Origin of the sequence: Amycolatopsis pittospori, from assembly GCF_013870525.1 — a bacterium.
In the GTDB taxonomy this organism is placed as follows: domain Bacteria; phylum Actinomycetota; class Actinomycetes; order Mycobacteriales; family Pseudonocardiaceae; genus Amycolatopsis; species Amycolatopsis pittospori.
Genome location: NZ_JACBXD010000055.1, coordinates 1 through 52,880 on the forward strand (window position 1 = coordinate 1; position 52,880 = coordinate 52,880).

General features: G+C 68.3%; 51 protein-coding genes. 24 read left to right on the forward strand and 27 right to left on the reverse strand.

The genetic code is table 11. The features are described from left to right. Nucleotides 1-284, forward strand: a 284-nt coding sequence (locus H5J31_RS39950; RefSeq protein ID WP_181775399.1) for a helix-turn-helix domain-containing protein, incomplete at its 5' end; no start/stop codon positions are given. Between the two features lie 10 nt (nucleotides 285-294). Here H5J31_RS39950 and H5J31_RS26705 read toward each other — a convergent pair. Continuing rightward, on the reverse strand, nucleotides 295-1,227 hold the full coding sequence (locus tag H5J31_RS26705; protein ID WP_328701618.1) for a streptomycin biosynthesis protein: 933 nt from the start codon (nucleotides 1,225-1,227) through the stop codon (nucleotides 295-297). A gap of 259 nt (nucleotides 1,228-1,486) precedes the next feature. Between H5J31_RS26705 and H5J31_RS26710 the strand changes: the two genes are divergently transcribed. Continuing rightward, on the forward strand, nucleotides 1,487-2,230 hold the full coding sequence (locus tag H5J31_RS26710) for a glycosyltransferase (protein WP_181775401.1): 744 nt from the start codon (nucleotides 1,487-1,489) through the stop codon (nucleotides 2,228-2,230). 3 nt (nucleotides 2,231-2,233) lie between these two features. On the opposite strand, the gene H5J31_RS26715 is transcribed toward H5J31_RS26710, so the two are convergent. Further along, the gene (locus tag H5J31_RS26715; protein ID WP_181775402.1) at nucleotides 2,234-2,848 is read right to left on the reverse strand and encodes a TetR/AcrR family transcriptional regulator; all 615 of its coding nucleotides are present in this window, start codon (nucleotides 2,846-2,848) and stop codon (nucleotides 2,234-2,236) included. Between the two features lie 90 nt (nucleotides 2,849-2,938). Here H5J31_RS26715 and H5J31_RS26720 point away from each other — a divergent pair, with 90 nt between their 5' ends. Then, nucleotides 2,939-4,351 (forward strand): cytochrome P450, encoded by a 1,413-nt coding sequence (locus H5J31_RS26720; RefSeq protein WP_181775403.1) that lies wholly within the window; start codon nucleotides 2,939-2,941, stop codon nucleotides 4,349-4,351. A gap of 99 nt (nucleotides 4,352-4,450) precedes the next feature. Next, a complete protein-coding gene (locus tag H5J31_RS26725; protein WP_181775404.1) occupies nucleotides 4,451-4,816 on the forward strand; it encodes a hypothetical protein in 366 nt (121 codons plus the stop codon). A gap of 7 nt (nucleotides 4,817-4,823) precedes the next feature. Here the strand turns inward: H5J31_RS26725 and H5J31_RS26730 are convergent, their stop codons facing one another. Further along, nucleotides 4,824-5,543 carry a helix-turn-helix transcriptional regulator gene (locus H5J31_RS26730; RefSeq protein ID WP_328701619.1) on the reverse strand — a complete coding sequence of 240 codons (720 nt, stop codon included), beginning with the start codon at nucleotides 5,541-5,543 and terminating at the stop codon, nucleotides 4,824-4,826. Between the two features lie 132 nt (nucleotides 5,544-5,675). Here H5J31_RS26730 and folE point away from each other — a divergent pair, with 132 nt between their 5' ends. Together folE and H5J31_RS26740 are read left to right on the forward strand one after the other, a co-directional pair. Further along, a complete protein-coding gene (folE, locus tag H5J31_RS26735) occupies nucleotides 5,676-6,272 on the forward strand; it encodes a GTP cyclohydrolase I FolE (protein WP_181775405.1) in 597 nt (198 codons plus the stop codon). A gap of 51 nt (nucleotides 6,273-6,323) precedes the next feature. Next, a complete protein-coding gene (locus tag H5J31_RS26740; RefSeq protein ID WP_181775406.1) occupies nucleotides 6,324-8,771 on the forward strand; it encodes a P-loop NTPase fold protein in 2,448 nt (815 codons plus the stop codon). Here the strand turns inward: H5J31_RS26740 and H5J31_RS26745 are convergent. Then, nucleotides 8,720-9,460, reverse strand: coding sequence for a flavin reductase family protein (locus H5J31_RS26745; protein ID WP_407925063.1), 741 nt, complete (start codon nucleotides 9,458-9,460; stop codon nucleotides 8,720-8,722). The two genes, H5J31_RS26740 and H5J31_RS26745, sit on opposite strands and share 52 nt — an antisense overlap. A gap of 255 nt (nucleotides 9,461-9,715) precedes the next feature. On the opposite strand from H5J31_RS26745, the gene H5J31_RS26750 reads away from it, so the two are divergent. Next, complete coding sequence (locus H5J31_RS26750; protein ID WP_181775407.1) at nucleotides 9,716-11,785, forward strand: AMP-binding protein; 2,070 nt, start codon at nucleotides 9,716-9,718, stop codon at nucleotides 11,783-11,785. A gap of 147 nt (nucleotides 11,786-11,932) precedes the next feature. Continuing rightward, nucleotides 11,933-13,201, forward strand: coding sequence for an HNH endonuclease signature motif containing protein (locus H5J31_RS26755; RefSeq protein ID WP_181775408.1), 1,269 nt, complete (start codon nucleotides 11,933-11,935; stop codon nucleotides 13,199-13,201). 162 nt (nucleotides 13,202-13,363) lie between these two features. Here H5J31_RS26755 and H5J31_RS26760 read toward each other — a convergent pair whose 3' ends face one another. Continuing rightward, nucleotides 13,364-14,005: a hypothetical protein gene (locus tag H5J31_RS26760; RefSeq protein WP_181775409.1), complete on the reverse strand. Its 642-nt coding sequence runs from the start codon at nucleotides 14,003-14,005 to the stop codon at nucleotides 13,364-13,366. Between the two features lie 77 nt (nucleotides 14,006-14,082). On the opposite strand from H5J31_RS26760, the gene H5J31_RS26765 reads away from it, so the two are divergent. Together H5J31_RS26765 and H5J31_RS26770 are read left to right on the forward strand one after the other, a co-directional pair. Further along, nucleotides 14,083-15,060 carry a GlxA family transcriptional regulator gene (locus H5J31_RS26765; protein ID WP_181775410.1) on the forward strand — a complete coding sequence of 326 codons (978 nt, stop codon included), beginning with the start codon at nucleotides 14,083-14,085 and terminating at the stop codon, nucleotides 15,058-15,060. 64 nt (nucleotides 15,061-15,124) lie between these two features. Then, the gene (locus H5J31_RS26770) at nucleotides 15,125-16,114 is read left to right on the forward strand and encodes an alpha/beta fold hydrolase (protein ID WP_181775411.1); all 990 of its coding nucleotides are present in this window, start codon (nucleotides 15,125-15,127) and stop codon (nucleotides 16,112-16,114) included. Between the two features lie 176 nt (nucleotides 16,115-16,290). Here H5J31_RS26770 and H5J31_RS26775 read toward each other — a convergent pair whose 3' ends face one another. Both H5J31_RS26775 and H5J31_RS26780 read right to left on the reverse strand, forming a co-directional pair. Then, nucleotides 16,291-17,250, reverse strand: a complete 960-nt coding sequence (locus tag H5J31_RS26775; RefSeq protein WP_181775412.1) for a DUF6528 family protein — start codon at nucleotides 17,248-17,250, stop codon at nucleotides 16,291-16,293. A 78-nt stretch (nucleotides 17,251-17,328) separates the two neighbouring features. After that, nucleotides 17,329-18,234 (reverse strand): nitroreductase family protein, encoded by a 906-nt coding sequence (locus tag H5J31_RS26780; protein ID WP_181775413.1) that lies wholly within the window; start codon nucleotides 18,232-18,234, stop codon nucleotides 17,329-17,331. A 177-nt stretch (nucleotides 18,235-18,411) separates the two neighbouring features. Between H5J31_RS26780 and H5J31_RS26785 the strand changes: the two genes are divergently transcribed. Further along, on the forward strand, nucleotides 18,412-18,708 hold the full coding sequence (locus tag H5J31_RS26785; RefSeq protein WP_236005403.1) for a dsRBD fold-containing protein: 297 nt from the start codon (nucleotides 18,412-18,414) through the stop codon (nucleotides 18,706-18,708). 6 nt (nucleotides 18,709-18,714) lie between these two features. On the opposite strand, the gene H5J31_RS26790 is transcribed toward H5J31_RS26785, so the two are convergent. Then, a complete protein-coding gene (locus tag H5J31_RS26790; RefSeq protein WP_181775415.1) occupies nucleotides 18,715-20,457 on the reverse strand; it encodes a sensor histidine kinase in 1,743 nt (580 codons plus the stop codon). A 182-nt stretch (nucleotides 20,458-20,639) separates the two neighbouring features. Between H5J31_RS26790 and H5J31_RS26795 the strand changes: the two genes are divergently transcribed. After that, nucleotides 20,640-21,563 (forward strand): Acg family FMN-binding oxidoreductase, encoded by a 924-nt coding sequence (locus H5J31_RS26795; RefSeq protein ID WP_456237052.1) that lies wholly within the window; start codon nucleotides 20,640-20,642, stop codon nucleotides 21,561-21,563. Nucleotides 21,564-21,567: 4 nt separating this feature from the next. Here H5J31_RS26795 and H5J31_RS26800 read toward each other — a convergent pair whose 3' ends face one another. Beyond that, entirely contained in the window at nucleotides 21,568-22,200 is a 633-nt protein-coding gene (locus H5J31_RS26800) for a response regulator (protein ID WP_181775417.1), read from the reverse strand. 188 nt (nucleotides 22,201-22,388) lie between these two features. Here H5J31_RS26800 and H5J31_RS26805 point away from each other — a divergent pair, with 188 nt between their 5' ends. Beyond that, nucleotides 22,389-22,691: an ANTAR domain-containing protein gene (locus H5J31_RS26805; protein ID WP_181775418.1), complete on the forward strand. Its 303-nt coding sequence runs from the start codon at nucleotides 22,389-22,391 to the stop codon at nucleotides 22,689-22,691. Beyond that, nucleotides 22,691-23,170, forward strand: coding sequence for a response regulator (locus H5J31_RS26810; RefSeq protein WP_407925064.1), 480 nt, complete (start codon nucleotides 22,691-22,693; stop codon nucleotides 23,168-23,170). The genes H5J31_RS26805 and H5J31_RS26810 overlap by 1 nt, the downstream gene beginning before the upstream one ends. A gap of 6 nt (nucleotides 23,171-23,176) precedes the next feature. On the opposite strand, the gene H5J31_RS26815 is transcribed toward H5J31_RS26810, so the two are convergent. The 4 genes from H5J31_RS26815 to H5J31_RS26830 form a co-directional block, all read right to left on the reverse strand. Further along, complete coding sequence (locus H5J31_RS26815) at nucleotides 23,177-27,685, reverse strand: HAMP domain-containing protein (protein WP_407925065.1); 4,509 nt, start codon at nucleotides 27,683-27,685, stop codon at nucleotides 23,177-23,179. Between the two features lie 45 nt (nucleotides 27,686-27,730). Next, the gene (locus H5J31_RS26820) at nucleotides 27,731-28,762 is read right to left on the reverse strand and encodes a PAS domain-containing sensor histidine kinase (protein ID WP_181775419.1); all 1,032 of its coding nucleotides are present in this window, start codon (nucleotides 28,760-28,762) and stop codon (nucleotides 27,731-27,733) included. Between the two features lie 77 nt (nucleotides 28,763-28,839). Next, nucleotides 28,840-29,517 carry a response regulator gene (locus tag H5J31_RS26825; RefSeq protein WP_181775420.1) on the reverse strand — a complete coding sequence of 226 codons (678 nt, stop codon included), beginning with the start codon at nucleotides 29,515-29,517 and terminating at the stop codon, nucleotides 28,840-28,842. A gap of 57 nt (nucleotides 29,518-29,574) precedes the next feature. Next, nucleotides 29,575-30,402, reverse strand: coding sequence for a universal stress protein (locus tag H5J31_RS26830; RefSeq protein ID WP_181775421.1), 828 nt, complete (start codon nucleotides 30,400-30,402; stop codon nucleotides 29,575-29,577). 304 nt (nucleotides 30,403-30,706) lie between these two features. Between H5J31_RS26830 and H5J31_RS26835 the strand changes: the two genes are divergently transcribed. After that, nucleotides 30,707-30,910, forward strand: coding sequence for a hypothetical protein (locus tag H5J31_RS26835; protein ID WP_181775422.1), 204 nt, complete (start codon nucleotides 30,707-30,709; stop codon nucleotides 30,908-30,910). Between the two features lie 15 nt (nucleotides 30,911-30,925). Here the strand turns inward: H5J31_RS26835 and pspAB are convergent, their stop codons facing one another. The 7 genes from pspAB to H5J31_RS26870 form a co-directional block, all read right to left on the reverse strand. Further along, nucleotides 30,926-31,483 carry a PspA-associated protein PspAB gene (pspAB, locus tag H5J31_RS26840; protein WP_181775423.1) on the reverse strand — a complete coding sequence of 186 codons (558 nt, stop codon included), beginning with the start codon at nucleotides 31,481-31,483 and terminating at the stop codon, nucleotides 30,926-30,928. Nucleotides 31,484-31,631: 148 nt separating this feature from the next. Next, a complete protein-coding gene (locus tag H5J31_RS26845) occupies nucleotides 31,632-32,267 on the reverse strand; it encodes a GAF and ANTAR domain-containing protein (protein ID WP_181775424.1) in 636 nt (211 codons plus the stop codon). A 266-nt stretch (nucleotides 32,268-32,533) separates the two neighbouring features. Continuing rightward, nucleotides 32,534-33,394, reverse strand: a complete 861-nt coding sequence (locus H5J31_RS26850) for a spermidine synthase (protein WP_181775425.1) — start codon at nucleotides 33,392-33,394, stop codon at nucleotides 32,534-32,536. Beyond that, complete coding sequence (gene speD, locus H5J31_RS26855; protein WP_181775426.1) at nucleotides 33,395-33,766, reverse strand: adenosylmethionine decarboxylase; 372 nt, start codon at nucleotides 33,764-33,766, stop codon at nucleotides 33,395-33,397. It lies immediately after the preceding gene. After that, nucleotides 33,756-34,904, reverse strand: coding sequence for a type III PLP-dependent enzyme (locus tag H5J31_RS26860; RefSeq protein WP_181775427.1), 1,149 nt, complete (start codon nucleotides 34,902-34,904; stop codon nucleotides 33,756-33,758). The genes speD and H5J31_RS26860 overlap by 11 nt, the downstream gene beginning before the upstream one ends. 45 nt (nucleotides 34,905-34,949) lie before the next feature. After that, nucleotides 34,950-35,138, reverse strand: coding sequence for a hypothetical protein (locus tag H5J31_RS26865; RefSeq protein ID WP_181775428.1), 189 nt, complete (start codon nucleotides 35,136-35,138; stop codon nucleotides 34,950-34,952). A 151-nt stretch (nucleotides 35,139-35,289) separates the two neighbouring features. After that, entirely contained in the window at nucleotides 35,290-36,474 is a 1,185-nt protein-coding gene (locus H5J31_RS26870; protein WP_181775429.1) for an MFS transporter, read from the reverse strand. 93 nt (nucleotides 36,475-36,567) lie between these two features. Between H5J31_RS26870 and H5J31_RS26875 the strand changes: the two genes are divergently transcribed. The 6 genes from H5J31_RS26875 to H5J31_RS26900 all read left to right on the forward strand — a co-directional run bounded on the left by H5J31_RS26875 (nucleotide 36,568) and on the right by H5J31_RS26900 (nucleotide 42,319). Continuing rightward, the gene (locus tag H5J31_RS26875) at nucleotides 36,568-37,071 is read left to right on the forward strand and encodes an Lrp/AsnC family transcriptional regulator (protein WP_181775430.1); all 504 of its coding nucleotides are present in this window, start codon (nucleotides 36,568-36,570) and stop codon (nucleotides 37,069-37,071) included. Between the two features lie 180 nt (nucleotides 37,072-37,251). Then, nucleotides 37,252-39,636 (forward strand): ATP-binding cassette domain-containing protein, encoded by a 2,385-nt coding sequence (locus H5J31_RS26880; protein WP_181775431.1) that lies wholly within the window; start codon nucleotides 37,252-37,254, stop codon nucleotides 39,634-39,636. A 320-nt stretch (nucleotides 39,637-39,956) separates the two neighbouring features. Next, entirely contained in the window at nucleotides 39,957-40,406 is a 450-nt protein-coding gene (locus H5J31_RS26885) for a hypothetical protein (RefSeq protein ID WP_181775432.1), read from the forward strand. Then, on the forward strand, nucleotides 40,403-40,726 hold the full coding sequence (locus tag H5J31_RS26890) for a hypothetical protein (protein ID WP_328701620.1): 324 nt from the start codon (nucleotides 40,403-40,405) through the stop codon (nucleotides 40,724-40,726). The genes H5J31_RS26885 and H5J31_RS26890 overlap by 4 nt, the downstream gene beginning before the upstream one ends. After that, nucleotides 40,726-41,940: a putative T7SS-secreted protein gene (locus tag H5J31_RS26895; protein ID WP_181775433.1), complete on the forward strand. Its 1,215-nt coding sequence runs from the start codon at nucleotides 40,726-40,728 to the stop codon at nucleotides 41,938-41,940. The genes H5J31_RS26890 and H5J31_RS26895 overlap by 1 nt, the downstream gene beginning before the upstream one ends. 4 nt (nucleotides 41,941-41,944) lie before the next feature. After that, a complete protein-coding gene (locus H5J31_RS26900) occupies nucleotides 41,945-42,319 on the forward strand; it encodes a hypothetical protein (protein ID WP_181775434.1) in 375 nt (124 codons plus the stop codon). A 353-nt stretch (nucleotides 42,320-42,672) separates the two neighbouring features. On the opposite strand, the gene ligD is transcribed toward H5J31_RS26900, so the two are convergent. Genes ligD through H5J31_RS26915 form a run of 3 tightly spaced genes read right to left on the reverse strand, consistent with a single transcriptional unit; the run spans nucleotide 42,673 to nucleotide 44,552 of the window. Next, nucleotides 42,673-43,608 (reverse strand): non-homologous end-joining DNA ligase, encoded by a 936-nt coding sequence (ligD, locus tag H5J31_RS26905; RefSeq protein WP_181775435.1) that lies wholly within the window; start codon nucleotides 43,606-43,608, stop codon nucleotides 42,673-42,675. Nucleotides 43,609-43,651: 43 nt separating this feature from the next. Further along, nucleotides 43,652-43,969 carry a sporulation protein gene (locus tag H5J31_RS26910; protein WP_181775436.1) on the reverse strand — a complete coding sequence of 106 codons (318 nt, stop codon included), beginning with the start codon at nucleotides 43,967-43,969 and terminating at the stop codon, nucleotides 43,652-43,654. Nucleotides 43,970-43,994: 25 nt separating this feature from the next. Further along, the gene (locus H5J31_RS26915) at nucleotides 43,995-44,552 is read right to left on the reverse strand and encodes a TetR/AcrR family transcriptional regulator (RefSeq protein ID WP_181775437.1); all 558 of its coding nucleotides are present in this window, start codon (nucleotides 44,550-44,552) and stop codon (nucleotides 43,995-43,997) included. Nucleotides 44,553-44,638: 86 nt separating this feature from the next. Between H5J31_RS26915 and H5J31_RS26920 the strand changes: the two genes are divergently transcribed. After that, entirely contained in the window at nucleotides 44,639-45,784 is a 1,146-nt protein-coding gene (locus H5J31_RS26920) for an agmatine deiminase family protein (RefSeq protein WP_181775438.1), read from the forward strand. Here H5J31_RS26920 and H5J31_RS26925 read toward each other — a convergent pair. Beyond that, nucleotides 45,772-46,431, reverse strand: coding sequence for a GntR family transcriptional regulator (locus H5J31_RS26925; RefSeq protein WP_181775439.1), 660 nt, complete (start codon nucleotides 46,429-46,431; stop codon nucleotides 45,772-45,774). The two genes, H5J31_RS26920 and H5J31_RS26925, sit on opposite strands and share 13 nt — an antisense overlap. 103 nt (nucleotides 46,432-46,534) lie before the next feature. Between H5J31_RS26925 and H5J31_RS26930 the strand changes: the two genes are divergently transcribed. Next, a complete protein-coding gene (locus H5J31_RS26930) occupies nucleotides 46,535-47,335 on the forward strand; it encodes a carbon-nitrogen hydrolase family protein (protein ID WP_181775440.1) in 801 nt (266 codons plus the stop codon). Nucleotides 47,336-47,440: 105 nt separating this feature from the next. Here the strand turns inward: H5J31_RS26930 and H5J31_RS26935 are convergent, their stop codons facing one another. From H5J31_RS26935 to H5J31_RS26945, 3 genes are all read right to left on the reverse strand, one after another. Further along, a complete protein-coding gene (locus H5J31_RS26935; RefSeq protein ID WP_181775441.1) occupies nucleotides 47,441-48,781 on the reverse strand; it encodes an alpha/beta hydrolase family protein in 1,341 nt (446 codons plus the stop codon). Then, nucleotides 48,778-51,099: a penicillin acylase family protein gene (locus H5J31_RS26940; RefSeq protein ID WP_181775442.1), complete on the reverse strand. Its 2,322-nt coding sequence runs from the start codon at nucleotides 51,097-51,099 to the stop codon at nucleotides 48,778-48,780. Before H5J31_RS26940 ends, H5J31_RS26935 begins: the two co-directional genes overlap by 4 nt. Nucleotides 51,100-51,202: 103 nt before the next feature. Beyond that, nucleotides 51,203-51,781 carry an ArsR/SmtB family transcription factor gene (locus H5J31_RS26945; protein WP_181775443.1) on the reverse strand — a complete coding sequence of 193 codons (579 nt, stop codon included), beginning with the start codon at nucleotides 51,779-51,781 and terminating at the stop codon, nucleotides 51,203-51,205. 250 nt (nucleotides 51,782-52,031) lie between these two features. Here H5J31_RS26945 and H5J31_RS26950 point away from each other — a divergent pair. Further along, nucleotides 52,032-52,880: lytic transglycosylase domain-containing protein (locus tag H5J31_RS26950; protein ID WP_181775444.1), on the forward strand; the 849-nt coding region annotated here is incomplete at its 3' end.

Below are 52,880 nucleotides of genomic sequence, written 5' to 3' on the forward strand. Positions count from 1 at the left end.
GGCTTGAGGTCCCCCGGGTAGAGGAACTCGGGAGCCGGTTTGGCCTCGTCCCGGGTCAATGGCCGGGGCCGGATCCCGCCGCCGGGCTGACCGAGGCGGAACGCATGGTGGCGGCTCTCGCCGCGCGAGGCCACACCAACCGTCAGATCGCGGATACCCTGGTGATCACGATCAGCACCGTCGAACAGCACCTGACCAGGATCTACCGCAAGCTCCGCGTCCAGCGGCGTGCGGAGCTGAAACCGTTGCTGTGGGCCGAACCCGCCTTGGCCGACGAACGATGAGCGCCCGCGGTCAGCCGGCGGCGGGGACCTGGTCCTCCACCTTGGCGGCGAACTCCTTCCAGCGTTCGGCGCAGTCGCGGGCCAGCCCGGCGACGATCCGGCTGACATGTGGCGGGACGTGCCCGATGATCGTTTCCCAGTCCTCCGGCCGGATCGTGTGGAGGTTCAGCAGCGTGAGCAGGCTCCGTCCGGTTTCGTTGAACCGCAGCGCCGGATCGGCCTTCAACCGCTCCACCACGGCGGCGTGGTCCTCGATCCCGGTGGCGGGACGTGGCTGCGGCCGTCCGCCGGTGCGCTGTCGCGGGATCGGGTCCTCGCCCCGGTTCAACCGGTTGCGGACGTCGCGCGCGGTCTCCGGCGAGATCCCCGCCAGTTGCGCGATCCGGCGCAGCGAAAGACCCGGGTTCTCGGTGATCAGCGCGCTCGCCGCACGTCTTCCCTCGGTGCCGTCGACCGGATGGAGCCGCCCGTCCTGCCCGATCCTCGCCCGTGCCGGGCTCCCCGGGGTCCGTTTGCGGATCTCCGCGACGGTGCCGGCCGCGATTCCGGTCGCCGACGCGACCATCCGGTCCGACCACAGCGGATGCGAAACGACAACGCGTTCCGCCGCGCGTTTCCGATCCGAAAGCGACAACGGCAGCCCGTGCGCGATATTCGCCTTGACGCCGAGCACGAACGCGTCCGCCTCGGAGCCGTCGAAGAATCGGACGGCGATCGTCCGTTGCCCGCGCAACCGCGCCACCCGCACCCGGTGCGCGCCGTCGATGACCCGGCGGGTCGTCCGGTGCACGAGAATGGGCGGCAGTTCCTCCCTCGCGCCGGCCAGCACTTCGATGTGTTCTTCGCTTTCTCCCCCCGATCTCGGTGATTCTCCCGCCGACAGTGTGTCGATTTCGACACGCACCACCGGTTCCCCCGTCACCCGTCTTCGTTCGAGATCCACCCCGGACTCCCTCGCCCTCGCCCCGTGCCGAAAAGAGAACTCCCCTATTACGGAAAACGACGCTAACAACGGGGTTCCGGACGCCGGTACCCCTGCATCGCCCCTATTGGCCGCCCCGCGTCCCCATGTGACGGAACGAGGCTGAGCAGGCACGATAGGTTTCGCCGGAAAGGGACCTACGGCCCTTGCCGTCACCATTTCCGGCCGATCCGGAAGTAGTGATTCCCCACGAAGAAAGCGATGCGGGTAAGTTACCGTCGTGCCCGTCCTGAGCGTGATCACCCCGGTCCACCCGCCGAGCCTGCCGTATCTGACCGAGGCTTACGAATCCCTGGCCGCGCAAGAACTCCCGGCGGGCTGGACGTGGGAATGGCTGGTACAGGAGGACGGCGAGACCGGCCTGCTCGACGGCGTCCTCCCCGCCGACGCCCGAGTGCTGCCGGGCTCGGGCCGCCGTGGCGGACCCGGCGTCGCACGGATGATGGCGATGTCCCGTGCCTCCGGGGAACTGATCAAGGCACTGGACGCCGACGACCTCCTCGCGCCGGGCGCGCTCGCGCGGGACATCGCGGCGCTCGCGGACCCCGCGATCGGCTGGACCACGTGCCGGGTCCTCGATCTCCTCCCGGACGGGACCACTCTCGGCTTCGCCGGCGACCCCGACGAGGGCCCCATCGAACGCGGCGCGATCCTGCGGCACTGGCAACGGAACGATCACGTGTCCTCCGTGGTGGCCGGAACGTTGTGCATCCGCCGCGAACTGCTGCTGGACCTCGGCGGCTGGATGGCGCTGCCCGCGTCGGAGGACACCGGCCTGGTCCTCGCCGCGAACGCCTCCTCCGACGGCTACTTCCTGGCCACCTGCGGGATGTTCTACCGGAAGTGGCCCGGGCAGGTCACCCGATCGGCGGCGCACAACGACGACGCCGAACGGCTCGCACGGATGAGGCTGATCGGGGAACGCGCCGAGATCATGCTGACGCGGACCGCGCGGGTGCGCTGACGCCTACAGTTCGATGTCGACGTCCGGTGACGCGGCCACGATGTCGAGCAGCGCCTTGGCGCACAGGTCGCGGGTCTGGTCCCTGCTCAGCCTGCGGTACTTGAGCCAGTCGAGGCAGACCGCGACGACGAAGGCCAGCCAGCCGCGGACGGTCACCCGCAGCGTCTCCGGCGGATCTCCGTCCGGGCAGAGGACATCGAGGATCCTGCGGCCCTGTTCGGCGAAGTTGTTGTCCAGGACGTCCCGGACGTCGTCGACCGCGATCGCCGTGCCCGCGTGCAGCGCCCGGTAGCCGTCCTCGTTCGCCTCGACGTAGCGGAGGTACGCGTCGAGACCAGCCATCAACTGCTCCGCGACCGGCAGCGTGGGATCGGTCCTGGTCATGTCGAGCAGCCGCTCGCCCTCGGCCTTGATGACCTCGGTGACGAAGTCCCGTTTCGTCGGGAAGTAGTGGTACAGCAGCCCCCGGGACACCTCCGCGATGTCCGCGACCTGCTCGATCCACACGTCGTCGTACGGCCGTTCCGCGAACAGGCGGGCACCGATCCGCAGCAGCTGTTCCCGCCGCTCGGCGGTGCTCAGCCTGCTGCGGGGCCTTCCGGTAGCACTCGGCGCCATCCGGTCATCGTACTTACTTGACACGAGTTCAGTAACGGGCCACCCTCGCTATTGGATGCCGATTCAACAGCGCTCACCTGGAGGGGCCCGATGGCCACCGCACTCCCCCACCCCCCGCGCCGGATCCCGCTGATCGGCGACGTACTCGGCGTATCACCGAAGACCCCGGTACAGGACTCGATGCGGCACGCCGCCGAACTCGGCCCCCTCTTCGAGCGCAAGGTGTTCGGCCGCGGGATCGTCTTCGTCCACGGCGCGGACATGGTCGCCGACCTCTCCGACGAGAAGCGCTTCGCGAAGCACGTCACGCCGGCGATCTCGAACCTGCGCCCACTCGGCGGCGACGGACTGTTCACCGCGCACAACGAGGAGCCGAACTGGCGCCGCGCGCACGAGATCCTCGCCCCCGCCTTCAGCCGCAACGCCATGCAGCGCTACCACCCGACGATGCTGGCGATCACCCGTGAACTGCTCGACGCGTGGGACCGCGGCGGCCGGGTCGACGTCACGGACGACATGACCAAACTGACCTTGGAGACCATCGGGCGGACCGGATTCGGCTACAGCTTCTCGTCGTTCGAGCGGACCGAGCCGCATCCGTTCGTCGCCGCGATGGTCCGGACGCTGCGGCACGCGCAGCGGACGGCGATCCAGCCACCGGTGATCGGCCCGCTCCTCAGCAGGAAGGCGAACCAGCGCAACGAAGCCGATCTCGCCTTCCTTCGCTCCGTCGTCGACGAGGTCGTCGAGGCCCGCCGCAACGACACGAGCACCGACGACCTGCTCGGGCTCATGCTGAACACCACGCAGCCGAGCACCGGCGAGGCGCTGGACGAGGTCAACATCCGGAACCAGATCATCACCTTCCTCGTCGCCGGGCACGAGACGACGTCGGGCGCGCTGTCGTTCGCGCTGTATTACCTGGCGAGGAATCCGGACGTCCTCGCCCGCGCACAGTCCGAAGTGGACAAGGTCTGGGGTGAGAACCCGGATCCGTCCTACGAAGAGGTCGCCAAGCTCCGCTACGTCCGGCGCGTATTAGACGAGGCGCTGCGGCTCTGGCCGACGGCGCCCGCGTTCGCCCGCCAGGCGCAGGTGGACACCGTCGTCGGTGGCACCTACCCGATGAAGAAGGGACAGTGGGCGCTCGTCCTCATCCCGGCGCTGCACCGCGATCCCGTCTGGGGAGACGACCCCGAGTCGTTCGATCCCGACCGGTTCGCCCCGGACCGCAACCGCGCCCGGCCCGGCCACGTCTACAAGCCGTTCGGCACCGGGGAACGGGCCTGTATCGGGCGGCAGTTCGCCCTGCACGAGGCGACGCTCGTGCTCGGCATGCTGCTGAGCCGCTACGACCTGCGTGGCGACCCCGCCTACCGGCTGAAGGTGCAGGAACTGCTCACGCTGAAGCCGGAGGGCTTCCGGCTCGACGTCTCGCGCCGTGAGCGCACGACGGCATCCGTGACCGGCGTCGCTCCAGAAGGAGTATCGGAAACCGCTTAGCCCACGCGGGGTTTGAGGAGTCCGCCGACCAGGGTGTCGAGAGTGGCGTGAGGTCGTGCCCTGGTAGTGATCCCTTTAGACTTTCCGCAAGGAGGTCTCATGGCGCTCGAACCCACCTTCACGGCGGAAGTGTTCCAAAAGGCCGCTTCGCTGCCGGAAGTGCCGCCACGGCTGGCGCGTGCCGCCGACGCCGTTCGCGACGGCAAGTTCACCTGGGAAGACGTCGCTGCGGGAAGCTGCGAGCATCCGCTCGCGCTCGCGTTGTTCGCGCCCAAAGCCAAGGAGACCCTCTGGCCGACGCTCATCGCCGTCCAGACCGAACTCGCGTCCGGCGGCGAGCCCGAGCCGGCACCGCCGCCACGTCCACGACGAGCGGCCGTCTCGGACGACGATTTCAGCGAGATCACCTACCTCGAAGACCTCGCCGAACCGCCAGGTCACCCGAGCTGGCCGGGCAGGCCCTGACCCGGCCTCACCTGGCCTGCCCCAGCTCCACACAGCACTCCGCCGCGCCGGGAGCGAGGACCGCTTCCACGTTCCCGGCGCGCAGGCCGGTCAGCAAACCGGCCAGGAAGGCGTGGTTGATCCGGCAGACCAGCTCCGGCGCCTCGGCGGCCAGCGGATGGAACGGGCAGTTCCGGAGCCGGACGCAGGTCCCGGTCTCCCGGCTGGGCTCGAAGCCGTAGCGGCCGAGCATCCCTTCGGCGACGGTGAGCGCGCGTTCCACGCCGAGCCTCCCGGGCCGTGACCTCGCCCGTTCCTCCGCTCCCGCGGCGACACCGCGCTCCCCCGCAACCCGCAGCACCGCGTCCCGCGCGGTCTCCCCGGTTCCTTCGGCGAGCACCGCTTCGGCGAGGATGCCGGCCAGGATCTCGTGTCGCCGCACGGGAAGCTGGACCTGGATGGCCTCGGCGACGGGTTCGTAGACCTTCGGTTTGCGCCCCACTCTCCGCACCGGGCCGGCGGCGAAACCGAATCTGAGCAAGCCTGCCGCCACCAGCTTGTCCAGGTGGAACGCCGCGAGCTTGCGGGAGATCCCCACCGCGGCCGCCGCCTCGTCCCGCGTCACCGGACGCCGCGCGCGCCGGGCATAGGCGTACATGCCGCGGCGGAGGTCGTCGTCGAGTGCCGCCACCGCGGCGATGGAAGGGGCGTCGAGGCCGTCCGGCTCGGACACTGTCACGTACGCCACGATATCGCCTATCCCAGCTGGCGGAACGTCCTGAACTGCGGATCTACCATGTACGCTGAACCGGCAGGCGGTAAAACGCCCAAGAATCTTAGTCCAATAGCTGTGGGGATCGCGTTCATCCTAGGAGGCCGTATGTCCACTCCCGCCTTGCGCGTCGTCCCCGAAAGCGGGCCTGGGCCGGACCTCGAAGCCGCCGAAGCCGCGGCCGCGGATCTCCTCACCGCGCTGGGCATCTCGCTGGACTCCGAGAGCCTGCGCGGCACCCCGGGCCGGATGGCACGCGCGTACGCCGAGCTGTTCACCCCGCGCGCCTTCGACCTCACGACCTTCCCCAACGACGAGGGTTACGACGAACTCGTCCTCGCCAGGGGAATCCCGGTCCGGTCCGTCTGCGAACACCACCTGCTGCCGTTCGTCGGCGTGGCGCACGTCGGCTACCTGCCCGGCGAACGAATCCTCGGCCTGTCCAAGCTGGCCAGGATCGTCGAGCACTTCGCCTGCCGTCCGCAGGTTCAGGAGCGGCTCACGAAACAGGTCGCCGACTGGCTCGACGAGCAACTCGAACCGCGCGGAGTCGGCGTGGTGATCGAGGCCGAGCACTCGTGCATGACCCTGCGCGGCGTCCAGGCGGCCGGTTCGAGCACCGTCACCTCCACCCTGCTCGGCACACTGCGCGAAGACGCCCGCTCGCGCCAGGAGTTCTTCGCCCTCACCGGCATCAACGGCTGACGCCGGCCCACTAGACTGTCCCTTCCGTTCGTCCTTGGGGAGGGAACACGGATGGTCGCCCACAGTCCTGCTCGGGTATTCATCTCCTACTCGCACGACTCGTCCGGGCATACCGAGACCGTTCGACGGTTCGCCACCTTCCTCGCCTCCGAAATCGGGCTCGACGTCGTTCTGGACCAGTGGCTGGAGACCACCCGGCGCGACTGGGCGGCGTGGGCGAACGAGCAGATCGACAAGGCCGACTTCCTCCTGGTCGTCGTCTCGCCCGAGTACAGGCGTCTTGCCGACAGCCGGGACCTCTTAGCCCTGCCGCGAGTGAACGAGGTGCTCTTGCGCCGCTCGGACACCCAGCGGATCTTGCCGGTCGTGTTACCTGGACAATCGCGGGAGTACATCCCCGAATTCCTTGTCCCCTATGCCAAGACCTGGTTCCAGGTAAGCGAGTTCACCAGGGACGGGGCGGCGGCCCTGCTGACCACGATCACCGGAGGCGGGCACACTCGCCCCGAGAGCATCGAACCGGAACCTGATCCCTTCTCCGCCCACCTCGCCGATTACCGGCCCGACACCGACGACGGCGTCGACGAGCTCGGCATCGGCCCCGACGTCCGCATGCTCGCCGACCTGGTGGTCTCGCGGATGATCACCCCTCCCCTGTCGATCGGCCTGTTCGGCAGCTGGGGATCGGGGAAGAGCTTCTTCATGCGCCAGATGCAATCACGCGTCCGCGAACTCGCCGATTCCGCGCGGGAAGCCGAATCCGCCGCCGGGGCGCACGGGAAGTCCGTCTCCTCCTACTGTTCGAGCGTCCGCCAGATCAGTTTCAACGCCTGGCACTACAGCGAGGCGAACCTTCTCGCCAGCCTCGCCACCCACATCTTCGACAACCTCGCCGCGAGCGGCGCCGAGAACGACCTCCAGCGCCAGGCCGACGCGCTCGCGGAACGCCGCAAGACGGAGCAGACCCTTCTCGGCAGGCTCAGCACCGTCCGCCTCGAACGCCGAACCCTGACCAAACAACAGAAACAGGCGAAACGCCGCCGTCGCAAGCCGCGCGAGTACGTGCGTGCTGTCTTCGACGGTCTCACCGAAGCCGACAAGGCGTGGATCGCCTCGCGCCTCGGCGTCGACCAACCGACGGCCGAGGATCTCGAACGCCTCGCGCAGGAAACCGGCGGCCTGCACTCGGACGTCGCCGAATTCTGGCGACGGCTGCGCCAGGATCCGGTACCGCTGCTGATCTTGATCGGCGGGCTGGTGACGGTCCTGGTCGTCACGCTGCTCGTCGGCCGGTCCCAGATCTCCGGTGTACTCGGCGGGCTCACCCTGGTGAGTTCCGCGCTGACCGTCGTCCTGCGGATGCGGGCCAGCGCGGGCCGCATCCACGACGCGCTCGACAAACTCGGCGGCCCGTCCGAAGAGGACGCCGAGACCGAGCGGCGCCTGGCCGATCTGGACGCGGAGACCGAACGGCTGGAGAAGGCCGTCGCGGAGCTCGCGCCCGGGCTGGACCTCGTGTCGTTCGCCGAGTCGCGGGTCTCGGACTACGTCGAGCATCTCGGCGTGGTCTCGTTGCTGCGCAAGGATCTCGAAACGTTCGCGACCATGCTCGCCGAAGTGCCGCACGGGCACGGCAAGATCGAACGGACCGTGCTCTACATCGACGACCTCGATCGCTGCCCGCCCAAGGTCGTGGTCCAGGTCCTCGAAGCGATTCATCTCCTGCTGGCGCTTCCGGTGTTCGTCGCCGTCGTGGGCGTCGACTCCCGATGGCTGAAGAAGGCCGTCGAACAACACTACGAGGAGATGCTCGGCGACGAACCGGAGGTGTTCGCCGAGCACTACCTGGAGAAGATCTTCCAGGTCCCGTTCCGGTTGTCCCTCATGGACGAACCAGGTTTCGCGGGGCTCGTCCGCGGGCTCGCCGCCACGGAGGGCCTGGAAGCCATCCCGGCGACCACCCCCGATCGGCAGGCCGAGACCGCCACCGCCGCTCCCCCGGCGGCGTTCGAATCGGCTCTGCCTCACGCGGCAGCACCGGAACCGTCGTCCGAATCGTCCACAATAGACCTTCGACCTCCTCGGCTGGTGATCTCCGCGGCGGAGCTGGAATTCCTCGCCACCCTGGCCCCTCTCGCCCGCTCGCCGCGGTCCGCGAAACGGCTGCTGAACCTGTACCGCTTGCTGCGGGCGCGTTTCGCCGGCGAAGAACTGGCCGAGTTCCTCGCCGACGGAACGCGCGAGGCGCCCTTCCGTGCCGTGCTGGTACTGCTCTCGGTACTCGTCGGCCATCCCGAAGCCATCGCCCGGTTCTTCGCCTCGATCGCGGGGACGGATCCCGAGGACAGCGCCTTCGAGATCATCTCGTCCCTCAACGACCACGAACTGCGGCCCAAGCTGGAACGCGGCCTGTCCGGTGGATCGTGGCCGGAACTGGCCGCGTCCTATCAGCGCTGGTTGCCGCTGGTGAACCGATTCTCGTTCGCCCGCGACGACTGAGTGCGGGAGCGCTCGATGTCGGGCCCCCGGTAGAGCCGTTCGGGGATCCGCGCCAGCGTCGAGGGGTGGACCTGCGGACCGAGGCCGTAGAGCTTCTGGAAGCTCATGATCAGCGGCCGCCACCGGTCCGGGTCGATCCGGTCTTCGGTACCCGGCATCCGCACGGAGTCGTGGACGTGGACGCGCTGCACGCGGACCTCGAACACGAGCACGCCGCCACGCTGGGCTTCGTCGTCCTCGGCGAGCCGGTGGACGGCCTCGACGACGGCCTCCATCGTCACCGGGCATTCCGCCACACGCGGCGGCGAGACCGTCTCCGAATCGACCGGGGTGAGCCCGGCGCGGCCGAACTTGTCGGCCTCGTGCCGGTAGCCGCGCTCGTACTTGCGAGCCGGGACGGGGTCCGATCCGGTGGTCAGGGCGAGCCTGTCGACGGCGGCCGCCAGATCGTCGGAAGGGAGATTCAGAACACATTCACGGGTACGCATGAGATTCTGCGCGGTCTTGGATTTCGCGCCCAGTCCGAGCATGCCCCGCCAGCCGAGCCAGAACGCCGACGACATCGGAGCCAGGTTCGGGGAGCCCGCCTGGTCGACCGTCGAGAGCAGCACCACGGGGGTGCCGAAGTAGAGGATGCCGGGCTCAATACGGGTGTGCGCGGTCTCGGCCGCTGACGTAGTAACTGTCACGTTCGTCAGCTTCGCCGCACAGCGTGACGGAGGCTGGCGTGAATCGGACGTCGCGATCAACCCTGTCGGCGGGCCGCTTCCCGGGCCGGGAGCGCCTACCATTTCGAGGACGGTTCCCTTGGGCGGGCACGAACCCGGCGTCGTTCGGAGTATTGCGTTCGGCCGATTGCTGGTAGGTTCGCCGGACTTGAACGATGGAGGAGGCGCCGGCAGCGGCCCGGTCGACACCCGAACGCGCGTGGTGAGGCGAATCGCATGCGAGACGATGTGGTCCAGGCGAGCTCGATTCTCGGGCACTCCCCCGGCCAGGTTTGGGAAGTGATCGGCGATCCCGAGTCCTACTCGAGGTTCGTCGCGGAGATCAGCTGGTGCGAGGTCAATCGACCGGCCGAACGCGGCCGCGGTCCGAAGTGCCTGATCCGTCTGGAACCGCGGGCGGGCAAACTCGTCGTCGGCGAGATCGAAGCCCGGGTCTGGCGGCCCGGTGAGCACGTCGTCTGGTGCGGTGTCGAGGACGACGGCAACTGGGTGTCCATCGAGCTGCGCCCGGGTCCCGACAACGGGACGGAACTCGTCGCGCAGTTGATGCTTCCCGCGCAGCATTCGCATCTGGTGTCCGCCGCTTCGTTCAAACGTTCCGTGCGCGCGGTGACCCGGCGGATCGACCTGCACCTTTCGGGCCGGGCGGCGCCACCGCAGGAGGAGCCCGCGCACACCAAGGCCACCACGCTGCACACGGCGAGCACGCTGATCAAGGCCGGCGTGCTCGCGGCCGCGCGACCGGACAAGATCGCCCGGCAGCTCACCTCGCTGTCACAGTGGGGCGCCACCGTCGCCGGCGGCTATTCGGCCAACGCCGCCCGTGTGCCCGAAGAAGTCGCGCTGCACGACGAACGCAACGTCCGGACGTTCAAGCAGGCGTCGGACCGCAGCAACCAGCTCGCGAACGCGCTGGCGCAGCGCGGAGTCAAGTCCCGCGACCGGATCGCCCTGCTGTGCCGCAACCACGCGGCGATGGTCGAAACGCTGATCGCCTGCAGCAAACTCGGTGTCGACGCGATCCTGCTCAACACCGGGCTCTCCGCGGGCGCGGTCGCGAACGTCGTCGCCCTGCACAAGCCGGTCGCGGTGTTCGCCGACGACGAGTTCACCCGCATCATCGCCGACATCCCCGGCGACTTCATGCGCTTCAGCACCTGGCCGGAGAGCGAAGACGGCTATCCGACGATCGATCAGCTGATCGCCGGGATCCCGACCACCAAACTCAAACCGGTGGACCGGATCGGCAGACTCGTCGTGCTGACGTCCGGGACCACCGGAACCCCCAAGGGCGCGCGACGTCCGACGCCGAAGGGACTCGCGACCTCGGCCGCGATGCTGGACCGCATCCCGCTCCACTCCGGCGACCGGTTCGTGGTGGCCGCGCCCCTCTTCCACAGCTGGGGCCTCGCCGGGATGCAGATCGGCATGGCCGTGCGCGCGTCGCTGTCGCTGATCCGCCGGTTCGACGCGGAAGAGATCCTCAGGACGATCGCCGAACACCGGTGCGGCGTACTGTTCGCCGTCCCGATCATGTTGCAGCGCATCCTCGACCTCCCCGAGCGGGTCCGCACCCGGTACGACCTGTCGTCACTGCGGATCGTGGCCAGCAGCGGATCGGCGATGCCCGGCACGATCGTCACCGAATTCATGGACACCTTCGGCGACGTCCTCTACAACTTCTACGGCTCGACAGAGGTTTCGTGGGCGAGCATCGCCACGCCCGAAGACCTCCGCGCCGCCCCCACCACCGCCGGTCGGTGCCCGCCCGGCACCCGCGTCGCCATCCTCGACGACGACCACAACCGCGTCCCGCCCGGCTGGGAGGGACAGATCTTCGTCGGCAACGACATGCTGTTCGAGGGCTACACCGACGGCGCCAGCGTGCCACGGGCCGAAGAACTGATGGCGACCGGCGACGTCGGCTACCAGGACGCCTCCGGACGCCTCTTCGTCACCGGCCGGGCGGACGAGATGATCGTCTCCGGCGGGGAGAACGTGTCCCCTCGCCCGGTCGAAGAGGCCATCGCGGCCCTGCCCGGCGTCCACGAAGCAGCCGTCATCGGCGTCCCGGATCGCGAGTTCGGACAACGGTTCGCGGCCTACATCGTCCCGAAACGCGGAGCCCGGATGAACGCGGAAGACGTCCGCGCCTACATCCACCGGCGCCTGGCCCGATTCGCGGTGCCGCGGGATGTGTACTTCGTGGAGGAGCTGCCGCGGAACGCCACCGGGAAGGTGCTGAAGCGGTTGCTGCGGGACGATACCTGGCCCATCGACCAGTAGTCCTATGTGGACTGTCACCCGCCCGCGGACGCCGCCCTCCGTGGTCGGCCGACCGTATCGAAATCACCCTCCAGTGTTATTCGCACCATTTCCCGGTTGCGTAAAATTACGAACGCATGTTCGACAGGTTTCGGGTATTATTGTGGGGTGTCCGAGACCGAGGTTCCCGTTCTTCCCGAGCTGCCGCAGGAGTTGTGGCGTGCCGGGAAGCTGGAGCTTGCCCATGGGGCGCGACACTTCCTGCAAGTGATGCGGATCGCCGCCGCCGGACTGGGGCGATTCTTGGCGGAGATCGAGTCTCGGGGCGCGAAAGACTTGTACGGCTACGGGACTACCGAGGCGTGGTTCGCCGATCTCGCCGGTCTCACCCGTGGCGAGGCGGGGGATGTGGTGCAGCGTGCGATCGCGCTGAACCCCACCCGCACTCTTGATGGCACCGAAGTCCCACCATTCGCGCCTGCCACCGCCGCCGTTGCCGCCGAGGGCCTGGTCGGTGACGAGCGGATCGATCAGATTCTGAAGGCACTGCAGCAGATCCCTGCCGAGACCTCACCCGAGGATCGGGCGTGTGCGGAGAACCAGCTCGCGAACCTCGGCCGGGACGCCGGGCCCTCGGAGATCGCGAAATGCGCGAAGCAGATGCTGGCATGGCTCGACCCCGACGGCAAAGAACCCAAAGATCCCGAACCCACCCAGCCCCGCCGCGAACTCACTGTGGAGCGCCGCAAAGACGGCTTCTGGAACCTCAAAGGCCTGTTGGACGACGAACTCGGCGCCCGCACAGCAGCGTTCATCGAGGCCTACTCCAAACCCCGCCCGGTCGACGAGTTCGGCCAAGCCGACTTCCGAAGCAAAGCGGAACGCCAAGGCGATGCCTTCGCCGACCTCCTCGATCTGGCCATCGCCGCCCCCGACCAGCCTGGCACCAACGGCTACCGGACTCTGGTGCACGTCACCGTCGGTCTCGAGGAGCTCAAAACCGGGCTTGGGACCGCGTGCCTCGATTTCGTCGGGGAGATGACCGCCCGCGACGCCCGCATGGCCGCCTGCGACTGCCTCATGCTGCCCGTCGTCCTCAACGCCGCCGGAGAACCACTCGATGTAGGACGGCTCAGACGCTTCGTCACCCCCGGCCAACGACGTGCCCTGAACATCCGCGACGGCGGCTGCGCCTTCCCGGGGTGTCACCGGCGGCCGAAAGGCTGTCACGCACACCACATCCATCACTGGGCAGACGGCGGCCTGACCGACCTGCGCAACCTCGTCCTGCTGTGCTCCTTCCACCACCGCCTGATCCACCACGGCGAATGGGAAGTCCGCATGGCCGCTGACGGGCTACCCGAGTTCATTCCGCCTCAGTATCGGGACCCGCTCCGACTACCCCGGCGCAACACCCTCCACCACGCCACCGCCTGACCGTCAGGAGCCCGCCACCGAACCGGCGACGGGCCCTTCGGCGCGCCCACCGGACTGCGGTAGGTCAAATGACTGATGCCCCCAATGTCGCATTGGGGACACTGAGCGTCTCCAATGCGACATTGGGGGCGATGATCTTGTGAAGGCACACCTGGAAATAGCTCACGGCAGCGGAGCGACCGACACGATGCAGTACTTGTCGTTGCCTTCCCGCCGGACCTCCATCGTCGTGGTGAACTCGGACTCGTAGTTCAGCGTCCCGCTCATCGTCACCGAGATCAGATCCGGGCTGGCCTGCTTCGGGTCTTTCGCCGTGAGCGACGCGTTCTTCTGCCCCAATGCCTTCGCCGCGGCCCGGACCTTGTCCTTGGAGTCCGCGCAGGCCGACTCGGCGGCCTTGTCGTCCTCGTCGCCGTAGACCGCGAGCATGAACTTGCCCGCCAGGACCGGCCCCCAGTCGAGGCTGAGCGGGGTCTGTGTCGCGTTCGCCGCCGACGTGGAGGACTTGCTGTCACTCAGGAGGAACCCGGGCGCCACGAACGCGAGGATCACGAAGACGACCAACACGAGCCCGCCACCGCCGGCGATGAGACCGATCATCATGCCGTTGCCCTTTTTCGGGGGCGGCTGCTGGCCGGGGAAGCCGCCGTACCCGGGCGGCGGATAACCCTGCTGCGGCGGGTACTGCTGGGGGTAGCCCTGTTGTGGCGGGTAAGGCTGCTGCCCCGGATGCGGCTGACCCCACTGTGGCCCCTGTGGACACTGCGGCCCTTGAGGACCGTGTGGCCCCTGTGGATACGACATCGATGTTTCCTTCCCCCGGACGGCTCATTTCGAAGAAAACGAATCTACCGTCCTCATCGGACTCTAGACTTCCGGCCATGAAACGGCTGGTCGTCGTGATCTTCAACGGGGCTTCACTCGGTGCGATGTCGTTCGCGTTCGGCGTGTTCGACATGGCCTCACAGTTCGGGGAGCTTCCCGACGTCGAGATCGAGATCGTCGGCGGCGAGCCGGGGGCCGCGTTGCGGGGTGGTGGTCTGACCGTCCCGGTGCCCGAGGATCTCGACGCGATCAGGCGCGCGGATCTGGTGCTGGTCCCGAACTGGCGATCGCCGATGGAGGATCCGCCCGAGGCCGCGTTGGAGGCGCTTCGGACGGCGCACGAACGGGGTGCCCGCGTGGCGGGGTTGTGCAGTGGCGCCTTCGTGCTGGCCTCCGCGGGGCTGCTCGACGGCCGCCCGGCGACCACTCACTGGGCGATGGCGCCACTGCTCGCGAGCCGTTTCCCGGCGGTCCGGCTGGACGAGTCGGTCCTCTACATCGACGACGGCGACGTCCTGACTTCGGGCGGCGGCGCGGCCGGGATGGATCTCGGCCTGTATCTGATCCGGTCGTGGTGCGGCGCCGACGTGGCGAACCGGCTGGCCAAGGGCATGGTCGTCCCGCCGCACCGGCCCGGCGGGCAGGCGCAGTACATCGAGTCGCCGATGCCCGAACTCGACGACGGCGACCCGGTCTCGGAGACGATGGCGTGGGCGCTCACCCGGCTCGACACCGCGCTCCCGGTGGACGAGCTGGCCAGGCGGGCGCATATGAGCCGGCGCAACTACGACCGCCGGTTCCGCGAGATCACCGGCGCCGCGCCCGGTACGTGGCTCACCCACCAGCGCGTCATCCGGGCGCAGCAGCTGCTCGAATCCACCGACCTCCCGGTCGACGAGATCGCCCGGTACTGCGGGTTCTCCTCGTCCGCCGCGCTCCGGCCGCATTTCCGTCGGCAGGTCGGTGTCACCCCGGTCGCCTACCGCGAGACGTTCGGGCCGAGGCCGACCGTCCCCGAACTCATGCTGTCCTGAAACCGACGCCGGTTGGCGAAATCACCGCTCACGGTCGAGCCGCCGCAGGGTCCAGGATCAAGGTATGACCGACGACAGCCGCTCCTTCCTCAACCGCCGATCCATGCTCACCCTCGGTGCGGGGGCCGCGGCCGCGCTGGTGGCCTCGACCGGCACCGCCGCCGCGGGACAGCCGAACGCGCCCGGCGACGCGGAACTCGCCCGTTCCCTGCCCGGCGGGTTCCGCAGCGCGTACGCCCAGGTCAACGGCGTACGTCTGCATTACGTCGCCGGCGGCCGGGGTGAACCGCTCATCCTGCTGCCGGGCTGGCCGGAGACCTGGTGGCAGTACCGCAGAATCATGCCCACCCTGGCGAAGCGGTACCGCGTGATCGCCGTCGACCTGCGCGGTATGGGCGGCTCGGGCAAGCCGCAGGGCGGGTACGACAAGAAGACGATGGCCCGCGACATCTTCGAACTCGTCCGCTCGCTCGGCTACCAGCGGGCGCATATCGCCGGGCACGACATCGGCGCGATGGTCGCGTTCAGCTTCGCCGCCAACCATCCGGATGCGACGAAGACCCTCACGCTCATGGACGTCTCGCACCCCGACGAGAGCCTGTACCAGATCCCGATGCTGGCCCCGCCCGGACAGCCGTTCAACGTCTGGTGGTTCGCCTTCAACCAGGTCGCGACGCTGCCCGAACAGTTGCTGGCCGGACGGTCGAGGTTCCTCGTGGACTGGATGTTCGACCATCTGCTGGCCGATCCGGCCTCGATCGGCGGCCGGGACCGGGCGATCTACGCCGCCGCTTACGACCGTCCGGACGCGATCCGCGCCGGGAACGGCTGGTACCAGGCGTTCGGCCAGGACATCGAGGACCAGAAGGCGTACGCGAAGATCTCCGCGCCGATGCTGGGCCTGGCGTCGGAGATGAACTACGACTACTTCACGGCCGTCCTGCCGACCAAGGCGGTGGACGTCCGGGTGCGGAAGGTCTCCGGTTCCGGCCATTTTGTCGCCGAGGAACAGCCACAGACGGTCATCGACGAACTCCAGGCCTTCCTCGGGTGAGGCTTATACCCCGAATGGGTCAAGGACACGGGCCGAACCGCCTAATTCACTCGGTCAGGTGAAAGACGCGGCCAGCCGTCATTGTTGCGACAGCATCCCCTCTTCTCTGGTGTGTCGGTACCGGCCGGGCAGCCCCCCGAACGGCCGGTACCGACACGGAAGTACAGGTTCAACCGTCAAAACCAGCGGGCCTTGTAAATCCACGCGCCGTGCAGCGCCAGCTCGGCGCGTGGAAAGGCCAGTTGGACGGCGTCCGTGCACCAGGTGCACAGATGCCCCTCCTGCACCGAGGCCGTCAGGATCTGCCCGGTGCGGGGATTGGTCGTCACGCTCTTCACGTCCGGCCGGTCGATCTCCCGCGCTCCCGCGTAGCGCCGGCTGAACGTCTCGCTCGTCTTCCCGAACTGGTACACGGCCGACTCCGTGGTCACCCACAGCAGGTCGGGCCGGTGCGGAACCGGCTGGAGGTCGTGGCCGCCCTTGCTCGGCAGAGGCACGGACCGCTGTTCGGTGAGCACCGGCGCGGCGGGCGTCCCGCCGATGGTCAGCGCCACCAGCGCGTCGGTGCCCAAGGCCCACAGCAGGTTCCGGCCGGCGTCCCACACCACGCCGTGCGCCCCCACCAGCGGATACTCGGCGTAAGAGGTCGAGCGCTGCCCCTGCGAAGCGGTGTAGATCCGGATCCAGCCGCCGGTGCTGGCCGCGACCGCGACATTCCCGTCGGGCAGCAGTTCGATGCTGTGCGGGTTGGCCGGCCCGCCTACGTTGGCCGCCCAGTAGGCCCGGTCTCCGGCCGGGTAGGGCACGACGGCCGCGAAACCACCGGACGCCGACGTGAGCAGGAACTTCTCGCCGCCCCGCTCGGCGAGCTTCGCGTCGCTCGGGTTGCTCCACGATCCGGCCAGGTCCGCCAGCCCGTTGGCGGCGTTCGGCGCCCACGCCCAGCTGATCTTCCGGTTCTGCCAGGACGCGCGGTCGGCGGGCAGCACCAGGATCCGCTTGGACGCCTGTTCGGTGATGACGATCGATCCGCGATCGCGTGCACTCGCGTCCGCCACCGCCGCCACCGGCGCGGACGCCGCGACCGAAAGACCGGCGATGAGCACCGCCACGAAGGATTTCCGCATGATCTTCATACGGAGACTGAATCCGTCCCGGATGACCGGTGTGTGGCGGCGACCGGAAACCCTGGTGTCGACGAGATGACCCGGACGTCAGAGCAGTGCCCCGGACCGCCGGACCAGCACCTCCTCGATCGGACGGCGTGCGGTCATCGGCATCGGACGGCCGTAGCCCAGCCGCAGCAGCGTGTGCGGACGGCCGAGGTCGGCGAAGATCCGGTCCATCGCGCCGCGCGTCTCCGGCGTTTCGAAGGGTCTCCCGACGAACGCGGTCGCGAGCCCCGCCCCCGTCGCGGTCAGCAGGACCCGCTGCAGCGCCATCCCCGCCCGCAGTTCCGCCGACGGCCCGCCGTCGGCGGTGAGGACGGCGCCCAGCACCGGCTCACCGCCTTCGGCCCTGCCCTGTCCGAAGATCCCGTCCGGTGCGTGCGGCTCCCGCCGGGTCCACAGGGCGATCTCGGCCTGGAAGGCGCCGTTGCGTGACTGCGCGGCTTCGGCCCGGTGCAGTACACGCTCGATCGCGTTCGACCGGTCACCGCGGCCGAACAGTTCCAGCAGGCCGCCTTCCACCAGCGCGGCCGCACGTAACGTCGTCCGCGGTCCGGGTGGGACCGGTCTGCTCAGGAAGGTCCGGCGGTTCGTGTGACGGCGGAAGACGGCTTGCGCCAGATTCCGTTCCACCGGCGAGGAGAACCGGTCACCGCCGATCCGGATGTCGGCGAGCAACGCGGGCTCCTCCCGCGACGGCAGCACCCGCAGGGACAACGTCTTCCCGTTGGAGCGCAGGGAAACGATCAGGTTGAACACGGCGGCGCCGCAGGACAGCCGTGCTTCCCGCGCGTCCGGGTCGGCGATGCGCAGCACCCTCGCGCGGTCGAGCCACACCTCGATCCGGTCCCGGTCGACGACGAACCGCCAGGGCTGCGTGTTGAGCGGGGACGGGGCACGCACGGCGGCCGCCACCGCTTGATCGACGTAGGTGGGTAACGGGACCTTCATCGCGGACTCCCGTGGGAAGGGGGTTGATCCACCCTCCTCCGGGGTATCCGGCGACCGCAGCGGCCGCCGGTCACGAATCCCGAGGACTTTCGCCCCCGAACGGGACGAACGAGGACTTAGGACCCTGTGCCGCGGCGGACGCCGATGAAAGCCTCGATGACCGGAACGGAGCCGAAGATGACTGACGACACCGGCAAATGGACCATTGACGTCGCCTTGCAGCATGGGCCGTACCGGGTACGCGCGGAAGCGTTGCTCCGTCTCGATGACGGGGGTGAGTTCGTCGGTGTCGGGATGGCGCACATCGGGCTCAGAGAGAGTTCGATCTCCCAGGTCGGTTCGTACCTCGCGGTGGCGCGAGCGCTCTCGGACCTCACCGCGGAACTCCTGGAGACCGTCGCTTCCGACGTCGACGCCGAGGTCTCCCGGGCCGTCGAGGTCGACGGGATCCTCACCGCGCAGTCCACGAACTGAGCACGATCACCGCAAGGGGGCGGACCACTCGACCCGGGTTCCGCCCTCTTCCCTTGCCAGCATCTGGAAAGCGCCGCCCGACTTCACCGCGCGATCGCGGAGGTTCCGCAACCCGCCGAGGATCGCGGATCCCCCGTCGATCCCGGCACCGTCGTCGGCGACCACGATCCGCAGGACGTCGTCCTTCACCGCGACACTCACCCAGACGCTGCTCGCCCCCGCGTGCCGGACGACGTTGCCGACCATCTCCCGCACCACCGCCTCGGCGTGTTCGGCGAACGGCAACGGGATCGAGTCGAGTGGCCCGGACAGGCTGACCGTCGGATGCGTCGCGGTGTCGTCGGTGAGCTCGGTGATCGAGTCGTAGAGGCGATGCCGCAAGCGCACCCCTTGCTGGCCCGCCTCACCGCCGTGGAGGTCGAAGATCGCCGTGCGGATCTCGTGGACGATCTCGTGCATCTGGTCGATGCTCTCGCCGAGCCGCCGTCGCATTTCCGGTGAAGGCGCCCGGCGATGGGTGCTCTGCAGCGCGAGGCCGACCGCGAACAGGCGCTGGATCACGTGGTCGTGCAGATCCCTGGCGATCCGGTCCCGGTCGGCCAGCACGTCGAGTTCCCTGGCGGTGCGCTGCTGCGCGGCCAGCTGGAGGGCGAGCGCGGCCTGGTCGGCGAACGACGCCACCACCGGGAGCTGGGCGAGTTCGAACGGGGTCGCACCCGGATTCCGCACCGCCATCAGGACGCCCGACGTCCGTTCGCGCGCCCGCAACGGCACCACCAAAGTCGGGCCGAGCCGTGCTCCTCCTTCGTCGCCCAGCACCAGTTCCGGCACGCTGCGCGGCGTCCGGTCGCGATAGACCGCTCCCGGCAGCGAGGCGGCGACGCTGATCCGCATGCCGGTCAGTTCCTCCGACCGGGCCCCGGCGCAGACCGCGATGGTCAGTTCGTCGACCTCGTCCTCGACATCCGAGCTGACGTCGAGACGGCCCGAGCCGGGTAAGGCGAGCAGCGTGATGTCGGAGCCGGTGAGTTCCAAGGCCCGGCCGGCGATCAGGTTGAGCGCGTCGACCGGGTCGGTGCCGCCCAGCAGTTCCGTGGTCACCTCGCTGTTCGCGGCCTGCCATTGCTGGCGGATCCGGGACTGCTCGTAGAGGTGGGCGTTCTCGATCGCGATACCGGCCGCCGCGGCGAGCGCCTGGACGACGACCTCGTCGTCGTCGGTGAAGCTCTCCCCCCGTTTCTCGGTGAGATAGAGATTTCCGAAGACCTCCTCGCGCACCCGGATGGGCACCCCGAGGAACGACCGCATCGGCGGATGGCACGGCGGGAATCCGACGGAAGCCGGATGCCGCGAGATGTCGGCCAGCCGCACCGGTTTCGCCTCGTCGATGACGAATCCCAGCAGCCCGTGGCCCTTCGGCAGATTCCCGATCCGCTGTTCGGTCTCGCCGTCGATGCCGAGATAGACGAATTCCGCGAGTGAGCCGTCGTCCGCGATGACCCCGAGAGCGCCGTAGGAGGCCTCGGCGAGGTCGATGGCCGCCTGCACGATGCGACGCAGCGTCGTGTCGAGTTCCAGTCCGGACGCGACGGCGAGCACCGCCTCCAGCAGGCCGTCCATCTTGTCGCGGGTACCGATGAGCCGTTCGATGCGGTCCTGCAGATCCCGCAACACCTCGCGAACCCTCAGCTGGGACAACGCGCCGGTGATCCGGTCGTCGCTTCCGCCGAGCCGGTCCTGAGCCGACATCGTGCTCCGCCTCCGAAGATCGGGACGACTCGCGGCCGTGGGGACTTTCTCCTCTTTCGGCACCGCACCGCAGGCGGGACCGTCTCACCGAGACACCTGAATCGCTTGGCGCCGCAGCGGGGGAAACCATGACCTTACAAGTCACCAGGGTCGGGCGTTTGAACTCCGATCAGGTGAATTCAGTGCTCCGCTCGGCCATGCTGGCCCCGTCGATTCACAACACCCAGCCGTGGCTCTTCCGGTGCACCGGCTCCGGGATCGAACTCCACGCCGATCCGCGCCGTATCCTACCGGTCACGGATCCGGACGGGCGGGAACTCGTCCTTTCGTGCGGCGCGGCCCTTTTCACGCTCCGGACGGCGATTCACGCACTGGGTTTCCATCCGGCGACCACCCTGATGCCGAGCCGTGCCGACCCCGATCTGCTGGCCGTGGTCCGCCCGCTCGCCGATCGCACCCCGGATCCGAAGGTCACCCGGCTCGCGCGCGCCATCCCCCGGCGCCGCACCAATCGAAGACCGTTCCTCCCCACCCCCATCCCCCGGTCCACCCTCACCACTCTGCGCCACGCCACCGAACTCGAACACGCCTGGATGCCGAGTCTCGACGCCGAACAGTGTCTTCTCCTGCGGGATCTCACCGCCCGCGCGCATCTGGACCAGTTGGCCGATCCCGCCTTCGTCGCCGAACTCGTCCGCTGGACGCGTCTGGGCGGCCATGTCCGCGCCGGCGTCCCCGCCTACGCCACCGATGGCTCCCCCGCCGACGAAAGCTGGCTCCTCGAAGAGTTCGGCACCCCCGGCGACCGCGCACGACCGCTCCCGCTGGTGGTCGCGATCGGCTCGTTCTCCGACGGCAGACTCGACAGGCTGCAGGCGGGCCAAGCACTCCAACGCGTTCTGCTCACGGCGACCAGCGCGGGACTCGACACGTCGTTCATCTCGCCGCCGGTCCGGGTCCCGTCGGCGCGCGCCGAATTCCGCCGCCTCCTCGGTTGCGGCGTATGGCCGCAAGTCCTGCTCCGCGTCGGCTACGGCTCGCCCCTGCCGTGGACGCCGCGCCGCCCGCTCGAAGACGTCCTGCTCGACACACTCGTTTCCGCGTGAGCGATCAAGGACGACGCAGTTCGGTGGCCAGCACGGCCGCCTGGGTACGCCGCTGCATCCCGAGTTTCGTCAGCAGGCGGGACACGTAGTTCTTGACCGTCTTCTCCGCCAGGAACATCCGCTCGGCGATCTGCCGGTTGGTCAGCCCCTCACCGATGAGCTCCAGCAGCGTCCGCTCCTGCTCGGAAAGCCCGGCGAGCGGCCCCTTCTTCACGGCGTCGTCGCGGAACTTCGCCATCAGCGTCGCGGCGGCGCGCGCGTCCAGCAGCGACCGGCCGACGCCGACCTCCTTGACCGCGGCCACCAGGTCCATCCCCCGGATGTCCTTGATGACGTAGCCGCTCGCGCCCGCCATGATCGCGTCCAGCATCGCCTGCTCGTCGGTATAGGACGTGAGCATCAGGCATTTCAGCTCGGGCATCCTGGAACGCAGTTCGCGCGCGAGTTCGACGCCGTTGCCGTCCGGGAGCCGCACGTCGAGCACCGCGACATCCGGGCGCAGCGCCGGGATCCGTGCCAGCGCCTGGGAAAACGTCGCCGCCTGACCGACCACGCACAGACCGGCGTCCTCCTCCAGCATATCCGCGACCCCTCGGCGGACCACCTCGTGATCGTCGACCAGAAACACCCGGAGCATTCCGACCTCCACGCTTTCCCTCCTCGGATGAGAGCGTACGGCGCACGACCGGTCACTGCGACCGGCCAAAGGGCCCTGTTTGCCGCCCGTTCGAGTGCCCGCCGTCGGTGGGACCAGGTTCATTTGCATCATCCGAGTCAGGACGTTTTGTTCTTCCCGGGGTTCGCCGCCGCTGCGACGATCACCCCATGTCCGAGACCACGCTTTCGCCGGCTCCCTCGTCCGGCACCCCAGACCCGGCCGACGAGCTCGTCGCCATGCGCAATCGCGTCCGTTTCTACCGGGCCAGGGCCGAGCAGCTCCAGTACGCCTTGGACCACCGGCTTCCGATCGAACAGGCGAAGGGGGTTCTCGCCGAGCGTTACCAGATCGACATCGCTTCGGCCTTCGAACTGCTGCGCTCGTTCTGCCGCAACAACAACATGAAGATCCATGACGTCGCCAGGACGCTCGTCGAGCAAACGAGCGAGGGTGCCCGACGAGTCTCTTGATGAGTCACGCCATGCTCGGCGGGGGGCCCGCGACCACCTCCGGCGCCGAAGACATCGCGGGCACGGACTGGGTCATGAACCGAACGCCGCCCCCCAGACTTCGGGTGCTCGTCGCGGACGACAACCCGGTCATCGGTGATGCCCTGCGCGCCCTTCTGGAGACCGAACCCGACATCGAGGTGGTGGGCATCGCGGTGAACGCGGGCGAGGCGGTCGCGTTGGCGGAACTGCTTTCGCCGGAAGTCGCCGTCCTGGACGTCCGGATTCCCGGCGGGGGCGGCGCCTGGATCGCCAGGGAGATCCGCAAACGCGTACCCCGCACGCGGCTGATGGCGTTCTCGGCGCACAGCGACACCCGGTCCATCGCCCAGATGGCCTCCGCCGGTGTCACCGAATACCTGGTCAAGGGCAGCCCGAACACCGAGATCGTCGCCGCCATCCGCCGTCTGTGCGCGAACAGCGCCAACGGGACGGAGTAGGCGGGCTCAATCCGAGAGCCAGCGTTCCATGCAGGCCAGCAATTCCGCCGAGTCCACGGGTTTCGTGACGTAGTCGCTCGCCCCGGCGGCGAGACTTTTCTCGCGGTCCCCTTCCATCGCCTTCGCGGTCACCGTGATGATCGGCAGCCCGGCGAACTTCGGCATCTCGCGGATGGCCGCCGTCGTCGCGTAGCCGTCCATCTCCGGCATCATCACGTCCATCAGGATCAGGTCGATGCCGTCGTCGGACAGCAGTTCCTCGATCCCCTTGCGCCCGTTGGGGGCGTGCACCACCGACAGCCCGTGCAATTCCAGCATCCCGGCGATTGCGAACACGTTGCGGGCGTCGTCGTCGACGAGCAGGACCTTGCGTCCTTCCAACCTCCGTGGTTCGACCGGCCGGGCGGCGACCGTCGCCGACGGTTCGGTGGACGCCGGTGGCATTTCGGGCTGATGCATCAGCGGCAGGATGCCTTCGAGTTCACTGGCCGAGATGTGCAGCATGATGCGTTCCCGCAACATGTCCAGCGACGGCAGCAGCTCGACCGGATGCACCCGCGCGTGTCCTTGCAGCAGCCGGTCCTGCGCGGCGCTGAGCTTGCGGCTCGCGTGCGCCAGCACCGGGACTTCGACAGGATCCGGCCCTTCGACGAGACGTTTGAGGAAGGTCAGCGCGCTCGTGCCCGGGATGCTGGTGTCGAGTACGACGCAGCGGTAGCTGTCACGTTTCAGTTCCTCGTAGGCCTCGGCCGGGTTGGCCACCGCCCGCACCTGCACCGAGCCGTGGCTGTCCGCGACGTCGGCGGCGACCCCGCGGGCGAGCAGGGTCAGCAGGCTGTTCTGCTCGCTCTCCACGACCAGGACCCGCCGCTCCGACCCACTTATGTCCACAATGGACTCACCCTGGCTCGTGGCGGCCGTGAAGCGGGCCACGGGCAGGTACAGGGTGAACGTGCTGCCGGTGCCCAGCAGGCTGTCGGCCCGGATCTCGCCGCCGAGCAGGTAGGCGACCTCGCGGCTGATCGACAGGCCGAGCCCGGTCCCGCCGTACTTGCGGCTGGTGGTGCCGTCGGCCTGCTGGAAGGCTCCGAAGATCGACTCCAGGTTCTCCTCGGCGATCCCGATACCGGTGTCGATGACGCTGAACGCGACCAAGGACTCGTGCCCATCAGACGTCGGCGAAACGATCGTGTCGACCAGTTTCACCCGGAGTTCGACGCTGCCGTCCTCGGTGAACTTGACCGCGTTCGACAGCAGGTTCCGCAGCACCTGCCGCAGCCGCTGCTCGTCGGTGAAGAGCAGCTCGGGCACGTTGGGCTCCACCACCACCTGGAAATCGAGCCCCTTCTCCGCGGTCAGCGGGCGGAACGTCGTGCCGACGTAGTCCAGCAGCTGGCGCAGCGGGAACGGCTCGTGATGGATGTCCATCTTGCCGGCCTCGACCTTCGACAGGTCGAGGATGTCGTTGATGAGCTGCAGCAGATCCGTGCCCGCGGACTGGATCACCTTGGCGAACTCGACCTGTTTCGGCGTCAGGTTCTGGGTCGAGTTCTGCGACAGCACGCCGGCGAGGATCAGCAGGCTGGTCAACGGGGTCCGGAGTTCGTGCGACATGTTGGCGAGGAACTCGGACTTGTACTTCGACGCCAGCGCCAGCTGCTGTGCGCGTTCTTCGATCTCCTGGCGCGCCTGCTCGATTTCGAAGTTCTTCACCTCGATGTCGCGGTTCTGCTGTGCCAGAAGTTCGGCCTTCTCCTCCAATTCAGCGTTGGAGACCTGGAGTTTCGCCTGCTGCGCCTGGAGTTCCTCCGAGCGGGCCTGCAGCTCCTCGGCCAGCCGCTGGGATTCCTCCAGCAGGGAGTCGGTCCTCGAGTTGGCGATGATCGTGTTGACGTTGACGCCGATGGTCTCCATCAGCTGTTCCAGGAAATCCCGGCGGACGGCGGTGAATTCGCCGAACGACGCCAGTTCGATCACGCCGAGCACCTGGTCCTCGAAGATGATCGGCAGGACGATCAGGTTCACCGGCGGGGAGGAACCGAGGCTGGACGAGATCTTCACGAAGCCCGGCGGCGTCCGGTCGACGACGATCGCCTTCTTGGTATGCGCCGCCTGCCCGATGAGCGACTGGCCCATCGCGAACTCCGACGGCACGTCCAAGGCCTCGCTGTGCCCGTAGCTGGTGATCAGCCTCAGTTTGGTCCCGGTCTCGCCCGCCTCGGTGAGGAAGAACGTCCCGTGCTGCGCGCCGACCAGCGGCGTCAGCTCGTTCATGATCAGCGATGCCACCACGCTCAGGTCCCGGTGCCCCTGCATGAGCCCGGAGATACGCGCCAGGTTGCTGTTGAGCCAATCCTGTTCCTCGTTCGCCCGCGTCGTCTCGCGCAGCGACTGGACCATCGCGTTGATGTTGTCCTTCAGCTCGGCGACCTCACCCTGTGCTTCGACGGAGATCGACCGGGTGAGGTCGCCGGTCGCCACCGCACTGGTCACCTCGGCGATCGCGCGTACCTGGCGGGTGAGGTTCCCGGCCAGCTCGTTGACGTTCTCGGTGAGCCGTTTCCACGTCCCCGAAACGCCTTCGACCTCGGCCTGGCCGCCGAGCCGCCCTTCGCTGCCGACCTCGCGCGCGACACGGGTGACCTCGGCGGCGAACGCGGACAGCTGGTCCACCATCGTGTTGATGGTGGTCTTGAGTTCGAGGATCTCACCCCGCGCGTCGACGTCGATCTTGCGGGACAGGTCGCCCTGCGCCACCGCGGTGGTCACCTGGGCGATGTTGCGGACCTGGCCGGTGAGGTTGTTCGCCATCGAGTTGACGTTGTCGGTGAGGTCCTTCCAGGTGCCGGCGACGTTCGGCACCCGCGCCTGGCCGCCGAGGATGCCTTCGGTGCCGACCTCTCGCGCCACCCGGGTGACCTCGTCCGCGAACGCCGAAAGCGTGTCGACCATCGTGTTGATCGTCTGGGCGAGCGCGGCGACCTCGCCCTTGGCCTCGACGGTGATCTTCTGTGACAGGTCGCCGCGGGCGACCGCGGTCGCGACCTGCGCGATGGAGCGGACCTGGTCGGTGAGGTTGTCGGCCATGACGTTCACCGACTCGGTCAAACCCTTCCAGGTCCCCGAAACACCCTTCACGTCGGCTTGGCCGCCCAGCCGCCCCTCCGTACCGACCTCCCGCGCCACCCGCGTGACCTCGTCCGCGAACGACGACAACTGGCCGACCATCGTGTTGATGGTGTCCTTGAGTTCGAGGATCTCGCCGCGGGCGTCGACGCGGATCTTCTGCGAGAGGTCGCCTTTGGCCACCGCGGTGGTGACTTCGGCGATCGAGCGGACCTGGTCGGTGAGGTTGTCGGCCATGACGTTCACCGACTCGGTCAAACCCTTCCAGGTCCCCGAAACACCCTTCACGTCGGCTTGGCCGCCCAGCCGGCCTTCGGTGCCGACCTCTCGGGCGACACGGGTGACCTCGTCGGCGAACGACGACAACTGATCCACCATCGTGTTGATCGTGTTCTTCAGTTCGAGGATCTCGCCGCGTGCGTCCACGGTGATCTTCTGCGACAAGTCGCCCTTCGCCACCGCCGTCGCCACCTGGGCGATCGACCGCACCTGCGCGGTGAGGTTGCCGGCCATGAAGTTCACCGACGTCGTCAAGTCCCGCCAAGTCCCGGCCACACCGGGAACCTGGGCCTGCCCGCCGAGCGCGCCTTCCGTGCCGACTTCGCGCGCGACGCGGGTGACCTCGTCCGCGAACGACGACAACTGATCCACCATCGTGTTGATCGTGTTCTTCAGTTCGAGGATCTCGCCGCGTGCGTCCACGGTGATCTTCTGCGACAGGTCGCCCTTCGCCACGGCGGTGGTGACTTCGGCGATCGAGCGGACCTGGTCCGTGAGGTTGCCGGCCATGAAGTTCACCGACGTCGTCAGATCCCGCCAAGTCCCGGCCACACCGGGAACCTCGGCCTGCCCGCCCAGCCGTCCCTCGCTGCCGACCTCGCGCGCGACGCGGGTGACCTCGTCCGCGAACGACGACAACTGATCCACCATCGTGTTGATCGTGTTCTTCAGTTCGAGCATCTCGCCTTTGACGTCGACGGTGATCTTCTGCGACAGATCACCCTTCGCCACCGCCGTCGCGACCTCGGCGATGTCGCGGACCTGGCCGGTCAGATTGCCCGCCATCGCGTTCACCGAGTCGGTGAGGTCCTTCCAGGTACCCGAAACCGAAGGCACCGCCGCCTGGCCGCCGAGTTTGCCGTCCGTCCCGACCTCGCGCGCGACACGCGTGACTTCGGACGTGAACAGGGCGAGCTGGTCGACCATCCCGTTGAACACCACCGCCATCTCGTCCATCAGGACGTCGTCCACCTGGGGCAGCCGGGTGCTGAAATCGCCGTCACGGACGGCTTTCAGCCCTTCCAGAAGCCGCTGGAGGCCTTCGTCGTTGAGCGCCCCGCCCGCTCGGACCGCGTCACGTTGAACACGCATGTTCCCCGGTTCCGGCATCGCGGTGTCTCCTCTGTTCGGGGTTCCCCGGGTCCGGGGGAACCGTCATCTCCGGGCGTTACCGGGCCCGGCGAGCGGGATCCAGAAGTCCAGCGACGTACCCATCCGAGGCCTGCTGGAGATCCGGAACCATCCTTGGGCCGCTTCCGCTCGTTCGCGCATCGATGCCATTCCGATGTGCTCGCCCACCATCACGTCGTGCGCTCTGTCGTCCACCTTCATGCCGTCGCCGTTGTCGACGACCTTCACCAGCAGCCCGCCGTCGTGTTCGGTCAGGGAGACCGCGACGGCGGAGGCGTTCGCGTGCTTGCGCACGTTCACCAGGGCCTCCTGGATGATCCGGAAGGCGGTGACGACGAGCTCCGGCGGTGGCAACGCGGTGAACTCGTGGTTCAGCGTGCAGTCCAGCCCCCAGCCGGTGACGACCTCGTCGAGGTAGTCGGCGACGGACGCGACGAGATCCTCGTCGTTCAAGGCCGGCGGCCGCAGCTGGGCGACCAGGATCCGCAACCGCCGGATAGCCCCTTGGATCGCATCGTCGAGTTGCATCAAAGCCGGATCGCGCCGTTGTGCGGCGAGCATCTGCAAGCGCATGCTCACCGCGATCATCGATTGAATGGAATCGTCGTGAACATCCCACGCGATACGACGACGTTCGGTTTCCTGCGCGCGGACCAAATGGGCGAAAGCCTGGCGCCTGCCACTTCTTTCCTCTTGCGTTCTCCGGCGTTCCGTGAGGTCGCGGGTCACTTTCCCGAAACCGACGAGGGTGCCCCGATCGTCCCGCAGGGCGGTGAGCACCGTATTGGCCCAGAACCGGTCCCCGCCCCGGCGGACACGCCAGCCTTCGACCTCGTGGCTGCCCATCTCCGCCGCGAACAGCAGTTCCGCGGCGGGCTTCCCGTGGGCGACGTCGTCCTCGGTGTAGAAGACCGAGAAAGAACGTCCGATGATCTCGTCTTCGGAATACCCCTTGATCCGTTCCGCGCCGGGGTTCCAGCTGATCACCTTGCCGTCGACGTCCAGCATGTAAATGGCGTAGTCGACGACGCTGTGCACGAACAACTCGAAAAGCACAGCATTGCGATGATCCGGTGCCGAGTCCGATGGCAGCTTGGCCATAAGGCAGCTTGGCACTCCGGCGTACTTCGGCGCTACGGCCGTTCGAGGAGGCCATTCTTACGGGCATGGGCGACGGCTTCGAGTTTCGAGTGGGTGCCCGTCTTCACCAGGATCCGCTGCACGTGATTCCGCACGGTGTTCCGCGCGAGCCGCAGTTCCTCGGCGATCCGGTCGGTGCCGGCACCTTCGGCGATCAGGCCGAGCACCTGGCGTTCCCGCAGGGTCAGCCCCGGTCCCATCGGACCGACCCGTCCGGCCAGCATGGCCAGCGCGCCGCTGAGCAGCTCCGGGTCGATGACGACGTCGCCCGCGGCCACGGTGCGGATCGCGGTGACGAGTTCGTCGAGGACGCCCGACTTCAGCAGCAGCCCGGCGCCGCCGACCTCCAGGATCCTCGCGGCGATGGCGCTGTTCGCGTCGCCGGTCAGCACCAGCACGCGGCTCGACGGCGAAACGTCGCGCAGACCGGCGATCGCCTCGATCCCGTCGCCGTCGGGCAACCGGCGGTCGAGCAGGACGATGTCGGGCCGGTGCGCGGCGGCCGCGACCATGCCGTCCGCGAGGGACTCCACCGAAGCGACCAGGTCGATCTCCGGGAACTCCTCGAAAGCCGCGCCGAGTGCTTCGGCCACCATCTTGTGGTCCTCGACGAGCAGCACCCGGATCGGGGCCGCGGCCGGGGACAGGGGCTGCGGGGTCGGGTTCGGCATGTACCTTCTCCGTAGATCGTGGTCTCGCCGGCCCATTGTCCGGCAGAATCCCGGGAATCAGGCCTGCCCGCGGCCGTATTCACCCTCGTGCCGATGCGGCACCAACGCGACCGGGCAGCGCGCCCTGCTCAGTAACGACTGCGCAGTACTCCCGAGCCCGGCGCCGGACGAGCCGATCACGATCAGGCCCGCGTTCGGGATCACCCGGATGAGCGCCCGCGCCACGTTGCGATCCCGGACGACTTCGAGCCGGACGCCGACGCCGGGGTACTTGTCGCGCCAGATCGTCATCCGGTCCTCCAGCGCGCGTTCCTCCGAGGCCTCGACACTCGCCAGATCCGCACCCGCTTCGAGCACGCTGTCATGCCAGGCGTGCACGACGACCAGTTCGGTGTTCCGTGCGGAAGCGGTGTCGAGCGCGAAGATCAGCGCCCGTTCGCTGTCGCCGGAAGGATCGACGCCGACCACGATCTCGCCGCGGCCGGATGAGGTCAGCCCGCGGACGACGACCACCGGGCACTCCGCGCGCCCGGCGACCTCGGCGGCGACCGAACCGATCGGGGCACCGCGCAGTGCGCCGAAACCGTGCGTTCCCAGCACCATCAGCGGTGCCGCCTTCGAGGCCTCGACGAGCTGTTCGGCGATCCCGCCGGATTTCACCTCTTGTTCGGTGGGGACACCGGGTTCGGCCTCCCAGGCGATCCCCGCGGCGGCGAGATTGTCCTGCTCCGACTCGGGTTCCCGGGCAGCGCCGTCGATGTGAAGGAGTTTCAGCGCACTGTCCCGCCTCGCGGCCTCACCCGCGGCCCAGCGCACCGCCGCCCGTGACGCCTGAGACGCGTCCACGCCGACGACGACGGCGGCAAGCCGCCGGCTCCCGGTCATCACCGGCCTCCCGTCCCGCCGCCGGAACCGGCGGACGTCCGCGGACAGCCTGCCCCTTCGGCACCATGCGGGCACAGGGTATGAAGTCCTTTTCCCGGAATGGGAGACGCGGCCATTATCCCCGTCCGCCACCCCGGTCCGTCGTTTCGACGCCAACCCGTGACACGGGGTACACATCCGGCGACTTAGTGGGGTCTTTGTGCTCTCGATGGCACTACCTTCGGCGGTGACCGGACCACCTTGCGATACCGCATCGTCGAAGAAGGCAATTGCCGGACCGTCGCACGGAAAGGGTGACCGGGACGTGACCACGAGGATCTGTGAGACCCACCGCCGTCCCGGCCCGGCCGTCGGCCGCGGCGGTGCCGCCCTCCGGACACGGCTCTCCGCCGAACTCGGGAGGCTGCCACAGGTGGCGGCGAAGACCGAGGGCATCTTCCCGCGGTGGGCGACCCGGGACCGCCGGGTCCAGCGGCTGCGCTGCTGGCTCGGCGGCGCGGCCGGCTGAACCCGGCGGAGGTGGTCAGACCGCCCGCCACCGGCCGATGTCGGCCTCCATCGGCAAGATCCGGGTCAGCGACGAGCGGATCTTCAGCTCCGTCGCCCGGTCACGGCCGCGGGTACCGCGCGGCGCGTACGGGTAGAAGGTGCCGCGCTCCCGGCGAAAGACCATGACCAGGGCCGGATGCCGCATGTCCCGCAGTTCGGCGAAACTGACCGTCGTGTGCAGCAGCCAGGAGGCGAACCCGGCCTGCGCCAGCCGGTCGTTGACGTCGACGAGGTCGTCGAGCAGCCAGCCGAGATCCCCGTTCTCCCGCCAGCAGCGCACGATCGTCCGCCCGTGCGCGTCGTGGGTGACCACGTTGCGGCGGACGGAGTCCCCGGCGAGCCCCGCGATGATCTCCGCCTCCGTCCCTTCACCCGGACGGCCCTCGGCGACGAAGCACACCGTCCCCACCCCCGTCGGCGCCAGCCCGTACCCGGACCGCAACGTCAACGCCGCCGACCTCAAGTCCAGCAGCGGCAGCAGACTCGGCCGTACCGAGCGGCTCCTCCCCAGCAGACTTCCCAGTAACGCCATCGCTTCACGCATCCTCTCGTCTGCGTGAAGCCTTTCCGAAAACGGCGCTCCACCCTAGGGCCGCTAGGTCGCGCGTTCACCGGGACAAGTCACCGCTTCGAGTGACAAACGACCCTACCGGCAACTGCCGCACCGCGATCGGCAGTTGTCATCGCCTACGCCGGCGAAGGAACTCCTCGGTATCCAAGGTCCCGTCGACGACGCCATGGGCGACGTCGGCGAGCTTCCGGTTGGTGCTGCGCGCGAAGGCCCGCATGCGCTGGAAGGCCGCGGTCACCCCGACTCCCGCGCGTTCGGCGAGCACGCCCTTCGCCTGCTCGATGATGATCCGGCTGTCGAGTGCCGTCTGCAACTGCTCGGAAAGCGTGCGGTAGTGACGCAGTTCCCGTTGCTGGAGAAGGCACCAGGTCGCGACGTCGGCCAGCGCCTGCCCCAATCGGCGATCCTCGCGGCTCAGAACAGCGGATCGCGTACTCAGAAACGTGATCGCACCAACGATTTCGTCTTCGGCGCGCATCGGAAGGGCCGAAACCGCCGCGAAACCCAAGCCCGCCATCCGGTCGACGTAACCGGGCCAGCGGGACATGGCGGCCGAGAGGTCGTCGACGGCGATGTCACGCCCGGTCTCGAACGACTCGAGCGCGGGACCTTCTTCCGTCACGGCCGGATATCGCTCGAGCTTCAGACCGGGGAGGAAGACCTCCATCGAATCGATCGGCAGCAGACGCACGCATTCGCCGGTCAGCGTGTCCACGACCCTGTCCGGCCCAGGATCCTCGGTCATACTGGCCGTCAAGCTCGCGAAAGCCGCGTACACTGCCGACTCGCGGTCCAGGCCGGCGACGAACTCCGTATCTCGTCCCATGGACGGCCTCACCGTTCCTTGACGGAAACTCGGAGCCCTGCGCCTCGTCTGGTGCGCCAGATGTTCACCAAGGAGATTCTGGTCCGCACGCAGGCACTGGGCAACGACCAGATGGAGGATCCTTTACAGGCCTTCCCGAGATACGACGACCGGGTGATCTCCGCGAAAAGGTGAAACGCCGGGTGTCATTGCCGCCGCAGGGAAATCGGCGGCACGGTGTTCCCTCGCAGTGTTTCTTCGTCCATAGTGGACTCCCCGAAGCCCGCTTTGCCGATCTTTTCCGCGACGAGCGCGCCGGGGTCGTCGAACCGGTCGGCACGGCCGCTCAGGAAAGCCCATTCATGCTCGTCGGAGCCGTAGTAGAGGACGGTTCCGAACGCCTCGGTGAACCGGCGCCACGACGAGATCAGGGTCTGGTTACGCCACATCGTCGGACAACCCGCCTGACAGCCGACCACTCCCCCGTCGGTCAGCAGGGCCGAGCAGCGGGTGAGGAAATCGCTGCCGTAAAGCCGGTTGTGCTGCGCTTCCGGATCATCGTTCTCGTCCGGCAGGTCGATGACGACGACGTCGTAGCGGTCGCCCCGCTCCCGCGCCTCGGCAAGGAACTCCCAGCCGTCGCGGTAGTGGACACGGATCTTGCCGTCCCCGCGCTCGGCGCGGGCCAGATCGTCGAGCGTGTAGCCGTAAGGAAGGTGTTCGGCGCAGACCCGGACCGCCTCGGCGTCGATGTCGATGTGGTCGACCACCTCGGCCCCCGCCGCGACGGCGAGCTCCGACGCGACCCCTTCGCTGGAGCCGATGATCAGCACCCGCTCGACGCGTTCGGCCAGCAGCAGCGAGGGGAGCATCAGCGCCTCGTGGTAGACGAGCTGGCTCAGTTCGGTGCTCTGCCGCTCGTCATCGCAGAACAGGGAGATCCCCTGCGTGGTCCGTCCGATGAGGACGTCCTGGAACGCGGTGCGGCCCTCGAACAGCACCTCCTCGACGTCCCAGACCCGGGTGAGGCCGGGCCCCATCGGCTCGACGATCCGTCGCTGCGCCATTCAGCCTTCTCCTCGTTCCACAGTGGACATCCGGACGGTGCCGGCGCCCAGCATCTTCGCCAGCAGGGCGACCGCGCGTTCCGGATCCGCCCGGTCCCCGCAGGTGAACACGTCCACGAACACCGAGCCGATCTCAGGATAGGTGTGCACGGACGCGTGCGATTCGGCGAGCAGCGCGAGCACCGTGACCCCTTGCGGGGCGAAAGAATGCGACACGACCTCGCAGACCGTCGCCCCCGCCTCGGTCACCGCGTCGGCAAGGGTCTTCTTCAGGAGGACGGGATCGTCGAGCAGCGAAGGCTCGATCCCTTCGAACTCCGCGAGCACATGGCGGCCGGCGAACCGGCCGACGAGTGGTACTTCACCCGGCATCGGCGAACCTCCCCACACAATAGGTGCGCAACGGCTCGATTCCGTTGAAGGCGATGGACGAATAGCTGGCGGTGTAGGCACCGGTGCCCGGGATGTCCAGCAGGTCGCCCGCCTTCAACGACACCGGCAACGCGCACGGCGTCCGCTGGTACAGCACGTCGTCACCATCGCAGGTCGGTCCCGCGAGGACCACCGGTCCTTCCGGACCCTTAACGCCGACGGGCTCGAGCCGATACGCGACGGCCTCGTTCTCGCACTCCGCCATTCCGTTGTACCGGCCGACGTCGAGGTAGACCCAGCGGCGTTCGTCGGCGGCGGCGCGCGTGGTCACCAGGACGACCTCCGTCCTGATGAGACCGGCGTCGCCGACGATCACACGACCCGGTTCCAAGAGCAGTTCCGGACGCGGCCCCGGCCAGTTCCGGTCCAGCGCGGCGTGGATCACCGCCGCGTAGCCCGTCAACGACGGCACGGGTTCCCGGTGCTCGGTGGCGAACCCGCCGCCGATGTTGAGCCGCGCCAAGGCGACCCCGGCGTCGGCGGCCACCTTGGCGGCGGTCGCGATCCCGATCTCCCAGGCGGCCGGATCCGGTTGCTGCGAACCGACGTGGAAGGCGATCCCCGGCCTCAGCCCGGAGTCCGCGGCCTGGCGGAGCAGATCGGCGGCGACCGGCGGCTCGCAGCCGAACTTGTGGCCGAACGGCGTGACCGAATCCGGACCATCGGGCAGCAACCGGACCGAGACCAGGGAACCTGGTGCGTACTCGGCGATATTCGCCAGATCTCCGGCGGAATCCGTGGTGAATTCACGAACTCCGCGCGCAGACGCGAACGCGATGTCCGCCGGTTTCTTGATCGTGTTGCCGTAGGCCAGTTCCGCTGCTTTCGCGCCACGGGACAGGCACAGCGCGATCTCTCCCGTACTCGCCACGTCGAACCCCGCGCCCGCCGAAAGCACCGCGTCGAGTACTTCAGGGACGGGATTCGCCTTGACCGCGTATCGGATCACCGCGTCCGGGAACGCCGCCGAGACCGCGGCCGCCCGCTCCGCGACCAGGTCGGTGTCCACGACCAGGCACGGTGTCGGCGGCTCGCGGTCCGCCAGGAAGGCGCGGATCCGGTTCAGGCTTGCGGTCACACACCCCAGGGTGTCAAAGGCCGATCACCGGGGCGGAACCCGGGGTCACGCCCGGGCGTCGTCCGAGGCCTGCGCCGGCAGTTCCACGCCGTGCTCGGCGGCCAGCCGCTCGAGGTTCGCCAGATCGGCGCCGACGGCCAGGGCGCGATCCTCGTCCGAGGCCTGCCTGGCGGTCCGGACGTCCTCCCTCGCCTGCCGTACCCGGTCCCGCAGATTCACCGCGAACTCGCTCATCGTGCACCCCCGATCTCCCGCACCTTGTCTGCCTTCACCCTAGGACCCTCCGAATTCGTCACCGACGTGATCTGCGTCATCACGGGCCGAGTGGTGTCCGGTCGTTCGTGTCGAGTGAAGCAGTATGACGGCAGCGCGGGCGTTTCGCAGATCAGTGGAGGCCGACTTTTTCAACGGGCTCCGACGCGGCCGTCCGGCGGCCGATCACCGCCAGCGGGACCAGGGCGCACACCCCGCCCGCGACGGCCACGAGCACGTATCCGCCCAGGCCGAAGAGCTGCCCGGCGAGCAGACTCGCCGCCGCGGAGGTCCCCCAGACGAACGCGTCGACCGTGCCCTGCGCCCTCGACCGCTGCTCCGCCGGGAGATCGCGGCTGAGCATGCTGCTGCCGCCCACGAACACCAGGTTCCAGCCGTAGCCGAGCAGGAACATCGCGGCCGGGATTCCCACGTGATGCGAATCGGGTGCGCCGATCGCGGTGACCGCCGCGACGGTGAGCGTCCCGATCCCGCCGAAGATGGTCGCGCGGCCGCCCCACCGGTCGGCGATCCAGCCGGAAAGCGGTGCCAGCGCGAACATCCCGATCAGATGCGCGCTCAGCACCCAGCCGACGACGTCGAGTCCCTGCCCGTGCTCGTGCAACTGGACCGGGGTCATCGTCATCACCGCCACCATGGCCAGTTGCGCGCCGACCATCGCCACCAGCGGACCGAGGATCAGCGGGTTACGGACCGACATCCGCTGCCGCCGGGAGACCCTTTCCGCCGGTGCGCCGAGCCCGCGCGGCAGAACGGCGACGGCGATCACCGCGATGGCCACGACGAGTGCCCCGGCCGCGATCGGCCCGGACAGGGCGGGGAGTTCGGCGGCCTCCGCGCGGGCCGCGGCGGGCGCGATCAGCGCTGGGCCGGCCACCGCACCGACCGTGCCCGCCCAGACCATTGTGGACAGTGCGAAACCCTTGCGGTGCTCCGGAGCCAGATCGGCGGCGGTGTACCGCGAGAGCTGCGCGCCGCTGTTACCGAAGCCGATCAACGGCATACCCGCCACCAGCGCGAGCACGGATCCGCCGAGTACGCCGGCGAACGAGATCAGCGCTCCCACCACCGCGGTGGCGTACATCAGCACCAGGACGAGCTTTCTGCCGAAGCGGGCGGACAGCGTTCCCGAGGAGAGCGAACCCGCGGCGGATCCGAGTACCAGCACGGCGTTCGGCAGCCCGCTCCACGCGGGCCCGGCGTGCTCCACCACGATCAACGCCGCCGTCGTGGACAGTCCGACGACGGCGGTGCTGAGGCAGGCGACACCCGTGAAGAGCGCGAACATCGGTTTCATGATTCAAACCTAGGGAACCCGCGCGTCCCGGCGAATAGGCTGACGAAGGCCTCGCGGGGGTGCGAGCCACATCATGAAAGGAATCCGGGTGCGATGACCTTACGATCGGAAAGGCCCCTGGACGACCTCGACTGGCGGCTCCTGGAGACGCTGCAGGGCGACGGGCGGCTTTCGTTCAAGGAACTGGGGCGCCGCGTCAACCTCTCCGCTCCCGCCGTCGCCGATCGCGTCCGGCGGCTGGAGGAGGCAGGCGTCATCACCGGGTACCGCGCGCAGGTCGACGCGCGCCGCGCCGGGTACGAACTGCAGGCCTTCGTCGAAATGCGCTGTTCGCTGGGCAGCTGCCTGCTGCGTACGAGCAAGTCCGACGACTACCCCGAGGTCGTCGAACTGCACCGCCTCAGCGGCGACCGCTGCACGATGCTGAAGGTGCGCGCCGTATCGCTCGAACACCTCGAAGGCCTCTTCGAACGGCTGGGCAAGCACGGCGAGATCAGATCGTCGGTGGTGCTTTCGACGCAATTCGAAGGCAGGCCGGTCGGCCCACCGGTCGAGGACTACCTGAAGGCCACGAAGAGTGACGGATGGAGCGTCTGAACACCGGCCGGGGAGACGGGTCAGGAATCGAGAAGCGGTGGCGGCCGGGATTCACCTAGCGTGATCATCGTCGCGGGCACACCGCACGCACGAAGAGGACGAACGGCTCGAAACTGGTTAGATCGAGCCCGGAGAGGCTGACGGACCGTACACGCGGCCCATATCAGGGATGGAGACACGATGCGCAAGACCACGAGGCCGCAGCCGCCCGAGGAACACCCCGCCGACAGCCATGACCTGATCCGGGTCCTGGGCGCGAACGAGAACAACCTCAAGAACGTCGCCGTCGAGCTTCCGAAGCGACGCCTGACGGTGTTCACCGGCGTCTCCGGCTCGGGCAAGAGCTCCCTCGTCTTCGACACCATCGCGGCCGAATCGCAGCGGCTGATCAACGAGACCTACAGCACCTTCGTGCAGGGCTTCATGCCGACGCTGGCCCGGCCCGAGGTCGACGTCCTCGACGGCCTGACCACCGCGATCATCGTCGACCAGCAGCGGATGGGCTCCGACCCGCGCTCGACGGTCGGCACCGCCACCGACGCCCACGCGATGCTGCGCATCCTGTTCAGCCGGATCGCGAAGCCGCACATCGGCTCTCCGCAGGCCTACTCCTTCAACGTCGCCTCGATCAGCGGGGCCGGCGCCGTGACCATGGAGAAGGGCGGGCGGACCACGAAGGAACGCCGCGAGTTCAGCGTCACCGGCGGCATGTGCTCGCGCTGCGAAGGCCGGGGCAAGATCAACGACATCGACCTCACCGCGCTGTACGACGACACCAAGTCGCTCAACGAGGGCGCGCTCTCGGTCCCCGGTTTCTCGATGGAGGGCTGGTTCGGCCGCATCCTCCGCGGCTGCGGGTTCTTCGACCCCGACAAGCCGATCAAGAAGTTCACCAAGAAGCAGATGGACGACCTGCTCTACCGGGAGCCGGTCAAACTCAAGATCGACGGTATCAACCTGACCTACTCGGGCTTGATCCCCACGATCCAGAAGTCGTTCCTGTCCAAGGACAGGGAGTCGATGCAGCCGCATATCCGCGCGTTCGTCGACCGCGCGGTCACCTTCACCACCTGCCCCGAATGCGACGGCACCCGGCTCAGCGAGCTCACGCGGTCTTCGAAGATCAAGCGGATCAACATCGCCGACGCCTGCTCGATGCAGATCAGCGACCTCGCCGACTGGGTCCGCGGGCTCAAGGAACCGTCGGTCGCGCCGCTGCTGGAGAAGCTTCTGCACACCCTCGACTCGTTCGTCGACATCGGGCTCGGCTACCTCTCGCTCGACCGGCCGTCCGGCACGCTCTCGGGTGGTGAGGCGCAGCGCACCAAGATGATCCGCCACCTCGGGTCGTCGCTCACCGACGTCACGTACGTCTTCGACGAGCCCACCATCGGTCTGCACCCGCACGACATCCAGCGGATGAACAACCTGCTGCTGCAGTTGCGGGACAAGGGCAACACGGTGCTGGTCGTCGAGCACAAACCGGAGACCATCGCCATCGCCGACCACGTCGTCGACCTCGGCCCCGGCGCCGGTACGGCGGGCGGCACGATCTGCTTCGAAGGCACCGTCGAGGACCTCCGCGAAAGCGACACCAGCACCGGCCGTCACCTCGACGACCGGGCGTCGCTCAAGGACAGCGTCCGCAAGCCGACCGGCAAACTGCAGATCCGCGGCGCGGACCGCCACAACCTGCGGAAGGTGAACGTCGACGTCCCACTCGGCGTCCTCTGCGTCGTCACCGGTGTCGCGGGCTCCGGAAAGAGCTCCCTGATCCACGGCTCCATCCCGGCCGACGAGGGTGTGGTGTCGGTCGACCAGACACCCATCCGCGGCTCGCGGCGCAGCAACCCGGCGACCTACACGAGCATGCTCGAACCGATCCGCAAGGCGTTCGCCAAGGCCAACGGCGTGAAGCCGGCCCTGTTCAGCGCCAACTCCGAAGGCGCCTGCCCGAACTGCAACGGCGCCGGCGTCATCTACACCGATCTCGGCATCATGGCGGGCACCGCGACCACCTGCGAGGAGTGCGACGGCAAGCGGTTCCAGGCGTCGGTGCTGGAGTACACCTTCGGCGGCAAGAACATCAGCGAAGTGCTGGAGATGCCGGTGTCCGAGGCCGAGGAGTTCTTCGGCGAGGGCGACGGCCGTATCCCCGCCGCGCACGCGATCCTCAGCAGGCTCAAGGACGTCGGACTCGGTTATCTCAGCCTCGGCCAGCCGCTCACCACGCTTTCCGGCGGCGAGCGGCAGCGGCTGAAGCTCGCCACGCATATGGGTGACAAGGGCGGCGTCTACGTCCTCGACGAGCCCACCACCGGCCTGCACCTCGCCGACGTCGAGAACCTGCTCGGCCTGCTGGACCGGCTCGTCGACGCCGGCAAGTCCGTGATCGTGATCGAGCACCACCAGGCGGTCATGGCGCACGCCGACTGGATCATCGACCTCGGCCCCGGTGCCGGCCACGACGGCGGCAAGATCGTCTTCGAGGGCACCCCCTCGGACCTCGTCGCCGCCGGCTCGACCCTCACCGGCGAACACCTGGCGGCCTACGTCGGCAAGTAACCCGCCCGCATTTAGTCCTCTAAATGCGGCCGGTCTCTAGGCGGTAAGTCCGTGAAGGCCTCCTTGCCTACCGTGAGGGTAGGGAAGGAGGCCTTCACGGCGTCCACCTGAGCCTGGCATGCCATTTTGTCTGGTCAGAGGCTGAAACCTGCGCGTTCCCCGTCGGCTGCTAAGGGCATTCCAGCTCTCGGAGCGGACTTGACCAGGTCATTTGGTGTTCTCGCGCGTTTCGTCGGAGCTAGAGCATCAGGCGGTACGAGCCCGCCACAGTAGTCACGAGCAGTGACCGCTTGCTTGCTGTTCGCTGTACGCTTGCGGGCATGATGGAGGGGGTTTCAGGAGGCGACGAGGCTGTCCTGGCCGCGTGCGCGCAGGCGGTCCGGTCGGGGAGACGAAGCATTGACGAGTTCGATCTGGTCTTTGCCCGAGCCACGGTGTGTGGCCGCCGGCCTGCTCGGCCAGGTGTCGAGGTGGTCGAGGTCGAAGGGCGCGGGACGTGGACGTTCGTGTTCTCCACTCCGCAACGGCTCGCCGCGCACTACGGAGACTGCGACCTGTACGCGACCACCGGCGCCGATCTTCTAGAACAGCTACCGGTCGGCGTCGGCGTGATGTTGGACCCAGACGACGACCACCGGACGCCCATTCTGACTCGGATGGTGCCGCCCAAGATTCTCGCAGCGGTCCGCCGCCGAAACGAGCACCACTCGAGTAAGGCAGGCGGACCGGACGCCGTCTCGCACACCGAACAGCAGGAGCGCGTGCGGTGAGCTTGGACGGACCAGGCTTCCACGTTGACATCGAGGTTCTTGAAGGCGCGGCGAAAGGCATCGCCCAAAGCGTCCACGACCAGCAATCCTTCGCACTGCGAGGTCTGTGTGGCGACGCTGCCCTCTATGGTCATTCCGGCGTGCACAGCGCTCTTGCGGACTACTGCGCGCGATGGAGTCAGGGACTCGACACGCTGACAGAGGATGCCGAAGTCATCGGCGACTGCCTGAAGCACGTCGCCGAGGCTTACCGCGGCACCGATGCGGCTGCGGCAGAGAAACTGCGCGTGGACCCCGGTGAGGCGGCGGTTGAGGACTGATGGCTGAACTTGGTGAGACATCGGATCCGCGTGCCCTGATACCGGGAGATCCGGACGCGATCGAAGAGAACTCTCGCGTCCTGCACGGGCGGCGCGAGGCAACCGGGCAGGTTGGTGACGGCCTCCGCCGGATCGATACCGGCTCGTGGACCGGTCCAGCGGCGAAGAAGTTCCACGACAAGTTCAGTTATGAGCCGCCTAAGTGGCTTTCCGCGTCCGATTCGTTCGTCGCTGTAGCTGAAGGGCTGTCTGCCTATGCTCAGACCTTGCGGTGGGCACAAGGGCAGGCCGGCGACGCTATCCGCATGTGGGACCAGGGTCAGGCAACGACTGCCGACGCGAAGGCCCAACATGACCGCAACGTCGCCAACGCCGACGCCCAGAACCAGCAACGTGCGGCGAATGGCGACCCGACACGCGTCGCCGTCGCACCGTTCTCCGATCCTGGCGAAGCAATCCGGCAAGCGGCACGGGACACCCTCGACCGCGCGCACCAGCAACTCACTGAAGCCGGAGATCGCGCGGCGGCGACCATCTCCGACGAGGCCGGCGGTGCGCCGACGGCCTCGGACTGGCTCGACGACGTAGGCGGTTTCGTCGCCGACTTCGGCGAGGGCGCCTGGAACGCCTTTTCAGGTTCTGCCGAGGGGATATGGAATCTCGTCTACGCCATAGGGGACCCCGGTAACCCCGATCATGACGGGATTACCGATATCGCCTCGGCGGCGTGGCACAACGTCACGCACCCGGTGGAGTTCGGCAAGCAACTCATCGGCTGGAACGACTGGACCGATCACCCGGGCAGGGCGACCGGCCAGATCGTCGGTGGCCTGCTCCTCGGTGGGGCGGCAGCCAAATTCCTCAAGAACGCCCGTGCCGGAGAGAAACCAGACGCGGGCGGGGCACCTCCTGTCAAGGCACAGCTATCCGAGTACTTCGACCCGAACGGTGCACCGCCGAAGGCGTCTGATCTGGCACGGTATGCCGATGCGCAGGGGTGGCAGAAGCAGCAAACCCCGACCGGACCGGCGAAGTATGTCGATGACAGCGGCATCGTCCGAATGACCATCAAGGAGGGCAGCGGCCGGACTCCGGGCAGCGAGAACCCCCACGTCGAGCTGCGCAACGAGGACGGGGTCCGCACCGACCCACACGGCAATCCGGTGAGCAGGAAGAGCCCCGGCAACCACACACCGATCACCTGGGACCAATGAGCGTATGAAGAACTACACCGACTTCGCCGATCTCGCACACGTCTTCCTCGAAGACAGCTACGTCCTCGCTATCGAAGAAGCCCCCGCCTCCCTGGCATTCACGCTGGACCTTGTCCTCACTCCCTCGCATCCGCGCTACCACGAGCCGCAGGCGGACGAACAGCACTGCTACGTGGACGCCGTGCTCACCATTTCCGACGCGACGAAAACCGAATGGATAACGCGGTCAACCCAGACCTACCGCGACGCCACCGGCGAGGAAGACCTCGGAAACATCGACAGCTTCCAATACCACGACGGCTACTACGAAATCTCCGGCGACTGGGGTCACGTTCGGATTTTCTCCACGGCCGAACCCCGGCTCAGTTTTAAAGCCTGACAAGTCGGACTGCGCGACCACGGGTTGCAGAAAGACCCTCGGCGTGACGATGGACAAGACGCGGTGGCCTTCTCACTGCCTGCGCCCATGCTCTGGCGACGACATCCGGGGGCGCCACGCGTGATGAGACGGGAAACCGGTGATCGTCATCAGGGTCGACCATCAGGCCGATGCCCGGCGGTACGAGTTCCAGCAAATCGGCTCCAGTCGTGGACAAGGCACCGCCGAAGACGTCCGTCAGGTCTCCCGGCCCCGCTTGCCGCTACTCACGTCCTGTGCGACGACCGCCAGCCTCGTCTCCGCTGTCGTTTGACGGCCCGCCCGCATTTAGTCCTCTGAATGCGGGCGGGAGGTCAGGCCTCGGCGTCGAGGCCGTCGCGGTCGGCCCACTCCAGGAGTGTGTCGAGGGAGTACGCCGTGTCGTCGATGCCCGCGTGCAGGTCGCCGAGGTCGGCGAAGCGCGCGGGCACGGTGGCGATGGTGAATTCGCGCGGCTCGACGTCGTCGATCTCGGCCCAGGTGATCGGGGTCGAGACGACGGCTTCAGGGACGCCGCGGACCGAGTACGCGCTGGCGATGGTGTGGTCGCGGGCGTTCTGGTTGTAGTCCACGAACAGCTTCGACGGGTCGCGGTCCTTGCGCCACCAGGTGGTGGTGACCTCGTCGGGCATCCGGCGCTCGACCTCGCGCGCGAAGGCGAGTGCCGCCCGGCGCACCTCCTGGAAGCCCCACCTCGGCTCGATCCGGACGTAGACGTGCAGGCCGTGGCCGCCGGAGGTCTTCGGCCAGCCGGTGATGCCGAGCTCGTCCAGGATCTCCTGGACCGTCCGCGCCACCTTCCGGACCGTCGAGAAAGGACAGTCCGGCATCGGGTCGAGGTCGATCCGCCATTCGTCGGGCCGTTCGGTGTCGGCGCGGCGGGAGTTCCACGGGTGGAATTCGACCGTCGACATCTGCACCGCCCAGATCACGTCGGCGGGATGGGTGACGCACACTTCGTAGGCGTGCCTTCCCGAGGGGAAGTCGACGCGGACCGTCTGCAGCCAGTCCGGGGCGCCGTTCGGGACGCGCTTCTGGTGGACCTTCTCCCCCGCGACGCCGGACGGGAACCGGTGCAGCATGCACGGCCGTTCTCGCAGTGCCCGCACGATCCCGTCGCCGACGGCGAGGTAGTAGTTCACGAGGTCGAGCTTGGTCTCGCCTCGCGCCGGGAAGTAGACGCGATCCGGGTTCGAGACGCGCACCGTCCGGTCGCCGACCTCGATCTCCACCGCCGAGCTTTTCGCCATGCAGCGAAAATAGCCCGAAAGTCGCCCGTGCGCGCCGGGGCGATCAGCTCTTCCGGCGCCGGGCCTTGTGGATCGCCGCGATCGCGAGGGCGAAGACCGCACCGAGGAAGGTCACGTCCACCACAGGCACCCACCGCACGTCGCCGCCCTTGACGACGAACGCGCCGACCGGCCGCGCCCCCAGCATGAAGCCGCCGCCCTCGCCTTCCTTGCCCTGTTCGGTGCCGTGTCCGCCGCCCCCGCCGCCGATCACGCTCGCGGCCGGGATCACCACGACGCCGTCGCGCTCGACCGCCTCCCCGTAGACGCGTCTCGCGGCGAGGTTGTCGCGCATGGCGCCGACCACTTTTTCGAGTCCCATCCGGGTCCCCTTCCCGTCCGGTCCATCATGGCCCGTCCAGCTCCAGCGCGATGGCCCCGCCGAGAAGTTCCCGCACTCTCGCCAATTCCAGAGAACCCGAGAGCCACCGCTCGCTGAGCCCTTCGACGAGGCCGGTGAGTCGTTCCGCGGCGGCGAAGGCGTCCGCCTCGGGGCCGGCGCGCCGGATCACCGCGGCGACCTCGCCGACCCAGATCCGGGTCGCCTCGCCCAGCGGCTCGCGCAGTTCGGGGGTGAAGACGGCGCTGGCCCGCAGTTCTCCCCAGGCGGTGCTGTTCTCGCGCACCGTCCGGGTGTCCTGGAGTTCGCCGAACAGCAGGAGTTCCAGTTCGGCACGCGGATCCTCGGCCCCGGCGGCCGCTTCCTCCGTGTAGGCCGCGGCGCGATCGCTGACGAACTCCAGCGTCTTGCGCAGCAGTCCGGCGCGGTTGCCGAAGTGGTAGTAGATCAGCGAGGTGGAGATCCCGGCCTCGGCCGCGATCTTCTCGACACGCAGGCCCCGCACCCCGCTGTGCGCGATCACCCGCACGGCCGCTTCCAAGATCTTCTGCTGACGTTCGACCACGGGGATTCACCCTAGCGATAGCATCCTGACTGAATTTTCAGTCAGGATGCTATCCTGACTCCACCGCCCGATCCAAGGAGTCATCCGTGTTCGATTCGTTCCTTCCACGCCGCACGGCCCTGCGCGCCCTGATGGGGATCGGCGCGGCCACTGTTTCGAGTGCGGCGTGCTCTGGGAACCCAGCCGCGCCCGCACCCGTCGCTCCGGCACAGCTCGCCACCACTCGCAGGCTGGGCGCGGAATGGGAAAGCCACGCGCGCACTTTCCTGTCCTGGCCGGCTTCGACGTCGATCTGGGCGGAGGATCTGCCCGCCGTCCGCGAAGAGATCGCCGGCCTGGCGCGCGCGATCGCCGGCTACGAACCGGTCGTCCTGCTCGCCCGCCCCGAGCACGCCGACGCGGCGCAGGAGGCTTGCGGCGACGCCGTCGAGGTCGTCCCGATCCCGGTAGACGATCTGTGGGCACGCGACACCGTGCCGGTGTTCGTCGAGGAAGCGGGCAAGGTCGCGGGTGTCGACTTCAACTTCAGCGGCTGGGGCGGCAAGCAGAAGCCGCACGACAAGGACGCCGCCGTCGCCCGCGCGGTACTCGGCAGGTACGGCCTGTCCCGCACCGAGACCTGGATCACGGCCGAGGGCGGCTCGTTCGAGACCGACGGCGTGGGCACGCTGATGGTCACCGAAAGCTCGCTGGTCAACGACAATCGCAACAAGGGCAAGAGCCGCCAGGAGATCGAAGACGAGCTGAAGAAGGCGCTCGGCGTCCAGAAGGTGATCTGGTTCGCCGGCGTACGCGGCGAGGACATCACCGACGCCCACGTCGACTGCCTCGCGCGGTTCACCGCTCCCGGGGTCGTCCTCCTCGACAAGGCCGCGCCCGGCACTCCGCCCGACTCATGGTCGCGTGCGGCGGATCAGGCCCGGGAGGTGCTCGCGAACGCCACCGGCGCCGACGGCAAGCCGATCCAGGTCATCGACCTCGTTCAGCCGGATCCCGACGCGGTCGAAGGCTACGGCGAGGACAGCGTCATCTCGTACGCCAATTTCTACGTCGCCAACAAATCCGTGTTCGTCCCGAAATTCGGCGACGCGGCGGCGGACGACCGCGCGCGGCAGATCCTGCGCGAACAGTTCCCGGGCCGCGAGATCGTGCCGGTGAAGATCGCGACCATCGCCTCGGGCGGCGGCGGCATCCACTGCTCGACGCACGACCAGCCGGGTCAGCCCTCCTGAGGCAGCGCCGACATCACCTCGGACACCGGGCGCAAATGCTGCTCCAGCAACCGTGACGCCTCTTTCACGTCGTGGGCGTCGAGGGCCGCGACCAGCGCCCGGTGTTCGTCGTTGATCACCGTCAGCCGTTCCGGCCTCGCCTCCAGCGCGCGCACGGTGACGCGTTGCTGGCGCGAACGGAGCGTGTCGTACAACTCGGTCAGGACGGTGTTGCCCGCGGCGTTCACGATGGCGCGGTGGAAGCGCCGGTCGAACCCCGAGACGCCGAACCAGTCGCGGTCGGCTCCGGCGCGCACCATCCCGTCGATCAGTTCCGGCAGTTCGGCGGGCGCTCCTGCGTGGTTCGCGCACAGGGTCGCGATGGCGTGCCCCTCGATGAGCCGCCTGCTCTGGTAGACCTCTTCCAGTTCCCGCGCGGTGACGGTGCGCACCTGGGCGCCCTTGCGCGGCAGCAGGCTGATGAACCGTTCGGCGGCCAGCCGGTGGAAGGCCTCGCGTACCGGCGTCCTCGACACGCCCACGACACCGGAAACCCACATCTCGTCGAGGAAACGGCCGCCTTCCAGCTCTCCCGAGATGATCCCGTCGCGCAGCCACGTATAGACCCGCTCGCGCGCCGGGCCGCCCCCTTCGGCGGTCACAGTCATCTCGATCCCCCTCTATGCCGTTACTTTCCGCGACCGAGCCTACACCTGGACCAGCCAAGTATCCATCATGTATACAAGAGTTCCACGTATCGGAAGGGGTCCCATGGTGCACGTCGCGGTGGCGCAGTTCGCGCCCGGCAACGACAAACAGGCCAACCTCGCACGCGTCGCCTCCCTCGTCGGTGAAGCGGCCGACCGCGGCGCGCGGGTCGTCGTGCTGCCCGAATACTCACTGTTCACCGTACCGACGATGAGCCGGGAATTCGTGACCTCGGCGGAAGAGCTCGACGGCCCGTTCGTCACCGAACTGCGCGGGCTCGCCAAAGACCGCCAGATCACCGTCGTCGCAGGCATCAACGAGGCGCTCCCCGGCGGCGAACGGATCTCGAACACGCTCGTCGCGGCCGGTCCCGACGGCGCGATCGCCGCGCTCTACCGCAAGCTGCACCTGTACGACGCCTTCGGTTTCCGCGAATCGGAATTGGTCCGCCCTGGCGACATCGAAGCGCCGGAGACGTTCGAGGCCGACGGGATCGTCTTCGGTCTCCAGACCTGTTACGACCTGAGGTTCCCGGAGGTCACCCGCCGCCTGGTCGACGCGGGTGCGGACGCGGTGCTGCTGCCCGCCGAGTGGATGCCCGGCCCGCTCAAGGAGGACCACTGGACGACACTGGTCCGGGCGCGGGCGATCGAGAACACGATCTATCTGGTCGCGGCCGGCCAGGCGGCGCCCGCGGGTTCGGGACACAGCATGATCGTCGACCCGATGGGGGTCGTGCTCGCCTCGCTCGGCGAACGCACGGGGACCGCCGTCGGTGAACTCACCGCCGAGCGGATCTCCGAGGTGCGGGCCAAGAACCCGGCGCTGGAACTGCGCCGGTTCGCCGTGACGCCGAGGTCCTGAGTATCTTCGGTCGCGGAGGTCCGTTCGTGAAGACACGCTCTCGGGCGTGGTGACGCGGCTTCCGTTCGCCTGGGTGCCGGGTGGCCGCCCGGCACCCAGGCTCTTTCACGGAATCAGCAGTCCCCAGTGGACGGCCCACGGAACGAACAGGACGACGCCGGCCAGGAGCACTCCGACCCGGACTCCCCCGCCGCCGTCGTTCCGCCGTCGCCACCACGAAACAGCGGTCAGCACACCGGCCACGACGACGCCGACCGCGATCAGCTGCAACGCCAGCCACGGCAGCGTCCGTCCGAAGAGGACCGGCCCCGGCGCCTGAGCCGCACCCGTGGTCAAAGCGATGTAGTACACCAGGAATCCCGCCGTGCCGAGCAGACCGGCCGACGCCAGCCAGCGCGCGGGCCGGGCGAGCGGCACGTCCTTTCGACGGCGGAACATCGCCGTCACCGGATAGGCCGCGAACGCCAGCAAGGCCAACGCCCACACGCCGATCTGCAGCCACGGCGCCTCGTACCAGGACAGCGGGGCCGGCGCGACACTCTCACTGACCTGCTTCGGTGGCGGATCCGAGAACGGCCGGACCGGTCCGTCCTTCAGCCCGGTGACCCACGTCCCGACCAGATCGAGATAGCCGGGCGCGAAGCCGTCGAGCTTGTCGAAACCGTCGGTGGTCCGCCGGAGTCCGTGCTGGGCCTGCGGGAACACCTTCAGCGTGTACTGCCGGTTTCCCGTTCGCTCCAGCGTTTCCCGGAAGATCCGCACGGCTTCGCCGGGTGGGGTGAGCCGGTCGAGTTCTCCCCACAACCCGAGCACCGGTTGCCGCACCTTCTCCAAGGTCGGCACCGGATCGTATCCGGCCTCGGGAAACGCGCCGGCGCCCACGAGGGTCCGCATGTTCGTCGACGCGACCATGTCGACCATCGACCCGGTGACACCGCCTCGCCGCAGATAGGTCTCGAACGCCCACGCCTGCTGGCGATCCGGTGAGACCCCGTTGGCGCCGACGGTGACCACGAACGCGACGTCCTTCGACTTCGACGCGGCCAACGGCGCCACCCAGCCGCCCTCGCTCAGTCCCCACACCCCGACCCGGGCGGGATCCACCCCGGGATGCGAACGCAGGGCCTGGACCGCGGCGAGCGCGTCGTCGGCGAGGACCGCGTAGTCCCGTTCGAACAGCGAATAGCCTTCGGTCCGCTTGTCGTAGATCAGCGTCGCGATCCCCGCTTTGGCGAAGGCCTCGGCTTCGACGCGGTAGTCGTCCCGGTCGTGTTCGCCCGAACCGTGCACCATGACGATCCCGGGTGCGGGGCCGCCGCCTTCGGGGGCGACCACCGTTCCGTGCAAGGTCACACCGTGACTGGTGAACGACACCTCCCCGGCCGGCGCCGCGGCGGGGGCGGGTGACGAGACCGCCATGACGGCCGCGAGCAGCACGCCGATCATCGCCTGCTCACCCGGACCACCTCGAGCGACGGCGACGCGAGGATGTCCTTCTCGCAGTACCGTTCGGTGACCCATTGCTTGCGCGAGTACAGCTTGGTCTGGTCACTGTAGTGCGCCGATTTCGGGTTCGCGGACTGCGAGTAGGTCAGCAACGTCGTCGTGTCCGGGCAGCCCGTCCCGTCGAACGCCACGACATGCAGGTACGTCCCGCCGTGGAGGAACTCCGTGTACCCGGCCGCCGGATCCCAAGCCCCGCCGAGGGAGTCGTAGACACCACGCCCGGCCGTTCCCCCGCCGAGCGGGATCTTCTCGCCGTTGCGGACGACGAAGTGATTGTCGCCGTACGGCGCGTCGAGCGGGATCTTCGCCGCGGCCAACTCCGCCACCGCGTCGGTGAGCGCCTTCCTGATGGCCGCGTTCCCGACGTCGAGGGTGTTCGGCGTGTTGACGGGATCCTTGACGTCGAAGGGAACCTTCCACACCTCTGGGCCCATCCGGTCCACTGTGGACCAGAACCGGTCGAACAGCAGCGCGCCCCGGCTGTCGGCGTCGGAACGCCCGTCCCAGCCCGCCAGCGCGGCGCATGCGGCGTCCAAGCCCGGCATGGTGCGGCACATCCCGACGACGTCGGTCCGCACGAGTTCGGCCGCGTGGTCGCGGTGCGAGAACATCAGGTCCCGCATCGCTTGTCCGGTGAAGCCACCCTTCGCCAGCTGGTCGGCGATCTCGGTGAAGCCGCCACGCGTCCGCAAGTTCTGTTCGTTGCGAACCGGACCCACGATCCGGGGGAAGCCGGTCTGCGGCTTCGCCGGGTTGAAGAGCCAATAGCTGTCGTTCGAGTTCGCGAGGTAGTCGTCGCGATTCAGGGTCGGCAGGCTCGACGGCCCGAAGACGCCGGACCGCAGCGCGTCCCGGTCACGACCCCAAGCGCACGCCGTCCTGGAGCCGTCGAGTACGGCGAGTCCGTCGGCCTCGAACAGTTCCTTGCCCAGCACGGTGTTGCAGCGCGCCGCCTTCTCGTCGGTGACGTGCGGGACCCCGTGGATCTGGCTGAACGCCGCCCGGCCGCGATCGTCGGTGGCGACGATGTTCATCCACGGCAGGCCCTGGGTCCTGCGGACCGCGTCGATCATCTCCCCCGCGGTCCGGCCGCGCGCGATCTCGAACATCGAGTTCATCATCGCGAGGTTCCCGGCGTTGGCGTCCGCGATCGCGTAGGCGCTCGACGCCGTCCACGGCAGTTCCCGTTCCCCGAGCCGCGTTGTCACCGGCCCGTATCTCGTTGTCCACTGTGGACGAACGATCCGCTCCAGCGAGCCGTCTGCCTTACGCGACTGGACACTCACGTCCTTTCGCCGCATCTGCTCCGGCTTCCCGTCGACGAGGTACGTCGTCGGCGAGCCGGGCACGAGCTTCAGGTCGAACAGTGTGTACGTCCGGGTCGTGTCGGTGGCCGTGCCACTCCAGGCGGCGGTTTCGTTGTGCCCCAGCCACATCAGCGGGATGCCGGGAATACCGGCCCCGCTGACGTTCAGTTTGCCGGGCACGCTCACCTGCGACTGCCACAGCCGGGTCCCGCTCATCTGCCACGGCAGATGAGGGTTGGCCAGCGAGATGCCGCGTCCGTTCGCCGACGCGGCCGAACCGATCGCGATGGCGTTGCTGCCGATACCGGTCTGTCCGAGCATCTGCTCCCGGCCCGGCCCCGCCGGTGGGGCAACCGGCAGCGACGCGGTGATCGAATCCGCGACCCCGCCCTGTCCGAAGACCATCCCCACGGCGTGGGCGTGCCGGTAGACGTCGAGTTCGGTGATCGGTTTCAGCCAGCCCGCACCGCGACAAGCCGGATCGGCGTTCTCGCCGGTGCGCAGGTACTTGTTGACGCCCTCGACATAGCCGCGGATCAGTTCGCGGACCTCGCGGTACGGCCCTCGCGGCGCGGACTCGGCGATCATCCGGTCGATGGCGCCGCTTTCGTTGAGACCTTGGAAGTACAGGTCGCTGGCGAGGTTGGTGCTCGCCTGGCTCACCCCGCTCGTCGGCGGCGCGTCCGGGCCGAGCCAGCGCGACCGCTCGGCCCGCGTGGTGACGGCGACGTCGGCGATGACGCAGAGGTTGTCCTTGGCCGCCGCGTATCCCTGTCCGAAGCCCAGGTTCACGTAGTCGTTCGCGACGATATGCGGGATGCCGTACTCGGTATAGCGGATCGTGGCGTCCGACCGGGATACCCCGTCCGGCGGTTGTGCGGCCGTCGCGGTCCCCGCCGCGAGCAGGCTCATCGCGGCGCCGAAGGCCGCGACTCGTTTCCAGAGCAGCATGCTGCTCCCCCTTGTCCGTGGAGTCGTTCGTGAAGACACGCCGTCCGGCGTGGTGACGCGATACCGGTGGTCGAGTGGCCGCTCTCCCACCGGGTTTCCCCGTTCAGTTCCCCCTTTCGCCCTCCCCATCCGGATCCGGGAACGCCGTCCAGCGGACGAACACCTTCCGCGCGTCCGGGCCGGGTTCCGGCCGCCAGTAGCGGCGCAGCAGGTCCAGGTACTCCTCCCAGAACTGCTTGAGTTCCGCCAGGTTCAAGGTCACCGCGCCACGGGAGAACACGAGCGCGTCGCCCCATTCCCCCAGTTCGTCGCGTCGCGCCAGGAAGCGCGCCATCTGCTCGAGGTCCTCGGTGAAGGCGGCGCGCTGCGCCTCGTCGAACACCGCGCGCATCTCGTCGCTCTGCTCGCTGTGCCTCGGCCACCGGATGTCGCGCTGTCTGGCCCGCCACCAGCGCTCCTTGCCGTGCGCGAGTTCCGGTGCCTCGTCGACGAAGTTGTACTTCGCCAGTTCTCGCAGGTGATAGCTGGTCGCGCCCGAACTCTCCCCCAGTTCCTTCGCCAGCTTCGTCGCCGTCGCGGGCCCTCGCCCCAGCGCCTCCATGATCCGTCGGCGCAACGGATGCATCACCGCCTTGAGCACGGCGGCATCGGTGATCTCTTCGGGCGGCGGCGGACCGGTCATGGCACCAAGGTACCGCGTGCAAAGGTGATTGTGCAAAGGCGTCTTTGCACGCGGTTCAGACCACGCCCCGAGGCGGCCGACGATTCTGCTGTCGCTTCGGTGAACTCAGCGTGAAATTGACAACTTCACTACCAAGGTCTTGTGCCAGGAGGACGAAATCCCGGCCGGTTCACAGGTTTTTCGTTGCGCCTTCCCCGAAATTCGGTTGTATCGGATAGTTTTGCCCGGAGTCGACCTAGCGGGAGAGAACATGCCGAAGCACCGCCCTCGACAGACGGACAGGCTGTCCGCCCGGCACCGGACGGCCTTCGCGCTCGCCGGTGGCGCGCTCGCCGTCCTGCCCGCGGTCACCGCGTCGGCGGGTCCCGACACCCCGATCGCCGCGGCGAAGGACACCACCGCGCCGCAGAATCAGGCCGCGCCCTGGCAGCCGCCCGCCGGTACGGTTCCGGAGATCGCGGTCGACGGCAGTCTCCCCGAACCGCCCAACCCGGATCCGCTGATCGTCCCGGGCGGCACCGGCAACGTCGGCGGCTCGTTCGCGCCGTCGGGCGCGCTCGGCATCCCCGCCAGCATGATGAAGGCCTACCGCAACGCGGCCGACATCCTCGCGAAGGAACTTCCCGGCTGCCACATCGACTGGGCGCTGATCGCCAGCATCGGGCGGATCGAGTCGAACCACGCGCGCGGCGGTTATGTGGACGCCAAGGGCAACACCCTGGAGCCGATCCTCGGCCCGCAGCTCAACGGCGCCGGACCGTTCGCCGCCATCTCGGACACCGACGGCGGCAAGTTCGACGGCGACACGGTGTGGGATCGCGCCGTCGGGCCGACGCAGTTCATCCCGTCGACGTGGAAGGGCTACGCCTCCGACGGCAACGGGGACGGCGAGTCGAACCCCAACAACATCTACGACGCGACGCTGGGCTCCGGCCGCTACCTGTGCTCCGGCGGCGTCGACCTGACGTCCGAGCAGACCCAGCGCGTCGCCGTCTACCGCTACAACCACTCTTTGTCCTATGTGGACACCGTGATCCGGTGGGCCGTCTCCTACCGCGGCGGCGTCGCGACGCTGCCCGACAGCCAGGTCCCGGTCGGC

What these genes read in the sequence shown, in the direction of transcription:
- H5J31_RS26715 (WP_181775402.1), bottom strand. Translation starts at nt 2,848, where the DNA reads ATGGCGCCGAGTGCTACCGGAAGGCCCCGCAGCAGGCTGAGCACCGCC.
- H5J31_RS26720 (WP_181775403.1), top strand. Translation starts at nt 2,939, where the DNA reads ATGGCCACCGCACTCCCCCACCCCCCGCGCCGGATCCCGCTGATCGGC.
- H5J31_RS26725 (WP_181775404.1), top strand. Translation starts at nt 4,451, where the DNA reads ATGGCGCTCGAACCCACCTTCACGGCGGAAGTGTTCCAAAAGGCCGCT.
- folE (WP_181775405.1), top strand. Translation starts at nt 5,676, where the DNA reads ATGTCCACTCCCGCCTTGCGCGTCGTCCCCGAAAGCGGGCCTGGGCCG.
- H5J31_RS26740 (WP_181775406.1), top strand. Translation starts at nt 6,324, where the DNA reads ATGGTCGCCCACAGTCCTGCTCGGGTATTCATCTCCTACTCGCACGAC.
- H5J31_RS26750 (WP_181775407.1), top strand. Translation starts at nt 9,716, where the DNA reads ATGCGAGACGATGTGGTCCAGGCGAGCTCGATTCTCGGGCACTCCCCC.
- H5J31_RS26760 (WP_181775409.1), bottom strand. Translation starts at nt 14,005, where the DNA reads ATGTCGTATCCACAGGGGCCACACGGTCCTCAAGGGCCGCAGTGTCCA.
- H5J31_RS26765 (WP_181775410.1), top strand. Translation starts at nt 14,083, where the DNA reads ATGAAACGGCTGGTCGTCGTGATCTTCAACGGGGCTTCACTCGGTGCG.
- H5J31_RS26770 (WP_181775411.1), top strand. Translation starts at nt 15,125, where the DNA reads ATGACCGACGACAGCCGCTCCTTCCTCAACCGCCGATCCATGCTCACC.
- H5J31_RS26775 (WP_181775412.1), bottom strand. Translation starts at nt 17,250, where the DNA reads ATGAAGATCATGCGGAAATCCTTCGTGGCGGTGCTCATCGCCGGTCTT.
- H5J31_RS26780 (WP_181775413.1), bottom strand. Translation starts at nt 18,234, where the DNA reads ATGAAGGTCCCGTTACCCACCTACGTCGATCAAGCGGTGGCGGCCGCC.
- H5J31_RS26785 (WP_236005403.1), top strand. Translation starts at nt 18,412, where the DNA reads ATGACTGACGACACCGGCAAATGGACCATTGACGTCGCCTTGCAGCAT.
- H5J31_RS26790 (WP_181775415.1), bottom strand. Translation starts at nt 20,457, where the DNA reads ATGTCGGCTCAGGACCGGCTCGGCGGAAGCGACGACCGGATCACCGGC.
- H5J31_RS26800 (WP_181775417.1), bottom strand. Translation starts at nt 22,200, where the DNA reads ATGCTCCGGGTGTTTCTGGTCGACGATCACGAGGTGGTCCGCCGAGGG.
- H5J31_RS26805 (WP_181775418.1), top strand. Translation starts at nt 22,389, where the DNA reads ATGTCCGAGACCACGCTTTCGCCGGCTCCCTCGTCCGGCACCCCAGAC.
- H5J31_RS26810 (WP_407925064.1), top strand. Translation starts at nt 22,691, where the DNA reads ATGAGTCACGCCATGCTCGGCGGGGGGCCCGCGACCACCTCCGGCGCC.
- H5J31_RS26815 (WP_407925065.1), bottom strand. Translation starts at nt 27,685, where the DNA reads ATGCCGGAACCGGGGAACATGCGTGTTCAACGTGACGCGGTCCGAGCG.
- H5J31_RS26825 (WP_181775420.1), bottom strand. Translation starts at nt 29,517, where the DNA reads ATGCCGAACCCGACCCCGCAGCCCCTGTCCCCGGCCGCGGCCCCGATC.
- H5J31_RS26830 (WP_181775421.1), bottom strand. Translation starts at nt 30,402, where the DNA reads ATGACCGGGAGCCGGCGGCTTGCCGCCGTCGTCGTCGGCGTGGACGCG.
- pspAB (WP_181775423.1), bottom strand. Translation starts at nt 31,483, where the DNA reads ATGGCGTTACTGGGAAGTCTGCTGGGGAGGAGCCGCTCGGTACGGCCG.
- H5J31_RS26845 (WP_181775424.1), bottom strand. Translation starts at nt 32,267, where the DNA reads ATGACCGAGGATCCTGGGCCGGACAGGGTCGTGGACACGCTGACCGGC.
- H5J31_RS26850 (WP_181775425.1), bottom strand. Translation starts at nt 33,394, where the DNA reads ATGGCGCAGCGACGGATCGTCGAGCCGATGGGGCCCGGCCTCACCCGG.
- speD (WP_181775426.1), bottom strand. Translation starts at nt 33,766, where the DNA reads ATGCCGGGTGAAGTACCACTCGTCGGCCGGTTCGCCGGCCGCCATGTG.
- H5J31_RS26865 (WP_181775428.1), bottom strand. Translation starts at nt 35,138, where the DNA reads ATGAGCGAGTTCGCGGTGAATCTGCGGGACCGGGTACGGCAGGCGAGG.
- H5J31_RS26870 (WP_181775429.1), bottom strand. Translation starts at nt 36,474, where the DNA reads ATGAAACCGATGTTCGCGCTCTTCACGGGTGTCGCCTGCCTCAGCACC.
- H5J31_RS26875 (WP_181775430.1), top strand. Translation starts at nt 36,568, where the DNA reads ATGACCTTACGATCGGAAAGGCCCCTGGACGACCTCGACTGGCGGCTC.
- H5J31_RS26880 (WP_181775431.1), top strand. Translation starts at nt 37,252, where the DNA reads ATGCGCAAGACCACGAGGCCGCAGCCGCCCGAGGAACACCCCGCCGAC.
- H5J31_RS26885 (WP_181775432.1), top strand. Translation starts at nt 39,957, where the DNA reads ATGATGGAGGGGGTTTCAGGAGGCGACGAGGCTGTCCTGGCCGCGTGC.
- H5J31_RS26895 (WP_181775433.1), top strand. Translation starts at nt 40,726, where the DNA reads ATGGCTGAACTTGGTGAGACATCGGATCCGCGTGCCCTGATACCGGGA.
- H5J31_RS26900 (WP_181775434.1), top strand. Translation starts at nt 41,945, where the DNA reads ATGAAGAACTACACCGACTTCGCCGATCTCGCACACGTCTTCCTCGAA.
- ligD (WP_181775435.1), bottom strand. Translation starts at nt 43,608, where the DNA reads ATGGCGAAAAGCTCGGCGGTGGAGATCGAGGTCGGCGACCGGACGGTG.
- H5J31_RS26910 (WP_181775436.1), bottom strand. Translation starts at nt 43,969, where the DNA reads ATGGGACTCGAAAAAGTGGTCGGCGCCATGCGCGACAACCTCGCCGCG.
- H5J31_RS26925 (WP_181775439.1), bottom strand. Translation starts at nt 46,431, where the DNA reads ATGACTGTGACCGCCGAAGGGGGCGGCCCGGCGCGCGAGCGGGTCTAT.
- H5J31_RS26930 (WP_181775440.1), top strand. Translation starts at nt 46,535, where the DNA reads ATGGTGCACGTCGCGGTGGCGCAGTTCGCGCCCGGCAACGACAAACAG.
- H5J31_RS26935 (WP_181775441.1), bottom strand. Translation starts at nt 48,781, where the DNA reads ATGATCGGCGTGCTGCTCGCGGCCGTCATGGCGGTCTCGTCACCCGCC.
- H5J31_RS26940 (WP_181775442.1), bottom strand. Translation starts at nt 51,099, where the DNA reads ATGCTGCTCTGGAAACGAGTCGCGGCCTTCGGCGCCGCGATGAGCCTG.
- H5J31_RS26945 (WP_181775443.1), bottom strand. Translation starts at nt 51,781, where the DNA reads ATGACCGGTCCGCCGCCGCCCGAAGAGATCACCGATGCCGCCGTGCTC.